44 protein-coding genes are annotated in these 44,509 nt (G+C 71.8%); 15 read left to right on the forward strand and 29 right to left on the reverse strand.

Going from position 1 to position 44,509, the window contains the following annotated elements:
- The 4 genes from CKO43_RS12330 to CKO43_RS12345 all read left to right on the forward strand — a co-directional run.
- Nucleotides 1-938: lytic transglycosylase domain-containing protein (locus CKO43_RS12330; protein ID WP_200378811.1), on the forward strand; the 938-nt coding region annotated here is incomplete at its 5' end.
- Nucleotides 939-942: 4 nt separating this feature from the next.
- A complete protein-coding gene (locus tag CKO43_RS12335) occupies nucleotides 943-1,899 on the forward strand; it encodes a complex I NDUFA9 subunit family protein (RefSeq protein WP_200378812.1) in 957 nt (318 codons plus the stop codon).
- A 43-nt stretch (nucleotides 1,900-1,942) separates the two neighbouring features.
- Nucleotides 1,943-2,626: a glutathione S-transferase family protein gene (locus CKO43_RS12340; RefSeq protein WP_200378813.1), complete on the forward strand. Its 684-nt coding sequence runs from the start codon at nucleotides 1,943-1,945 to the stop codon at nucleotides 2,624-2,626.
- Nucleotides 2,623-3,849 carry a multifunctional CCA addition/repair protein gene (locus CKO43_RS12345; protein WP_200378814.1) on the forward strand — a complete coding sequence of 409 codons (1,227 nt, stop codon included), beginning with the start codon at nucleotides 2,623-2,625 and terminating at the stop codon, nucleotides 3,847-3,849. The genes CKO43_RS12340 and CKO43_RS12345 overlap by 4 nt, the downstream gene beginning before the upstream one ends.
- Nucleotide 3,850: 1 nt before the next feature.
- Here the strand turns inward: CKO43_RS12345 and CKO43_RS12350 are convergent, their stop codons facing one another.
- A complete protein-coding gene (locus CKO43_RS12350) occupies nucleotides 3,851-4,042 on the reverse strand; it encodes a DUF2905 domain-containing protein (protein WP_200378815.1) in 192 nt (63 codons plus the stop codon).
- 5 nt (nucleotides 4,043-4,047) lie between these two features.
- Nucleotides 4,048-5,133 (reverse strand): SAM-dependent methyltransferase, encoded by a 1,086-nt coding sequence (locus CKO43_RS12355; RefSeq protein ID WP_200378816.1) that lies wholly within the window; start codon nucleotides 5,131-5,133, stop codon nucleotides 4,048-4,050.
- Nucleotides 5,134-5,151: 18 nt separating this feature from the next.
- On the opposite strand from CKO43_RS12355, the gene CKO43_RS12360 reads away from it, so the two are divergent.
- The 4 genes from CKO43_RS12360 to CKO43_RS12375 are packed head-to-tail and all read left to right on the forward strand — an operon-like array spanning nucleotide 5,152 to nucleotide 7,874.
- Complete coding sequence (locus CKO43_RS12360; RefSeq protein WP_200378817.1) at nucleotides 5,152-5,943, forward strand: SDR family oxidoreductase; 792 nt, start codon at nucleotides 5,152-5,154, stop codon at nucleotides 5,941-5,943.
- Nucleotides 5,944-5,947: 4 nt separating this feature from the next.
- The gene (locus CKO43_RS12365; RefSeq protein WP_200227087.1) at nucleotides 5,948-6,340 is read left to right on the forward strand and encodes a dihydroneopterin aldolase; all 393 of its coding nucleotides are present in this window, start codon (nucleotides 5,948-5,950) and stop codon (nucleotides 6,338-6,340) included.
- Nucleotides 6,341-6,345: 5 nt separating this feature from the next.
- The gene (gene ttcA / locus CKO43_RS12370) at nucleotides 6,346-7,269 is read left to right on the forward strand and encodes a tRNA 2-thiocytidine(32) synthetase TtcA (RefSeq protein WP_431191959.1); all 924 of its coding nucleotides are present in this window, start codon (nucleotides 6,346-6,348) and stop codon (nucleotides 7,267-7,269) included.
- A complete protein-coding gene (locus CKO43_RS12375; RefSeq protein ID WP_200227083.1) occupies nucleotides 7,266-7,874 on the forward strand; it encodes a DUF4136 domain-containing protein in 609 nt (202 codons plus the stop codon). Before ttcA ends, CKO43_RS12375 begins: the two co-directional genes overlap by 4 nt.
- 13 nt (nucleotides 7,875-7,887) lie before the next feature.
- Here the strand turns inward: CKO43_RS12375 and CKO43_RS12380 are convergent, their stop codons facing one another.
- Entirely contained in the window at nucleotides 7,888-8,766 is an 879-nt protein-coding gene (locus tag CKO43_RS12380) for a DUF6279 family lipoprotein (protein WP_200378819.1), read from the reverse strand.
- Here CKO43_RS12380 and glmU point away from each other — a divergent pair.
- Nucleotides 8,765-10,138 carry a bifunctional UDP-N-acetylglucosamine diphosphorylase/glucosamine-1-phosphate N-acetyltransferase GlmU gene (glmU, locus tag CKO43_RS12385; protein WP_200227080.1) on the forward strand — a complete coding sequence of 458 codons (1,374 nt, stop codon included), beginning with the start codon at nucleotides 8,765-8,767 and terminating at the stop codon, nucleotides 10,136-10,138. The genes CKO43_RS12380 and glmU overlap by 2 nt on opposite strands.
- Before the next feature lie 70 nt (nucleotides 10,139-10,208).
- Nucleotides 10,209-11,660 carry a PAS domain-containing sensor histidine kinase gene (locus tag CKO43_RS12390; protein ID WP_200227078.1) on the forward strand — a complete coding sequence of 484 codons (1,452 nt, stop codon included), beginning with the start codon at nucleotides 10,209-10,211 and terminating at the stop codon, nucleotides 11,658-11,660.
- Here CKO43_RS12390 and CKO43_RS12395 read toward each other — a convergent pair whose 3' ends face one another.
- Genes CKO43_RS12395 through tsaB form a run of 3 tightly spaced genes read right to left on the reverse strand, consistent with a single transcriptional unit; the run spans nucleotide 11,661 to nucleotide 13,763 of the window.
- Entirely contained in the window at nucleotides 11,661-12,521 is an 861-nt protein-coding gene (locus CKO43_RS12395; RefSeq protein ID WP_200378820.1) for a uracil-DNA glycosylase, read from the reverse strand. It lies immediately after the preceding gene.
- Nucleotides 12,508-12,957: a ribosomal protein S18-alanine N-acetyltransferase gene (rimI, locus tag CKO43_RS12400; protein WP_200378821.1), complete on the reverse strand. Its 450-nt coding sequence runs from the start codon at nucleotides 12,955-12,957 to the stop codon at nucleotides 12,508-12,510. Before rimI ends, CKO43_RS12395 begins: the two co-directional genes overlap by 14 nt.
- A gap of 17 nt (nucleotides 12,958-12,974) precedes the next feature.
- Nucleotides 12,975-13,763 carry a tRNA (adenosine(37)-N6)-threonylcarbamoyltransferase complex dimerization subunit type 1 TsaB gene (gene tsaB / locus CKO43_RS12405; RefSeq protein WP_200378822.1) on the reverse strand — a complete coding sequence of 263 codons (789 nt, stop codon included), beginning with the start codon at nucleotides 13,761-13,763 and terminating at the stop codon, nucleotides 12,975-12,977.
- 32 nt (nucleotides 13,764-13,795) lie between these two features.
- Between tsaB and dacB the strand changes: the two genes are divergently transcribed.
- Both dacB and CKO43_RS12415 read left to right on the forward strand, forming a co-directional pair.
- Entirely contained in the window at nucleotides 13,796-15,217 is a 1,422-nt protein-coding gene (dacB, locus tag CKO43_RS12410; protein WP_200378823.1) for a D-alanyl-D-alanine carboxypeptidase/D-alanyl-D-alanine endopeptidase, read from the forward strand.
- Entirely contained in the window at nucleotides 15,214-15,528 is a 315-nt protein-coding gene (locus CKO43_RS12415; protein ID WP_200227068.1) for a SemiSWEET transporter, read from the forward strand. The genes dacB and CKO43_RS12415 overlap by 4 nt, the downstream gene beginning before the upstream one ends.
- On the opposite strand, the gene CKO43_RS12420 is transcribed toward CKO43_RS12415, so the two are convergent.
- The 18 genes from CKO43_RS12420 to def form a co-directional block, all read right to left on the reverse strand.
- The gene (locus CKO43_RS12420; RefSeq protein WP_200227067.1) at nucleotides 15,516-16,163 is read right to left on the reverse strand and encodes an OmpW/AlkL family protein; all 648 of its coding nucleotides are present in this window, start codon (nucleotides 16,161-16,163) and stop codon (nucleotides 15,516-15,518) included. The two genes, CKO43_RS12415 and CKO43_RS12420, sit on opposite strands and share 13 nt — an antisense overlap.
- 35 nt (nucleotides 16,164-16,198) lie before the next feature.
- Nucleotides 16,199-17,419, reverse strand: coding sequence for an SGNH/GDSL hydrolase family protein (locus CKO43_RS12425; protein ID WP_242477844.1), 1,221 nt, complete (start codon nucleotides 17,417-17,419; stop codon nucleotides 16,199-16,201).
- Between the two features lie 141 nt (nucleotides 17,420-17,560).
- Entirely contained in the window at nucleotides 17,561-18,526 is a 966-nt protein-coding gene (locus CKO43_RS12430) for an SGNH/GDSL hydrolase family protein (RefSeq protein ID WP_200227063.1), read from the reverse strand.
- 40 nt (nucleotides 18,527-18,566) lie between these two features.
- A complete protein-coding gene (locus CKO43_RS12435; protein ID WP_200378824.1) occupies nucleotides 18,567-19,541 on the reverse strand; it encodes an L-threonylcarbamoyladenylate synthase in 975 nt (324 codons plus the stop codon).
- A 9-nt stretch (nucleotides 19,542-19,550) separates the two neighbouring features.
- Complete coding sequence (locus tag CKO43_RS12440) at nucleotides 19,551-20,714, reverse strand: 5-(carboxyamino)imidazole ribonucleotide synthase (RefSeq protein WP_200378825.1); 1,164 nt, start codon at nucleotides 20,712-20,714, stop codon at nucleotides 19,551-19,553.
- Entirely contained in the window at nucleotides 20,711-21,217 is a 507-nt protein-coding gene (gene purE, locus CKO43_RS12445; protein WP_200378826.1) for a 5-(carboxyamino)imidazole ribonucleotide mutase, read from the reverse strand. Before purE ends, CKO43_RS12440 begins: the two co-directional genes overlap by 4 nt.
- Before the next feature lie 108 nt (nucleotides 21,218-21,325).
- Nucleotides 21,326-22,426, reverse strand: coding sequence for a hypothetical protein (locus CKO43_RS12450; protein WP_200378827.1), 1,101 nt, complete (start codon nucleotides 22,424-22,426; stop codon nucleotides 21,326-21,328).
- Nucleotides 22,427-22,429: 3 nt separating this feature from the next.
- The gene (locus CKO43_RS12455; protein WP_200378828.1) at nucleotides 22,430-23,332 is read right to left on the reverse strand and encodes a phosphoribosylaminoimidazolesuccinocarboxamide synthase; all 903 of its coding nucleotides are present in this window, start codon (nucleotides 23,330-23,332) and stop codon (nucleotides 22,430-22,432) included.
- Between the two features lie 114 nt (nucleotides 23,333-23,446).
- A complete protein-coding gene (gene fba, locus CKO43_RS12460) occupies nucleotides 23,447-24,511 on the reverse strand; it encodes a class II fructose-bisphosphate aldolase (protein ID WP_200227052.1) in 1,065 nt (354 codons plus the stop codon).
- 130 nt (nucleotides 24,512-24,641) lie between these two features.
- Nucleotides 24,642-26,069 (reverse strand): pyruvate kinase, encoded by a 1,428-nt coding sequence (gene pyk / locus CKO43_RS12465; protein ID WP_200378829.1) that lies wholly within the window; start codon nucleotides 26,067-26,069, stop codon nucleotides 24,642-24,644.
- 89 nt (nucleotides 26,070-26,158) lie between these two features.
- The gene (locus tag CKO43_RS12470; RefSeq protein ID WP_275951983.1) at nucleotides 26,159-28,486 is read right to left on the reverse strand and encodes an NADP-dependent malic enzyme; all 2,328 of its coding nucleotides are present in this window, start codon (nucleotides 28,484-28,486) and stop codon (nucleotides 26,159-26,161) included.
- A 117-nt stretch (nucleotides 28,487-28,603) separates the two neighbouring features.
- Nucleotides 28,604-29,797, reverse strand: coding sequence for a phosphoglycerate kinase (locus CKO43_RS12475; RefSeq protein WP_200227048.1), 1,194 nt, complete (start codon nucleotides 29,795-29,797; stop codon nucleotides 28,604-28,606).
- Nucleotides 29,798-29,880: 83 nt separating this feature from the next.
- The gene (locus tag CKO43_RS12480; protein ID WP_200227046.1) at nucleotides 29,881-30,210 is read right to left on the reverse strand and encodes an AzlD domain-containing protein; all 330 of its coding nucleotides are present in this window, start codon (nucleotides 30,208-30,210) and stop codon (nucleotides 29,881-29,883) included.
- On the reverse strand, nucleotides 30,207-30,932 hold the full coding sequence (locus tag CKO43_RS12485; protein ID WP_200227199.1) for an AzlC family ABC transporter permease: 726 nt from the start codon (nucleotides 30,930-30,932) through the stop codon (nucleotides 30,207-30,209). Before CKO43_RS12485 ends, CKO43_RS12480 begins: the two co-directional genes overlap by 4 nt.
- A gap of 56 nt (nucleotides 30,933-30,988) precedes the next feature.
- Nucleotides 30,989-31,717, reverse strand: coding sequence for a head GIN domain-containing protein (locus tag CKO43_RS12490; protein ID WP_242481147.1), 729 nt, complete (start codon nucleotides 31,715-31,717; stop codon nucleotides 30,989-30,991).
- 116 nt (nucleotides 31,718-31,833) lie between these two features.
- Complete coding sequence (locus tag CKO43_RS12495) at nucleotides 31,834-32,214, reverse strand: hypothetical protein (RefSeq protein WP_346014400.1); 381 nt, start codon at nucleotides 32,212-32,214, stop codon at nucleotides 31,834-31,836.
- A gap of 46 nt (nucleotides 32,215-32,260) precedes the next feature.
- The gene (gene fmt, locus CKO43_RS12500; RefSeq protein ID WP_200378833.1) at nucleotides 32,261-33,202 is read right to left on the reverse strand and encodes a methionyl-tRNA formyltransferase; all 942 of its coding nucleotides are present in this window, start codon (nucleotides 33,200-33,202) and stop codon (nucleotides 32,261-32,263) included.
- Nucleotides 33,203-33,207: 5 nt separating this feature from the next.
- Complete coding sequence (gene def / locus CKO43_RS12505; protein WP_200227042.1) at nucleotides 33,208-33,726, reverse strand: peptide deformylase; 519 nt, start codon at nucleotides 33,724-33,726, stop codon at nucleotides 33,208-33,210.
- A 218-nt stretch (nucleotides 33,727-33,944) separates the two neighbouring features.
- Here def and CKO43_RS12510 point away from each other — a divergent pair, with 218 nt between their 5' ends.
- From CKO43_RS12510 to CKO43_RS12520, 3 genes are all read left to right on the forward strand, one after another.
- Complete coding sequence (locus CKO43_RS12510) at nucleotides 33,945-35,123, forward strand: LysM peptidoglycan-binding domain-containing protein (protein ID WP_200227040.1); 1,179 nt, start codon at nucleotides 33,945-33,947, stop codon at nucleotides 35,121-35,123.
- Nucleotides 35,124-35,278: 155 nt separating this feature from the next.
- On the forward strand, nucleotides 35,279-36,367 hold the full coding sequence (gene dprA / locus CKO43_RS12515) for a DNA-processing protein DprA (RefSeq protein ID WP_200378830.1): 1,089 nt from the start codon (nucleotides 35,279-35,281) through the stop codon (nucleotides 36,365-36,367).
- A 46-nt stretch (nucleotides 36,368-36,413) separates the two neighbouring features.
- A complete protein-coding gene (locus CKO43_RS12520; protein ID WP_200227036.1) occupies nucleotides 36,414-36,866 on the forward strand; it encodes a DUF494 family protein in 453 nt (150 codons plus the stop codon).
- A 25-nt stretch (nucleotides 36,867-36,891) separates the two neighbouring features.
- Here the strand turns inward: CKO43_RS12520 and CKO43_RS12525 are convergent, their stop codons facing one another.
- The 5 genes from CKO43_RS12525 to CKO43_RS12545 all read right to left on the reverse strand — a co-directional run.
- Entirely contained in the window at nucleotides 36,892-39,231 is a 2,340-nt protein-coding gene (locus CKO43_RS12525; protein ID WP_200378831.1) for a DUF1631 family protein, read from the reverse strand.
- 51 nt (nucleotides 39,232-39,282) lie between these two features.
- On the reverse strand, nucleotides 39,283-40,317 hold the full coding sequence (gene secF, locus CKO43_RS12530; RefSeq protein ID WP_200227032.1) for a protein translocase subunit SecF: 1,035 nt from the start codon (nucleotides 40,315-40,317) through the stop codon (nucleotides 39,283-39,285).
- 9 nt (nucleotides 40,318-40,326) lie between these two features.
- Nucleotides 40,327-42,228: a protein translocase subunit SecD gene (secD, locus tag CKO43_RS12535; protein ID WP_200227030.1), complete on the reverse strand. Its 1,902-nt coding sequence runs from the start codon at nucleotides 42,226-42,228 to the stop codon at nucleotides 40,327-40,329.
- A gap of 48 nt (nucleotides 42,229-42,276) precedes the next feature.
- On the reverse strand, nucleotides 42,277-42,600 hold the full coding sequence (gene yajC, locus CKO43_RS12540) for a preprotein translocase subunit YajC (protein WP_200227028.1): 324 nt from the start codon (nucleotides 42,598-42,600) through the stop codon (nucleotides 42,277-42,279).
- 51 nt (nucleotides 42,601-42,651) lie between these two features.
- A partial coding sequence (locus tag CKO43_RS12545) for a hypothetical protein (protein WP_431191960.1) occupies nucleotides 42,652-44,509 on the reverse strand: 1,858 nt, incomplete at its 5' end.

The raw sequence follows: 44,509 nt of genomic DNA on the forward strand, positions 1-44,509 counted from the left end.
GCGCGATGGCGGCGCCGGCCGCCGCCGGCGCGGCCGGCGACGCCGACCGCAGCGCGGCGCGCGCGATGCTGCAGGCCATCGCCGGCCAGCAGGGCTTCTACGGCCAGCTCGCCGCCGAGGACCTGGGCCTGCCCATCGTGCTGCTGCCGCCGCCGCGCACGCTGGCGGCGCCGGAGCGCGAAGCGGCCGCGGCCAATGCCGGCTTCGGGCGCGCGCTGCGCCTGCTCGAGCTCGGCCTGCGCTCGGAAGGCGTGCGCGAATGGAACTTCACGCGCCGCGGCCTGGGCGACCGCGAGCTGCTGGCAGCGGCCGCGCTCGCCTGCGAGCACGAGGCCTGGGACCTGTGCATCAACACCAGCGAGCGCACGCGCAGCGAAGTCGACCTGGCGCAGCGTTTCCCGACACCGCACCGCAGCCAGGTGCTGCAGACGACACGCCGCGTCGGCATCGACCCGGCCTACGTCTACGGCCTGATGCGCCAGGAGTCGCGCTTCATCACCACGGTGCGCTCGGGCGCCGGCGCCTCGGGGCTGATGCAGGTGATGCCGGGCACGGCGCGCATCGTCGCGCGCCGCATCGGGCTGGACTTCAAGCCGGCGATGCTGGCCGACCCCGACACCAACCTGCTGCTGGGCACCAGCTACCTGAAGATGGTGCTCGACGACTTTGCCGGCTCGCAGCCGCTGGCCACCGCCGGCTACAACGCCGGGCCGAACCGGCCGCGGCGCTGGCGCGATGCGCCGGTGGTCGAGCCGGCCGCGTGGATCGAGGCGATCCCGATCGGCGAGACCCGCGACTACGTGAAGAAGGTGCTGTCCAACGCCGTCTACTATGGCGCCCTGCTGGGCGCGCAGCCGCCGTCGCTGAAGGCCAGGCTCGGCAGCCCGATCGGCCCGCCCGACTCGAACGCTCCTCCCAGCGACCGTGAACTCCCCTGACCTCATGAAAAACGTGCTCGTTCTCGGTGGTACCGGCTTCCTCGGCAAGGCGCTCGTCGAGCGTCTGGTCGAACGCAACGGCGGCGGCGGTGGCCGCGTCATCGTGCCCACGCGCCGGCTGGCGCACGGCACCGTGCTGCGTTCACTGCCGACGGTCGAACTGGTCGAGGCCGACGTGCACGACGAGCGCACGCTGGCGCGTCTGGTGGCGCAAGCCGACGTCGTCGTCAACCTGATCGCGATCCTGCACGGCAGCCGCGAGCAGTTCCAGCGTGTGCACGTCGAGCTGCCGCGGCGCATCGCCCACGCCTGCGCCGCCGCCGGCGGCCGCCGCGTCGTGCACGTCAGCGCGCTCGGCGTCGGTGCCGGCGGGCCGTCGAACTACCTGCGCAGCAAGGCCGAGGGCGAGGCCGCGCTGCAGTCGCCCGGCGTCGCGCTCACCATCGTGCGGCCCTCGCTGATCTTCGGCGCCGAGGACCGCGTGCTCAACGTCTTCGCCGACCTGCAGGCCGTCGCGCCGGTGGTGCCGCTGCCCGCCGGCGACGCGAAGATGCAGCCGGTGTGGATCGAGGACGTGGCCACCGCGATCGTGCGCTGCATCGACGACCCGGCGACCATCGGCCAGGTCTACGAACTCGCCGGCCCCAAGGTCTACACGCTGTCGGAGATCGTGCGCCTGGCCGGGCGCTGGTCGGGCCACGAACGGCGCCAGATCCCGGTGCCGGCGGGGCTGGCGCGGCTGCAGGCGCGGCTGATGGAATCGATGCCGGGCACGCCGCTGATGTCGCGCGACAACCTCGACTCGATGCGCGTGCCCAACGTCGCCGGCGGCAAGCTGCCGGGGCTGGAGGCGCTGGGCATCGTGCCGGCCTCGATGCAGGCGGTGGCGCCGGGGTATCTGGGCGGCGTCGGCGGCCGCGGCCGCTACGAGCGCCTGCGCGCGCACGCGCGCCGCCTCTGAGCGCTTGTGGCCTAGCATCGCGGCTGGCTCGATGGAGGCGGCGATGGCTCTGCAACTGGTGATCGGCAACAAGAACTACTCGTCCTGGTCGATGCGGCCCTGGGTGCTGATGCGCCAGCTGGGCATTCCGTTCGAGGAGCGCAAGCTGCGCTTCGACTTCACCGAAGGCTCCGACTTCCGGCGCGAGGTCGCCGCCGTCAGCCCGGCCGGCCTGGTGCCGGTGCTGCTGGACGAGGGCTTCGTGGTCTGGGACACGCTGGCGATCGCCGAGTACCTGGCCGAACGTTTCCCTGCCGCCGGCGTCTGGCCGGCCGACACCCGGCAGCGCGCGCGCGCCCGCAGCCTGTGCGCCGAGATGCACGGCGGCTTCGGCGCCTTGCGCCAGCACTGCGCGATGAACATCGAGGCCGCGCTGCCCGACGTCGGCGAACGCCTGTGGGCCGGGCAGCCGGCGCTGCGGCGCAACGTCGCGCGGCTGGAATCGATGTGGGACGAGGCGCTGCAGGCCAGCGGCGGCCCCTTCCTGTTCGGCGAGTTCGGTGCCGCCGACGCCTTCTACGCACCGGTCTGCACACGCCTGATCAGCTACGCGCTGCCGGTGTCCGACGCCACCCGCGCCTACGTGCGGCGGGTGCTGGCCGCGCCCGGCGTCGCCGCCTGGATCGCCGATGCGCTGGCCGAGGCCGACTACATCGCCGACGAGGAACCCTACCGCACCAGCCGATGAAGGGCCGCTTCTACGTCGTCGGCGGCGCGGTGCGCGACGCGCTGCTGGGCCTGCCGGCGAGCGACCGCGACTGGGTCGTCGTCGGCAGCACGCCCGAGGAACTGGTCGCCGCCGGTTTCCGGCCGGTGGGGCGCGACTTCCCGGTCTTCCTGCACCCCGAGACCGGCGAGGAAGTGGCGCTGGCGCGCACCGAACGCAAGTCGGCGCCGGGTTATCACGGCTTCAGCTTCCACGCCGACCCGTCGGTGACGCTGGAAGAGGACCTGCGGCGCCGCGACCTGACGATCAACGCCATTGCACGCGCCGAAGACGGCAGCCTGGTCGACCCCTGGGGCGGGCAGCGCGACATCCAGGCGCGGGTGTTCCGCCACGTCAGCGAGGCTTTCGTCGAGGACCCGGTGCGGCTGCTGCGGCTGGCGCGGCTGGCGGCACGTTTCACCGACTTCACGGTCGCGCCCGAGACCGAGGCGCTTCTCGAGCGCCTGGTCGCCGACGGCGAAGTCGACGCGCTGGTGCCCGAGCGTGTCTGGCAGGAGCTGTCGCGCGGGCTGATGGAGGCCAGGCCCAGCCGCATGATCGAGCTGCTGCGGCGCTGCGGCGCGCTGGCGCGGCTGATGCCCGAGCTCGACCGGCTCTGGGGCGTGCCGCAGCCGCCCGAACACCACCCCGAGGTCGACACCGGCGCCCACATGCTGCTGGTGCTGGACATGGCGGCGCGGCTGCAGGCGCCGCTCGCGGTGCGCTGGGCCTGCCTGACGCACGACCTGGGCAAGGGCCAGACGCCGGCCGAGCTGCTGCCGCGGCACATCGGCCACGAAGTCCGCAGCGCAACGCTGGCGCGTGCCGCCGGCGAACGCTGGCGCGTGCCCAACCCCTGCCGCGAGCTGGCCGAGGTCGTCGCGCGTGAACACGGCAACGTGCACCGCAGCGGCGAGTTCGGCGCTGCCGCTGTCGTGCGCCTGCTCGAGCGCTGCGACGCCTTCCGCCGGCCGCAGCGTTTCGCCGAGCTGCTGCTGGCCTGCGAATGCGACGCGCGCGGCCGCACCGGCTTCGAGGACAGTCCCTACCCGCAGCGCGCCCGGCTGACCGAGCTGTTCGAGGCCGCACGCGGCGTCGACACCGCGGCCGTGGCCGCCGCCGCGGCCGAACGCGGCGCCAAGGGGCCGCAGATCGCCGCCGCGATCCAGCTCGCCCGTGCCGACGCCGTCGGCGCGCGGCTCTAGCTCAGACGACGAGCGAGATCAGCCCGACGATCAGGCTCAGCACCAGCGAGCTGGTGATCGGCAGGAACCAGTCGCGGCCGCGGACGCGAAAACGCAGGTCACCGGGCAGCCGGCCCAAGCCCAGCTTGGCGAACCAGTGCTGCAGGCCGTTGAAGATCAGGCAGGCGACGAGGAAGACCAGCAGCCAGCGCATCGCGGCTACAGCGTGTGCGTGCGATCGCCGGCGGCAAAACCGACGGGAGCGAAATCCGGCAGCCCGCGGGCGAAACCGATCACCTTGAACAGTTCGCCCATCTCGTGCTCGGTGATCAGCTTCTGGGCGTTGGCGATGGTCTTCAGGTCGGCGCCCGCTAGCAGATCGAGAAAGCCGCAATTGGCCAGGAACCGCGCCTGCGAGGTGTAGCCGACGACGTCCAGACCGGCGTCCTGGCCGGCGAGTGCGACGGCGGTGAAGTCGACGTGGGCGGTGATGTCCTTGGTGCCGACATCGGCCAGCGGGTCGGTGTCGGCGCGGTGCGCGCGGTGGCACATCAGCGTGCCGCCGCGGCGCTGCGGGTGGTAGTACTCGCGCTCGGGGAAACCGTAGTCGACGAAGAAGGCGGCGCCGCGCACCAGCCGCGCCGCCAGCGTGCGGATGAAGGCCGCGGCCTGCGCCGGCAGCTCGACGACGGTGCCGGGCACGAAGTCGGCATCCACCGGCGGCCGCAGCACCGTCGGCCGGTCAGCCCAGGCGAAACGACCGTCGTCGACGACGACACCGCGCTCGTGCCAGCGCTGCCCGTCCCAGTGCAGCAGCTGCACCGGCATCGCGTCGAGCACCTCGTTGCCGACGACGACACCTTCGATCGCATCCGGCAGCGTGTCGTGCCAGGACACGCGCGGCGCGAACGGCGCCAGGTGTGCGGCCTGGCGTGCGCGCAGCGTGCCCGACAGGTCGACGACGTGGTAACGCGTGTCCGGCGGCAGCGCGGCGAGCAGCTGCGCCGCGAACGCGCCGCTGCCGGCGCCGAACTCCCAGACATCCTGCGCGCCGGCGGCCTGCAGCGCCTGCGCCAGCTGGCGCGCGAACGCGGCGCCGAACAGCGGCGACAGCTCGGGCGCCGTGACGAAATCGCTGCCCGAGGCCGGCATCGTGCCGAACACCGGGGCGCCCCGGGTGTAGTAGCCCAGCCCCGGCTCGTACAGTGCCGCGGCCATGAAGCGGTCGAACGGCCACCAGCCGCCGTCCGCGCGCAGGCGCGCGGCGATGCGCGCCGATAAACTGTCGGGTTCGCCTGTGGTCACGCGGGCATTGTAGGAAGCATGAAAACAGCCCACGTCGGCGGCGTGGACGCGCCCCGCAGCGGCCGTCCGGTCGCGCTCGTCACCGGCGGCGCGCGCCGCATCGGCCGCGCCATCGCGCTCGAACTCGCCGCCCACGGCTGGGACGTGGCGCTGCACCACCGCGACTCGGCCGCCGACGCCGAGAGCGCGCAGCGTGCTTTGGCCTCGGTCGGTGCGCGCGGCGAGGCCTTCGCCGCCGACCTCGCCGACGAAGCCCAGTGCGAAGCGCTGCTGCCGGCGGTGCAGGCGGCGTTCGGCCGCGTCGACGCCGTCGTCAACAACGCCTCGCTGTTCGAGTACGACAGCATCGACGACTTCGGTTACGCGGCGATGGAGCGCGCCTGGCGCGCCAACGTCGCGCCGGCCGTCGTGCTGGCGCGGGCGCTGGCGCGCACCGGTGGCGGCTGCGTCGTCAACCTGCTCGACCAGAAGCTCTGGAACCCGAACCCCGACCACCTGTCGTACACGCTCGCCAAGGCCGCGCTGCGCGAGGCGACGACGCTGCTGGCGCAGGCGCTGGCGCCGGCGGTGCGTGTCTGCGGCGTCGCGCCGGGTGTCACGCTGCCTTCGGGCGACATGGACGCGGCCGAATTCGCCGCGGCGCACACGATGACGCCGCTGGGCCGCTCCTCCACGCCCGGCGACATCGCTCGCGCGGTGCGTTTTGCTCTCGAATCGCCGGCCATCACCGGCACCACGATCCTCGTCGACGGCGGCCAGCACCTGCAGGCCCAGGCGCGCGACGTGCTTTTTCTCGCCCGCCAGGACTGAACCCATGCAAAACCTGCCCTTCGCCGCCACGCTGCGCGACTGCCGCCGCCTCTTCCTGCGCGAGCACGAGATCAACGTCAACATCGGCGTGCACGACTTCGAGAAACAAGGCGAGCAGCGCCTCGTCATCAACGTCGACCTGTGGGTGCCGCTGGCGCTCTCGACGCCGCGCGAAGACCGGCTGGCCGAGGTGCTGGACTACGACTTCATCCGCAGCACCGTCGCCGAACGTGTCGCGCGCGGCCACATCCACCTGCAGGAAACGCTGGCCGACGACCTGCTGCGCGCGCTGCTGGCGCACCCGATGGTGCGCGCGGCACGCGTCTCGACCGAGAAGCCCGACGTCTACCCCGACTGCGCGGCCGTCGGCGTCGAGGTCTTCGGCTGCAAGGAATGAACACGATGGACACCGTCACCACCGACGCCGCGGCGGCGAAGAAGGCCGCGTTCGAAGCGAACAAGCTGTCCAAGCGCCTGCACCGCCAGGTCGGCCAGGCGATCGGCGACTTCAACATGATCGAGGCCGGCGACCGGGTCATGGTCTGCATGTCCGGCGGCAAGGACAGCCACGCGCTGCTGGACATCCTGCTGTCGATGCGCGAGCGCGCGCCGATCGACTTCGAGATCGTCGCCGTCAACCTCGACCAGAAGCAGCCGGGCTTCCCCGCCGAGGTGCTGCCGGCCTACCTGAAGAGCCGCGGCGTCGAGTTCCGCATCGAGGAGCAGGACACCTACTCGATCGTCAAGCGCCTGGTGCCCGAAGGCCAGACGATGTGCAGCCTGTGCTCGCGCCTGCGCCGCGGCGTGCTCTACCGCGTCGCCAGCGAGATCGGCGCGACCAAGATCGCCCTGGGCCACCACCGCGACGACATGGTGGTCACGCTGCTGATGAACATGTTCTTCGGCAGCCGCATGAAGGGCATGCCGCCCAAACTGGTCAGCGACGACGGCCGCCACGTCGTCATCCGGCCGCTGGCCTACGTCGCCGAGACCGACCTCGAGCGCTGGGCCGAACACCGGGCCTTCCCGATCATTCCCTGCTCGCTGTGCGGCAACCAGGAGAACCTGCAGCGCGTGCTGACGAAGAAAATGATCCGCGAATGGGAACGCCAGTACCCCGGACGGATCGACAACATGTTCACCGCGATGGGCAACATCGTCCCTTCGCACATGATGGATCGCAAGCTCTATCCTTTCGAGACGCTGCGCGCGACCGGTGTCGCCGACGCGGACGGCGACAAGGCCTTCGACGAAGAGCCCTGCGCGCCGCCGCCGCCGGCACCGGGCGCCCTGCGCATCGCCCCCGACTCCGAGGACACACCATGAAGACCTGGATCGGTGCCGCGGCGCTCGCCGCCGCCGCCCTGCTGACCGGCTGCGCCGGCCTGAACAGCGTCACCGCCGACGTTTCCAGCTATGGCAGCTGGCCGGCCGAACGGGCGGCCGGCAGTTACGCCTTCGACCGCCTGCCCTCGCAGCAGGCGCGAGCCGCCGAGACCGAGCGCCTGGAACTGGCCGCGCGCCCGGCGCTGGAGAAGGCCGGCTTCACGCCGGCAGCCGCCGGCCAGCAGCCCGACGTGCTGGTGCAGGTCGGCGCGCGCGTCTCGCGCAACGAACGCATCGTCTGGGACGACCCGATGTGGTGGCGCGGCGGCTGGGGCTACTGGCGCCATTCGCCCTGGTACGGCCCCGGGCCCTACTGGGGGCCGGGCTACCTGGACCGGATGCCGCGCTACGAGAGCGAGGTCGCGCTGCTGCTGCGCGACCGCACCAGCGGCCAGCCGCTGTTCGAGGCCCGCGCCAGCCTGGACAGCAACAGCGGCCTGGACGACCCGACGCTGGCGGCGATGTTCTCGGCCGCGCTCGCCGACTTCCCGAAGACCGGCGTCAACCCGCACCGCGTCGTCGTGCCGCTGGCCGGCAAGCCCTGAGCCGGCCCCGCCTTCAGGGCAGCGCGGTCTCGCCGGTGACGACCAGCGAGCGCAGGTCCTGCCCCCAGCCGAGCAGGCGCTCGCGCGCCTTGGCACGCTGTGCCGCTGTGGCCGCGTTGTGCACCCGCGCGGCGAAGCGGCAGTTGTAGTCGTCCAGCTTCAGCATCAGCTCGCGGTAGCCGGCGTCGGCCGACCGTTCGCTGCGTGCGGCCAGCGCCCGCAGCGCCGGCAGCGTCTGGGCGGCGTCGGCACGTTCGGCGACCAGCCGGCGCAGGGTCTGCACGACCTCGCGCTGGCGGCGGTCGCGTTCGGCCACCCAGGCCTCGGCGTCGAAAGGTGACTCGGCGACGAGTTCGGCGACCAGCGCACGCTGCGCGCCGTCCAGCCGCCCGTAGAGCTGCTCGATGCGGTCGGTCGCACGTTCGACCGAGGCTTCGCGGCGCTTGGCCGGGTCGCTCTGCAGGTACTCGTCGCGCATGTCGGCCAGGCGTTTGGTGAAACGCTGCTCGAGGTGCTGCAGCTGCGCCTCGCGCAGCCCGGCGACCAGCGGTGCGCCTTCCTGCAGCGCGCGGTCGACCGCGGGCTCCGAGGCTTCGCGAAACCGTGCGCTCCAGCGGCAGACCTGGTCCGGCGTCGTCGGCTGCAGCGCCGCCGTGCCGGCTTCGGCCAGCAGCGTGGCGTAGGTGGGCAGTTCGCTGTGCCGATGCCAGTCGAACCAGCGCCCGATCGCGGCCCGCACCGCCGGCTCCTGTTGCGAGCTGAAGTCGAAGTAGCCGTCGAGCCACCACCACGCGAGCCGGGGGCCGTTGGCGTAGCCCAGGCGCAGCGTGCTGCAGCCGGCCAGCACCAGCACGGCCGCGATAATTGCCACTTTCAGCAGGGACCGTCTCATGGCATTGAACGTCGTCGTGATGGCCGCGGGCAAAGGCACGCGGATGAAGTCGGCGCGCGCGAAGGTGCTGCACCGCCTGGGCGGCTGCAGCCTATTGCAGCATGTACTGGATGCCGCCACGCCGCTGGGGGCCAAGCGCAGCATCGTCGTCACCGGCCACGGCGCCGAGCAGGTGGAAGCGGCCGCGGCCGCCAGCGGCGCGGTGTTCGTGCGCCAGCAGCCGCAGCTGGGCACTGGCCACGCGGTGCAGCAGACGGTGCCGGCCCTCGACGACGCCGCCGAGACGACGCTGATCCTCAACGGTGACGTGCCGCTGATCCGCACCGAGACCGCCGCCGCGCTGGCTGCGGCCTGCGGCGGCGAGCGCCTGGCGCTGCTGACCGTCGAACTCGCCGACCCGAGCGGCTACGGCCGCATCGTGCGCGACCCGGCGGGCCATGTCACCGGCATCGTCGAGCACAAGGATGCGAGCGCCGAACAGCGCCTGATCCGCGAGGTCTACACCGGCATGATGGCGGCGCCGACGGCGCGGCTCAAACGCTGGGTGATGGCGCTCGCCGACGACAACGCCCAGCGCGAGTACTACCTGACCGACATCGTCGGCATGGCGGTGGCCGAAGGCGTGGCCGTGGTCGCCGCGGCGGCCTCGGGCGAGACCGAGGTGCTGGGCGTCAACAGCCCGGCGCAGCTCGCCGACCTGGAACGCCGCCTGCAGCGCCAGCGCGCCGAGTCGCTGATGACCGCCGGTGTGCGCCTGGCCGACCCGGCGCGTTTCGACCAGCGCGGCACGCTGGAGTGCGGCCAGGACGTCGAGATCGACGTCAACTGCGTCTTCGAAGGCCGGGTGGTGCTGGGCGACGGCGTCTCGATCGGCGCCAACTGCGTGGTCCGCGACGCCGAGATCGGCGCCGGCGCGGTGCTGCACCCCTTCACCCACGTCGAAGGCGCGACCGTCGGCGCCGGCGCCCTGGTCGGCCCGTTCGCGCGCCTGCGCCCGGGCGCCGAGCTCGGCCGCGAGGTGCACATCGGCAATTTCGTCGAGGTGAAGAACTCCACGCTTGCCGACGGCGCCAAGGCCAACCACCTGGCCTACCTCGGCGACGCGACGGTCGGCCCGCGTGTCAACTACGGTGCCGGCAGCATCACCGCCAACTACGACGGCGCGAACAAACATCGCACCGTGATCGGCGCCGACGTGCACGTGGGCTCGAACTGCGTGCTGGTCGCCCCGGTGACGATCGGCGAAGGCGCGACCATCGGCGCCGGCTCGACCATCGGCAAGGACGCGCCGGCCGGCCAGCTCACCGTCGCGCGCGCGCGCCAGGCCAGCCTCTCGGGCTGGCAGCGGCCGAAGAAGAAGCCCAAGGGCTGAAGCCGCGCGCCAGGCGCGCGCATTGCCCCTGTCCCTTCCGCCCGGCGGCCCGCACCGCCGAGAGGAGACCATGGACACCGTCGCCGTGGACCGGTTGCAGCTGCAGCAGCTGCTGTTCGAGCAGTCGCCCGACGCGATGGCGCTGTTCGGCGCTGATGGCCGCGTGCTGCTGTGGAACGCGGGTGCCGAAGCCTTGTACGGCTACCCCGCCGAGGTCGCGATCGGCAGCCTGTGGGACGAGCTGGTGGTGCCGCCGGGCGCCAACGGCGAAGAGGAGTCGCGCCGCCGGCGGGCACGCGACGGCGGCGTCACGGCGCGCGCCGTGCTGCGCCGGCGCCAGGACGGCGCGCTGGTGCATGCCGACAGCGCGCTGCGCGCGGTGTTCGGTCCCGACGGCAGTCTGCGCGCCTACGCGGTCTCGGAGCGCGACATCACCGCGCTGACGATCGCACGCGACACCCGGCTGCTGGAGGAGCGCTACCGCGACCTGCTGGAGTCGGTGCCGGACGCGATCGTGATCGCCAACGACATCGGCCGCATCGTGCTGTTCAACGGCCAGGCCGAGTCGATGTTCGGCTGCACGCGCGCGCAGCTGATCGGCGAGCCGATCGAGACGCTGCTGCCCTCGCGTTTCGGCGCCACCCACGTCGCGCACCGGCTGCGTTTTCGCGCCCGGCCGCAGGTGCGCCAGATGGGCGCCGGCCTCGAGCTGTACGGGCGCCGGCACGACGGGCGCGAGTTCCCGGTCGAGATCAGCCTGAGCCCGCTGGACGTCGGCGACGGCCACTACGTGATGAGCGCGATCCGCGACACCTCGCGCCAGCGCCAGTTCGAGCAGGCGCTGCAGGACAAGAACATCGAGCTCACCGTCGCCAACCAGGCCAAGGACCGCTTCCTCTCGACGATGAGCCACGAGCTGCGCACGCCGCTGAACGCGATCCTCGGCTTCTCGGGGCTGCTGCTGATGCAGCAGGCAGGTGCGCTGAGCGGCGAGCAGCGGCACCAGCTGGCCATCGTGCGCCAGAGCGGCGAGCAGTTGCTGGCGCTGATCGAGCAGTTGCTGGCGCTGGCGCAGCTGCAGTCGGGTGCGCCGCAGCTGGCGCCCGAGCCGCTGGACCTCGCGGCGCTGCTGCCGCTGCTGCAGGCCTCGCTTGCGCCGCTGGCCGATCACGCCGGCCGGCGCCTGGTGCTGGAGCTGCCGGCCGGGCCGGTGGTGCTGGTCGCCGACCGCCACGCGCTGCAGCAGCTGTTGCGCACGCTGGTGCTGCAGGCGCTGCGCGAGCGCGGTGGCGACCTGCGGCTGGCGCTGCGGCAGACGGCCGGCGGCGTCGAGCTGTGCATCGGCGAAACCGTGGCGGCGGTGCCCGAGACCGACCTGCCCTGCACCACCAATGCCCAGGACGGCGCGGGCCTGGCGATCGAACTCGCCGGCCGCCTGGCCAGCGTCACCGGCGCCCGTCTGACCTGCGCCCGCGCCGGCAGCGACGCACGCTTCACGCTGCGCTGGGAAAACGCCGCCTGATCAGCTGGCGCGTTCGGCCACCGAGGCCGCCAGGCACAGGTCGTCCCAGGCGCGCGCCTTGTCGGGCAGGTTGCGCAGCAGATAGGCCGGGTGATAGGTGACGACCAGCGGCACGCCCTGGTAGCGGTGCACACGCCCGCGCAGCTTGCCGATGGGCTCGCTGCTGCGCAGTAGCGCCTGGACCGCGAAGCGCCCCATCGCCAGGATGATGCGGGGCCGCACGAGTTCGATCTGGCGCACGAGGAAGGGCTCGCAGCGCTGCAGCTCCTCGGGTGCCGGGTTGCGGTTGCGCGGCGGCCGGCACTTCAGCGTGTTGGCGATGTAGACCCGCTGCGCGGCCTCGCCGTCGGCCGCACGCGACAGCGCCAGCGCGCGCAGCATCGCGTCCAGCAGCTGCCCGGCCGGGCCGACGAAGGGTTCGCCGCGCAGGTCCTCCTGCTCGCCCGGCGCCTCGCCGACGATCATCCAGTGAGCCTGCGGGTGGCCGACGCCGAACACGGTCTGCGTGCGGCTCTGCGACAGCGTGCAGGCGCTGCAGGCCGCGACCGCGTCGCGCAGCGCGGGCCAGTCCAGGCCGGCCGCGGAGCCGGCGTCGGCGGCGGGCGCCGCGGCCACGGCCGGTGCGCGTACCGGCGCGGCTTCGGCGCGCGCCGGTTGAGCGCGCGCGGCTGCGGCCGGCGCCTCGACGGCGGCAGGCGACGCTGCGGCCACCGGGAGCGGTTCGCGGCGCAGCTGGGCCGCGGGCTCGACCGGAACCGGCTCGGCCGGGGTCTCGGCCTCGGCCGGGGCGTCGGCGGCTGGCTGCCACAGGCGCACGCCGATCGTGCGCAGCATCGCGACCTGGCGTTCAGACCAGGCCATCACGCGCCTCCTGCGGCACCCGCCGGTTCATCACGATCGCATCCTCGCGCCCCTGGTGCGCCGGGTAGTAGCCGCGGCGCCGGCCGACGGGCTGGAAGCCGCGGCGCAGGTAGACCGCGATCGCACGTTCGTTGCTGGCGCGCACCTCGAGCCACAGCATCGGCAGCGCGAGCTCGCGGCAGCGGGCATCGAGCGCGTCCAACAGGCGCACGCCCAGGCCCTGGCGCTGGCGCGCTACGGCGACGGTGACGTTGAGCAGGTGCATCTCGTCGACGCCGACCATCGCCAGGTAGTAGCCGACGACGGCGCCGCCGCCCTCCAGCACCCAGGCCTCGTATCCCGCAGCGAGCGAGTCGACGAAGTTGCCGCGTGTCCAGGGGAAGGGGTAGGCGCCGGCCTCGATCGCGACGACGGCGTCGAGGTCGGCGAGTGTCATGGTCCGCAGCGCCGCGCTCACCGCGGCGCCTCCGCGGCGGCGTCGCGGGCGGCACGCACGGCTTCGCGTTCACGCGTCGTCAGTGCGACCTTGTCGCGCAGATACAGCGGCAGCGCCAGCGCCGCGTCCACGCCCTCGCCGGCCGCGTGCGCGGCCTGCGCCAGGCGCAGCAGCGCGGCGGCGCGCTCGTGTTCGGTCGGCACGCGCGCCCGCTGCGGAGCCAGCCCCAGGCGCTCGCCGAAGGCCGCGAGCGCCGACCCGGCGACCGCGCCCGGCCCGTCCGCGGCCATCGCCGCGAAGGCCTCCAGCGTGTACAGCGCCGGCGCGGCCAGCTCCTGCCAGCGGCCCTCGGTCCAGCGGTAGCGGCCGGCGTAGACCTCTTCCATGCGCGCGTCCATCGCGACGTCGACCTCGAACGCGGCGTCCTGCGGCGCGCGCTGGATGCGTGCGTCCTCGGCGACGATCAGCAGGCTGCCCAGCGGCAGCACCGGGCAGCCCAGGCCGAAGGCCAGGCCCTGGGCCACGGCGCAGCTGGTGCGCAGCCCGGTGAAGGCGCCGGGGCCGCGGCCGAAGGCGATCGCGTCCAGGTCCGCGAGGGCCATGCCGGCCCGGGCCAGCAGCGCGTGCACGCAGGGCAGCAGCGCGGCCGAGGCGAGCGCGCCGCCGGGTTCGTCGGCGGTCCAGGCGCCGTGCGGCGCGACGAGCGCGACCGCCATCCGTTCGGTGGAGGTGTCGAAGGCGAGCAGTCGCGCCGTCTCGTGGCTCGCGCGCGCTGCAGCGCCGCGCGGGGGGGACGGATGGGGCATCGGGCGAGTTTAGCCGTGCGATCATCGCCCGCATGACCCTGCCGCGTGCCCTCGCCTGCGCCGTGCTCGCGGCCGCTGCCGCCAGCGCGACGGCCCAGGCGCTGCCGCCCGAGGCGCTGGCGGCGCTGCGCCGCGCCGAGGTGCCGGCCACGGCGCTGGCCGTCGTCGTGCGCGAGCTGCCGGCGGGGCCGACGCGCCTGGCCTGGCAGGGCGACCTGGCGCTGAACCCGGCCTCGGTGACCAAGCTGCTGACGACGCTGGCGGCGCTCGAGCGCCTGGGGCCGGGCTGGACCTGGACGACACCGGTCTGGCTGCAGGGCCAGATCCACGACGGCGTGCTCGACGGCACGCTGGTGATCCAGGGCCGCGGTGACCCGCAGCTGACGGCCGAGCGGCTGCGCACCGCGCTGCGCCGCGTCTGGCAGCTCGGCGTGCACGAGATCCGCGGCGACATCGTGCTCGACGGCTCGGCCTTCGCGCCGGCGCAGGCCGAGCCGGGCGACTTCGACGGCGAGAGCACGCGGCCCTACAACGTGCAACCAGCGGCGCTGCTGCCGAACTTCCGCTCGGTCGGCTACAGCTTCGTGCCCGACCCCGGCGCCGGCGTCGCACGCGTGCTGGTCGACCCGCCGCTGGCGCGCACCGCGATTCAGGCGACGGTGCCGCTGGACACCGGGCCTTGCGTCGACTGGCGCAGCGCGCTGAAGGCGAGCTTCGGCGCCGAGGTGCGTTTCGCCGGCCGCTACCCGGTGGGCTGCGGCGAACTCGCCTGGTACGTCGCCGACCCCGACCCGCAGAGCTACGACGCCCGGCTGCTGGAAGGGCTGTGGGCCGAACTCGGCGGCCGCCTGACCGGCCGCGCGCGTGCCGGCCTCGCGCCGCGCGACACGGCACCGAGTTTCGAGCTGCGTTCGCCGCCGCTGGCCGATCTGCTGCGCGACATGAACAAGCTGAGCCAGAACACGATGGCCGAGCAGATCACGCGCACGCTGGCGCTGCAGCGCCGGCCCGACATCCCCGCCGACGCCGCCGGCGCCCGCGCCGCACTCGCCGAATGGCTGGACGAGGCGCTCGGCCCGCTGCCCGCCGGCACCGTGCTGGACAACGGGTCGGGGCTGTCGCGCAGCACGCGGCTCAGCGCCGGGCTGCTGGCGCGCCTGCTCGAGCGCGGCTACGCCAGCCCGTCCATGCCCGAGTTCGTCGCCTCGCTGCCGATCGCCGGCATCGACGGCACGATGCGCCGCGCGCGGGCGCTGATGCCCGGACGCGCGCACCTGAAGACCGGCTCGCTGCGCGACGTCGCGGCCCTGGCCGGCTACGTGTTCTCGGACAGCGGCCGGCGCTACGCCTTCGTCGCGCTGCTGCAGCACCCGAACGCCGCCGCCGCCCGGCCGGCGTTCGACGCGCTGCTGCAGTGGACGGCGCGCGACGCACCCGGCACCACGACACCATGACGCTTTCGGACCTGCTCGGTTATCTGGCCGCGACGCTGACCACCGCGGCCTTCGTGCCGCAGGCGCTGCTGACGCTGCGCACGCGCGACGTCAGCGGCATCTCGCTGGGCATGTACGCGGTGTTCACCGCCGGGGTGGCGACGTGGCTGGCCTACGGGCTCGCGCTCGGCGAGTGGCCCATCATCGCCGCGAACACGGCGACGCTGGCGCTGGCGGCGACGATCCTCGGGCTGAAGATCTCGATCGAACGCTCGCAGCGCCGCGACGGCCGCGGGCGCGGCCGTCGCGTGGACGCGGATCAGAAGCTGTAGCTCAGACCGCCGGTGAAGACCACCGGGCGGTAGTTGACGGTGGTCTTGATCACCGCGGCGCCTTCGCCGACCAATTCGCTCTTCACCTTGAGCACGGCGACGCTGCCGAACATGCCCCACTGCCGGTCGAACTTGTAGGAGAAGCCGGCTTCGGCCGCCGGACCCCACGAGTCTTCCATGTGCACCTTCCAGCCGTACGGCGACTTGCGCCTGGCGAAGTGGGTGTAGTTGATGCCCAGGCCGACGTAGGGGCGGAACTTGTCCGCCGGTTCGCCGAAGTGGTAGTTGAACAGCAGCGTCGGCGACACCGACCGCGCCTCGACCACCTTGCCCAGGTAGTCGACCGAGCCGTCGGCATAACCCTCGATCTTCGGCGGCACGCCGAGCACGAGTTCGACGCCGACGTTGGGCGAGACCATGCGCTCGTAGATCAGCACGACCGTGGTCGCGTCGCTCGTATTGGCGTCTGCGCCGGCGGGCACGCCCAGCCCGCTCACGCCGTTGGTCTGTGCATGCGTGTCGTAGCGAGTGATGCCCGCCTTGACGACGTTGACGTTGTAGTCCTGAGCCTGTGCGATGCCGGCGGCGCCGGCCGCCAGCGTCAGCATCGCCAGCGCGCGAATCGTCTTGTTCATGTCTGGATTCCTTGTCTCGGCCAGTCGCGTGGCGCTCACTGCGCGGCGGGCGCCGCAACCCAGCCGAACGCACGCAGCTGGGTCAGGATCTGATCCGCGTAGTACGCGTGGCCGCCGCTGGTCGGGTGCACGCCGTCGGCGAAGAACCAGGTCGAGGTGTCGGCGCCGTCGCTCAGGCCGTTGTAGGGCATGCCGGTGGTGGCGTTGCAGAACAGCGAGGAGCCGTCAGTGATCTGGCCACCGGTGATCAAGCTGATCTTGGTGGCGCTGCAGGCCGGCGTCGTGATGTTCGTGAAGCCGTAGCTGGCCGGGGCGGCATTGACCGCGGCACCGATCGAGGCCATGTCGATGATCTGCACCGGCAGGTCATCGAGGCCTTCGCGCAACCACAGGTTGAAGGTCTCGGTGATGGTCTTCAGCACGCCCTGGATGCTCGCCGGATAGGCCTGGAACTGCGGCGTCAGCGCCGAGTTCGGCAGGTTGCCGATCGCGACGTACTTGCCGCCGTGCGCGAGGATCTTGTTCTTGACGTAGCCCGCGAGCTCGAACGCCGCTTCCTTCATGCCCTCCTGCGCCGCGCTCTGCGCGTCGTACAGCAGCTTGTTGCCGCGTTCGGCGGTGATGGCGCCGGTGGCGACCTGGGTCTGGATCGAGGTCGCGGTGGCGACGAAGGTCTGCAGCTGGATGAAGGCGTCGTTGTTGCCGGCCCAGATGATGACCAGGTCGCTGTCCTTGAAACTGCCGAAGCGCTCCAGGTGGCGGTCGATCTGGGTGGCAACCGGAACCGTCAGCGCAGCGGGTGCGCCGTCCTTGGTGTGTCCGATACCTTCCGGGTCCGTCACCCGCGAGCCGCCCTGACCGTACGCGGTGCAGGTGCCGGCCAGCGCGGGGTTGATCGTCGCTGCCGGGCAGGCTTGCGACTGCCCAGCGAAACCCATGTCGGCCGGCGTGATCGTGATGCCCAGCGTCGCGGCAACCCGCTCCACCCAGATCAGATCGCCGGTGGACGAGTCGGTGTTGGTCGTGAACTTGCCGCCCAGATACGGCGAGCTGCCATTGCCCGCCAGCGAGGTCGCGGGCGAATAGGTGCCGACGTCGCTCAGGCTGTCGCCGAAGGACACCACGGCGGTGAAACTGCCGACCGTCGACGGTGCCCCGGACGGCCCGTCGCCGCCCGGATCGGGATTGCCGCCGCCGCATGCCGCCAACAGCGCCGCCGTGACGGCTGCCGCGAGCACGCCCCTGCGCATCTTCATCATGTCTGCCCCGCTTTCTATCTAGGTCTCGAACGTCGTAATGACGAACGTTCGTTCTAATTTAGCGTCGGCGACTATAAGCGCCCGGGGGGCAACCCTGAGGAGAGAAAACCCGCGGCGTTCGCCGCGGGGCAGGCGGTGTCAGAAGGGATTGTTTTCGGCGCGGCTGATGGCCAATGCACCGATTTCGTAGTGGGCGCGTGTGCTCAGGTGCCAGCTGTCGGCCCAGAGGTAATTGCTGTTGGCGGCACCGTCGACCAGGGTCTGCGTGTTGCAGTCAGGCAACGCTGCGCTCTCCAGGCAGGCAGCGACCTTCACGTTATCGAGATCAAAGCTGGATGGCGACTTCTCCATCACCTGAACGCGCACATCCGACTGCACCAGGCCGATGTAGCGGCCGTCGATCACGATCTTGGAGCCCAGGGATTCATTGAAGGCCTGAACGAGATCGGTGATGAAGGCGGCACGGTCGACGTCGGTGTTGAGCGACTTCTCCGTCAACGCGTAAGGCGACAGTCCCATGTCCGGCACGTTGGACAGCAGGACGCGGGCGCCGAGATCGGCGAGCCGGTTGACCTGCGTTGCGAGCGTCTTGCCGCGCTCGGCGGCTTCCGACTTCAGGTCGCTCGCGGTACGCGTCGGAAACTGCTTGTAGAGCTCGAGGATGTCGTTGGCACCGATCATCACCGTGGTGAGATCGTTGCTGCGAAAGCCGCCGGCGGCGATCTGGGCGTCGATCTGCGCCTGCAGATCGGCGACGAGCGCGCCGTTATTCGACCGGAAGAAGGCCTGGACGTTGCCGTCGTCCGGATTGCACTGCTCGAACACGAATCCGTAGTTCGACGCCACCCGCTGCACCCAGATCGGGTTGGAACCGCAGGCGAAAGTCTCGACCGAGGTGGTCGTGTCGACGGAGACGTTGTTGATCGCCCAGCGTTTGCCGTCGGCGTTGAGCAGGCTGTTCTCGTCGCCGAAGACGATGATCCGGCTCGGGTTGAACTCCTCGTACTGCGAGGTGCCGCCACCGCAGGCCACGAGCGCCGCGGCGATGGCAACGCCGCCAAGCACGCGACGGAGGATTCGGCCGCGGTTCAAGAAGAAGGACATGTGGACTCCGAAACGGAAGCTGCGCCCGGGGGCGGTTGTGTCAGGCGGCGGCAGCGCGGGTGAGGCGGTCACGAACCCCGTCCCACTCGGGACCGGGCGGCGGCTGTTCGACCCAGACGAGCGTCGCGCCACCAGCGTCGAACTCGCGCAGGGCCGCGAACAACTCGTGCGCCGCGGCACCGGCATCGGCCGGCATCGGCCGGTGGCTTAAGCCGCAACCCGCAGGCGGAACGACGCGGGAATATACCGCGACGCCCGGCGGCGCCGGTTGCGCGAGCATGGCCGTCAGTGACGCCGTGTCCAGCAGCAGCAGGCGGGCGCTGGGCGCGTAGTGCGAGGCGAGCGTGCCCGAGGCACGCGGCGAATCGGCGCCGGGAGCGGCCAGCGGCCTGCCGATCACGGCTTCGATCTCGCGCCGGTCGAGCGCACCCGGGCGCAGCAGTGTCGGCGTCGCACCGGAACAGTCGACGATCGCCGACTCGATGCCGACTTCGCAGTCGCCGCCGTCGACGATCAGCAGGCCTTCGCCGAACTCGCCGAGCACGTGGCGCGCACTCGTCGGGCTGACGCGGCCGAAACGGTTGGCGCTGGGCGCGGCGACGCCGGGAACACCCAGCCGCGCGGCCTCCTGCAGCAGCGCCAGCGCCACCGGATGCGAAGGCAGGCGCAGGCCTATCGTGTCCTGGCCGCCGGCGGCGGCCTCGCCGCGGCCGGGGCGGCGGCGCAGGATCAGCGTCAGCGGGCCGGGCCAGAAACGCGCCATCAGCGCCCGGGCCACCGGCCCCGGTTCTTCGGCGAACTCGGTGACCGCGGCCGGGTCGGCGACGTGCACGATCAGCGGGTGGTCGTCGGGCCGGCCCTTGACGGCGAAGACCGCGGCGGTCGAGGTGTCGCGGTCGGCGCGAGCGCCCAGGCCGTAGACGGTCTCGGTGGGAAAGGCGACCAGGCCGCCGTCGCGCAGGCGTTCGGCCGCGCTGGTGATGGCCGCGGCGCGGCGTCCGTCGAGTATCGGCATCGGCTGCCCTCAGTACGCGGCCAGGCCCAGCAGCCGGCAGACCTCGAGCGCGGTCGTGCGCGCGCTCGCGGCGTCGGGTGCGGTCACCGTCAGGTGGCCCATCTTGCGGCCGCGGCGCGCCTCGGTCTTGCCGTACAGATGCAGCGCCACGCCCGGCAGCGCCAGCACGCCGCCCCAGTCGGGCGTGCGCGGCAAGGTCGCATCGCCCGGGAACCACAGGTCGCCGAGCAGGTTCAGCATCACCGCCGCCGAATGCAGCCGCGGCGCCACCAGCGGCAGGCCGGCGAGCGTGCGCAGCTGCAGCTCGAACTGGGAGACGTCGCAGGCGTCGAGGCTGTAATGGCCCGAGTTGTGCGGCCGCGGCGCCATCTCGTTGGCGACCAGGCTGCCGTCGGCGAGCACGAAGAACTCGACGCAGAGCACGCCGACATAGTCCATCGACGCGGCCAGCCGGCCGGCGCAGCCGACCGCCTCGGCGGCCAGCGCCGGCGTGACCTCAGGTGCCGGCACCTGCGTCACCGCGAGGATGCCGTCGCGGTGCAGGTTCTGCTGCAGCGGGAGGCTGACGATCGTGCCGTCGCGGCCGCGGGCGACGATGACGCTCAGCTCCAGCGCCAGCGGCAGGCGCTTTTCCAGCACGCAGGCGGCGCGGCCCAGGCGCTGCCAGGCAGCGGCGAGTTCCGCGGGAGTCGACACCGACACCTGGCCCTTGCCGTCGTAGCCCAGGCGCGCGGTCTTCAGGATGCCGGGCAGGAGGCCGGCGGCGCCGGCGAGGTCGGCTTCGGCCTCGATCGTCGCGAACGGCGCGCAGGGCACGCCGGCGCGCTGGAAGTGGCGCTTCTCGGCGGCGCGGTCCTGGCAGATCTCGACCGCGGCCGCAGCCGGTGCCACCGGCAGGCGCTCGGCGAGCGTGCGCAGCGAATCGGCGGGAACGTTCTCGAACTCGGTCGTCACCGCGTCGCAGACGCTCGCCAGCTCGGCCAGGCCGGCGGCGTCGGTGTAGCCGGTGGCGACGTGCTGGTGGGCGACGAGTCCGGCCGGGCTGGTGGCGTCGGGTTCGAGCACGACGGTGCGGTAGCCGAGCACCTGCGCGGCGTGCACGAACATGCGGCCGAGCTGGCCACCGCCCATCACGCCGAGCGTGGCGCCCGGGAGCAGGACGGGCGCGCTCACTTGAGATCGGCCGTCATCGCGCGCGCGGCCTCGGTCTGGCGAACGCGGAAGGCGGCGAGCCGGGCGTGCAGCACCTCGTCGTCGGCGGCCAGCATCGCGACCGCGAACAGCGCCGCGTTGGCTGCGCCAGCGGCACCGATCGCGAAGGTCGCGACCGGGACGCCCTTGGGCATCTGCACGATCGAATACAGGGAGTCGACACCTTGCAGGTGGCGGCTGGCCACCGGCACGCCGAGCACCGGCACCGTGGTCTTGGCCGCGACCATGCCCGGCAGGTGGGCGGCGCCGCCGGCACCGGCGATGATCGCGCGCAGGCCGCGTTCACGCGCCGTCTCGGCGAAGGCGAACATCTCGTCGGGCATGCGGTGCGCCGACAGCACGCGCGCCTCGTAAGGCACGTCGAACTCCTTCAGCAGCTCGGCTGCGCCGCGCAGGGTCTCCCAGTCGCTGGACGAGCCGAGGACGATCGCGACGCGCGGCGCCGGGGTATCGGGGGAACTCAAGAGGGCGATTCCTTGCAGATCAGTTGGACGGCGCAGACCGCCATCGTCGCATGAACCGGCGCATCGGGCGGGCGCCGGGCACCGGCAGTTCGGGTGCGGCGGGGCCCTTCAGGCCAGACGTGCCGGCTGCAGGCCGGCGAGCGCCACTTTCAGGCGGTCGATCTCGGAATCGTACCTTCCCTGAACCTCGGCGAGCGCAGCGGCCCAGGCCGCGGCGCGTGCGGGGCAGCCCAGCGCCTGCGACAAGGCCGCGTGCTGCAGCAGGAACAGCAGCTGGTCTTCGAGCGCCAGCTGCATGTGCAGCGCCGGGTCGAGCGCGTCCAGCGCGCTGCGCGCATCGGCCTCGCGGCCGGCGGCCTGCAGGCAGGCGGCGCGTTCGATCTCCAGCATCAGCCGGTCGGCGTGAAAGCCGAAGCGCAGGTCGGCCGGCTGCAGCAGCGCGTCGAACTGCGTCACCGCGGCCGCGGCGTCGCCACCGAGCATCGCGACCCGCGCCCGCGACACCAGCAGCAGCTGCATCAGCGAGTACTGCTGCGCTCCCAGGCAGTAGGCGTAGGCGGACTCGATGCCCATCGCCGCGAACTGCAGCGCACCGGCGTCCAGGCGGCCACGCAGCGCATCCAGCCGCAGCGTGATCAGCGACAGCGCCGGGCGGTTGTAGACGAGCGCGCCGATCGTCGCGTCGTCGCCGAGTTCGGCGGCCTCGTGGCGCGCGCGGTCGTACCAGGGGCGCGCGGCCTCGCCCTGCCCGGCGATCTGGTGGGCGTTGCCGAGCACGACGCAGACGCGGCTGCTGGCCTCGCGGCAGGCGCCGGGGCGGTCGAAACAGGGTTCGAGCGCACGCGCCATCGCGGCGTAGTCGCCGAGCACGAACTGCATGTGCGCCAGCCAGGCAGCGGTCAGGCGGATCAGGTCGTCGTGGCGCCAGGCGAGCGCGACGGTGTGGGCACGCAGGATGCGGTCGGTGGCGGCAGGGTCCAGGTTGTCGAAGAACAGCATCAGCCCTTCGAGCAGCATGATGCGCACCGCGATGCGGCTGGCGCGGCCGTCGCCGTGGTCCTGGCGCAGTTCGGCCGCGATGCGCTGGGCGCCGGCACGGTCGCCGACGCGGGCCAGGTGGCAGCCGCGTTCGGCCAGCAGTTCGGCGCGGCGCAGCGGGTCGCGGCAGCCGGCAAGCTCGTGGTCCAGACGCGCGAGCAGCCGGCTCATGGCTCAGGCGGGCGCCGTCAGGCGTTCGCAGGCGAGCGCGTAACGCGCGGTGCTGGCCGCGGCCACTTCGGCCGGCAGGCGCGGCGCCGGCGCGCGCTTGTTCCAGGGCTGGCCGTCGACGGTGGCGGTCTCGAGCCAGTCGCGCACCGGCTGCTTGTCGTAGCTCGGCGGGTTCTCGCCTTCGCGGTAACCGGCCAGTTCCCAGAAGCGCGAGGAGTCGGGCGTCAGCACCTCGTCCATCAGCGTCAGCGTGCCGTTTTCGTCGAGGCCGAACTCGAACTTGGTGTCGGCGATGATGATGCCGCGCGTCAGCGCGTGCGCCGCGGCCGCCTCGTACAGGCGGATCGAGATCTCGCGCACCTGGGCGGCCAGTTCGGCGCCGATCATCTCTTCCATGCGCACGAACGGGATGTTCTCGTCGTGGTCGCCGACCGCGGCCTTGGTGGCCGGCGTGAAGATCGGTGCGGGGAGGCGGCTGGCGTTCTTCAGCCCCGGCGGCAGCGCGACACCGCAGACCGAGCCGCTCTCTTGGTACTCCTTCCAGCCGGAGCCGGCGAGGTAGCCGCGCACCACGGCCTCGACCGGCAGGCCCTTCAGCCGCTTGACCAGCATCGAGCGGCCGCGCACCTGGGCCACCTCGTCGGCGGCGACGACCGAGACCGGGTCATCGCCGGTCAGGTGGTTCGGGACGATGCCGGCGAGCTGGTCGAACCAGAACAGCGCCATGCGCGTCAGCAGCTCGCCCTTGCCCGGGATCGGGTCCTCGAGCACGACGTCGAAGGCCGAGAGCCGGTCGCTCGCGACCATCAGGATGCGGTCCTCGCCGACGGCGTAGTTGTCGCGCACCTTGCCGCGCGCCAGCAGCGGCAGCGAGTGGAGTTGCGACTGGTACAGGGCTGTGCTCATACGCTTCAGCGGGGGGACCCGCTCTTCAAAGTGTGGGACTGAAAAAGCAGGAGGGGGCCCCGGTTGCGGCCCCCTCTTCGTCTCATCGACGGACGCTGGCGCGGCCGTGAAAACTCAGTTGACGAGCTGCGCCAGCTTGCCGGCGGCGTACTTCTGCGCCATCTCCTGCATGCTCACCGGCTTGATCTTCGGCGCCTGGCCTTCGCAGCCGAACTCGAGGTAGCGCTGCTTGCAGATCTGCTTGGCGGCTTCGCGCGCGGGCTTGAGCCATTCGCGGGCGTCGAACTTCTCCGGGTTCTCGAACAGGAACTTGCGCACCGCCGCCGTCATCGCCAGGCGGATGTCGGTGTCGATGTTGATCTTGCGCACGCCGTGCTTGATCGCTTCCTGGATCTCCGCGACCGGCACGCCGTAGGTCTCCTTCATCTTGCCGCCGAACTGGTTGATCAGCGCCAGCAGGTCCTGCGGCACCGACGACGAACCGTGCATCACCAGGTGGGTGTTGGGGATGCGGACGTGGATCTCCTTGACGCGCGAGATCGCCAGGATGTCGCCGGTGGGCTGGCGCGAGAACTTGTAGGCGCCGTGGCTGGTGCCGATGGCGATCGCGAGCGCGTCGAGCTGGGTGCGCTGGACGAAGTCGGCGGCCTGCTCGGGGTCGGTCAGCAGCGCCGCATGGTCGAGCTTGCCGACGGCGCCGATGCCGTCTTCCTCGCCCGCCTCGCCGGTCTCGAGCGAGCCCAGGCAGCCGAGTTCGCCTTCGACGGTGACGCCGACCTCGTGCGCCATCGCGACGACCTTGCGCGTGACCTCGACGTTGTAGTCGAAGCTCGACGGCGTCTTGCCGTCTTCCATCAGCGAGCCGTCCATCATCACCGAGCCGAAGCCCAGGTCGATGGCGCCGCGGCAGATCGCCGGGCTCTGGCCGTGGTCCTGGTGCATCACCAGCGGCACCTGCGGGTAGGCCTCGACGGCAGCCTGGATCAGGTGCTTGATGAAGGCTTCGCCGGCGTACTTGCGGGCACCGGCGCTGGCCTGCAGGATGGCCGGCGAACCGACCTCGGCGGCGGCGGACATCACCGCCTGAACCTGCTCGAGGTTGTTGACGTTGAAAGCCGGGATTCCGTAACCGTGTTCGGCGGCGTGGTCGAGCAACTGGCGCATCGAAACGAGTGGCATGGTGGAATCCCCGCGAAATGAATGAATGACGGCACGCCGCACGCGGCGTGGACTGCGGAAGATTCTAGCCACTGGCCCCCCGCCGCACCGGCTTTGGAACCGGTGCGCACGCGGAATAGACGCGCGCGCTTCAGGCGACGCGGCAGACCTTGAGCATGTTGGTGCCGCCGGGGTGGCCCATCGGCTCGCCGCAGGTGATGGCGTAGGTGTCGCCCGGGCGCAGCACGCCGCGATCGACGAGGATGCGCTCGGCCGCGGCCAGCGCCTCGTCGCGGTCGACGAACTTGGGCACCAGCAGCGGCGTGACGTTGCGGTACAGCGTCATGCGGCGCTGCGGCGCCGGCTGCGAGGTCAGGCCGTAGATCGGCACCTTGATGTGGTGGCGGCTCATCCACAGCGCCGTCGAGCCCGACTCGGTCAGCGCCAGGATCGCACGGCAGCCCAGGTGGTGGGCGGTGAACAGCGCGCCCATCGCGATCGACTGGTCGATGCGGCCGAAACGTTTGTTGGTGAAGTCGGTCTCGAGGTGGAAGTCGTCGGCGGCCTCGGCTTCGAGCGCGATCGCGGCCATCTGCTGGATGGTCTCGACGGGATAGCGGCCGGCGGCGGTCTCGGCGCTCAGCATCACCGCGTCGGTGCCGTCGAGCACGGCGTTGGCGACGTCGCTGACCTCGGCGCGCGTGGGCACCGCGTTGACGATCATCGACTCCATCATCTGCGTGGCCGTGATCGCGATCTTGTCGGCTTCGCGCGCCATGCGGATCATGCGTTTCTGCAGCGCCGGCACCGCGGCGTTGCCGACCTCGACCGCGAGGTCGCCGCGCGCGACCATGATGCCGTCGGAGGCGCGCAGGATCTGCTCGAGCACCGGAATCGCCTCGCTGCGCTCGATCTTCGCGATCAGCCCCGGCTTGTGGCGCCAGGGTTCGCCGGCGACGTTGCACAGCTGGCGCGCCATCTCCATGTCGGTGGCGCTCTTCGGGAAGCTGACGGCGACGTAATCCGCCTGGAAGCTCATCGCGGTGCGGATGTCCTCCATGTCCTTGGCCGTCAGCGCCGGCGCGGTGAGGCCGCCGCCGGCCTTGTTGATGCCCTTGTTGTTCGACAGCTCGCCGCCGACGACGACCACGGTGGCGACACGGTCGCCGATCACCTGCTCGACGGTGAGCCGGATCAGCCCGTCGTTGAGCAGCAGCGTGTCGCCCGGGCGCACGTCGCGCGGCAGGTCCTTGTAATCCAGGCCGACGGAGTCGATGTCGCCGGGCTCGGTGCGCGAGGCGTCGAGCACGAAGCGCGCGCCCTTCTCCAGCATCACCTTGCCGCCGGCGAACTTGCCGACGCGGATCTTCGGGCCCTGCAGGTCGGCCATGATGGCGACCTCCTTGCCCGCGGCCGCGGCGACCTGGCGCACCAGGGTCGCGCGGTCGATGTGGTCCTGCGCCTTGCCGTGCGAGAAGTTCAGGCGCACGACGTCGACGCCGCCGCGGATCATCGCTTCCAGGACCTCCGGCGAAGAGGAGGCGGGGCCGAGGGTGGCGACGATCTTCGTGGCGCGCATAGCGGTTCTCTCGAAAACGCTGGAAACCCAGCGTCTGCGATTATCGGCACATGGCATGGCTGCGCCATGCTTGCCCGAGTACCGCCCGATTACAGCGTGGCTTGGCGCACGGTCGCCAGCGTCGCCGCCTCCGCCACCGCCAGCGCGGTGATGTTGATGACGCGACGCACCGTCGCCGACGGCGTCAGGATGTGTGCCGGCGCCGCCGTGCCCAGCAGCATCGGGCCGACGGTGACGCCGTGGCCGCTGGTCATCTTCAGCACGTTGAACAGGATGTTGGCCGCGTCCAGGTTGGGCAGCACCAGCAGGTTGGCGCTGCCCGTGAGCGTGCTGTCGGGCAGGTAGCGCGCGCGCACCTCGGCCGACAGCGCGGCGTCGCCGTGCATCTCGCCGTCGCACTCGATGTGCGGCGCCATCTTCACGAACAGGTCGCGCGCCGCGCGCATGCGCCGCGCCGAACCCCGCGCCGACGAGCCGAAGATCGAGTGCGAGACGAAAGCCACCTTGGGCGGCAGGCCGAAGCGGCGCACCTCCTCGGCGGCCAGCAGCGCGATCTCGGCGAGCTGTTCGGCGCTCGGCTCCTCGTTGACGAAGGTGTCGGCGACGAACAGCGTGCCGCTGTCCAGCGGCAGCGCGTTCATCGCCGCCAGCGTCTGCACGCCGGGCTTCAGGCCGATGGCCGCACGCACGTGCTCCAGGTGCGAGTCGTAGCGCCCGGCCAGGCCGCAGACCATGGCTTCGGCCTGGCCCAGGCGCACCATCATCGCCGCGGTCAGCGTGTTCGAGCGCCGCAGCGTCGTGCGCGCGGCCTCGGGCGTCATGCCGTCGCGGCCCATCAGCCGGTGGTAGGCCTGCCAGTAGGCGTCGTAGCCCTCGTGCGCGGCCGGGTCGACGACCTCGTAGTCGCGCCCCGGCAGCGCACGCAGCCCGGCGAGTTCGGCACGGTGCGTGATGACCTCCGGGCGACCGACCAGCACCGGCCGCGCCAGGCCTTCGTCGAGCACCGCCTGCACCGCACGCAGCACGCGTTCGTCCTCGCCCTCGGCGTAGACGACACGCGCCGGGCGCGCCTTAGCGGCGTTGAACACCGGGCGCATGAACATGCCGGTCTGGTAGACGAAACGCGTCAGCGACTGGCGGTAGGCCTCGAGGTCGGCGATCGGCCGCGTCGCGACGCCGGACTCGGCCGCGGCGCGCGCCACCGCCGGCGCGATGCGCAGGATCAGGCGCACGTCGAAGGGCGTCGGGATCAGGTAGTCGGGGCCGAACTTCAGCTCCTTGCCGGCGTAGGCGGCGGCGACTTCGCTGCTGGCCTCGGCCTTGGCGAGCGCGGCGATCTCGTGCACGCAGGCGATCTTCATCGCCTCGGTGATCTTGGTCGCGCCGCAGTCGAGCGCGCCGCGGAAGATGTACGGGAAACACAGGACGTTGTTGACCTGGTTCGGGTAGTCGCTGCGGCCGGTGGCGATGATGCAGTCGGGCCGCACCGCCTTGGCCAGTTCGGGCCGGATCTCGGGCTCGGGGTTGGCCAGCGCCAGGATCACCGGCTGCCCGGCCATCGTCGCCACCATTTCCGGCGACAGCACGCCAGCGGCCGAGCAGCCGAGGAAGACGTCGGCGCCGACGATCGCGTCGGCCAGCGTGCGCGCCGCGCTGCGCTGGCAGTAGCGCAGCTTCGATTCGTCCAGGCGGCCGGCGAGCACGTCGGCGCGGTCGGACTGGATCAGACCCTTGGAGTCGCAGACCCAGACGTTCTCGCGCCGCACGCCCAGATGCACCATCAGGTCCAGGCAGGCGATGGCCGCGGCGCCGGCGCCCGAGACCGCCAGCTTGACGCTGCCGATGTCCTTGCCGACCAGTTCCAGCGCGTTCAAGAGCGCCGCCGACGAGATGATCGCGGTGCCGTGCTGGTCGTCGTGGAAGACCGGCACGTTCATGCGCTCACGCAGCTTGCGCTCGATGTAGAAACACTCGGGCGCCTTGATGTCCTCGAGGTTCACGCCGCCCAGCGTCGGCTCGAGCGCGGCGATGATCTCGACCAGCTTGTCCGGGTCGCGCTCGGCGAGTTCGATGTCGAAGACGTCGATGCCGGCGAACTTCTTGAACAGACAGCCCTTGCCTTCCATCACCGGCTTGCCGGCCAGCGGGCCGATGTCACCCAGACCGAGCACCGCGGTGCCGTTGGTGACGACGGCCACCAGGTTGCCGCGCGAGGTGTATTCGGCCGCCAGCGACGGGTCCTGCTCGATCGCGAGGCAGGCGTAGGCGACGCCCGGTGAATAGGCCAGCGACAGGTCGCGCTGGTTCGACAGCGGCTTGGTCGGGGTGACGGAAATCTTGCCGCGCACGGGCGCGCGGTGGTAGTCCAGCGCCGCCTCGCGCAGCGCGGCTTCGGCGTCGGAAAGCATCTTGTCCAAGGGAAAACTCCTCGCGCCTCGGCGGCGAATACCGCGCCGAGGGCGAACTGCAAAACGGCCGGCGGCGCCCGCCGCCGGCTCGTGCGGGTGCCGGCCTGGCCGGCACCGCGGGGATCTTCAGCCCGCCGCGCGGCGGCTGAGGATCTCGAAGGCCGGCAGCGTCTTGCCCTCGAGCACTTCGAGGAAGGCGCCGCCGCCGGTGGAGATGTAGCCGATGTCCTTTTCGATGCCGTACTTGGCGATCGCGGCCAGCGTGTCGCCACCGCCGGCGATGCTGAAGGCCGGGCTTTCGGCGATCGCACGCGCCACCGTCTCGGTGCCATGCGAGAAGGCGTCGAACTCGAACACGCCGACCGGGCCGTTCCAGACGATGGTGCCGGCGGCCTTCAGCTTGTCGGCCAGCAGCGCCGCGGTCTTGGGGCCGATGTCCAGGATCAGGTCGTCGGCGGCGACGTCGGCGGCGTCCTTGACGGTGGCCGGCGCATCGGCGGCGAAGGCCTTGGCGGTGACGACGTCGACGGGAATCGGCACCTCGGCGCCGCGCGCCTTCATCGCCTCGATGACGGCCTTGGCTTCGCCGACCAGGTCGGCCTCGGCCAGGCTCTTGCCGATCGGGAAACCCGCGGCGAGCAGGAAGGTGTTGGCGATGCCGCCGCCGACGATCAGGCCGTCGACGTTCTTGGCCAGGCTCTGCAGGATCGTCAGCTTGGTGCTGACCTTGCTGCCGGCGACGATGGCCACCAGCGGCCGCTTCGGGTTCGCCAGCGCCTTGGTGATGGCGTCGATCTCGGCGGCCAGCAGCGGGCCGGCACAGGCGATCTTGGCGTATTCGGCGATGCCGTAGGTGCTGGCCTCGGCGCGGTGCGCGGTGCCGAAGGCGTCGTGCACGAAGATGTCGCACAGCGCCGCCATCTTGCGCGCCAGCTCTTCCTTGTTCTTCTTCTCGCCCTTGTTCAGGCGGCAGTTCTCCAGCAGCACGACCTGGCCGGGCTGCACGTCCACGCCGTCGACCCAGTTCGAGACCAGCGGCACCTCGCGGCCCAGCAGTTCACCCAGGCGCTTGGCGACCGGCGCCAGCGAATCCTCGGGCTTGAACTCGCCTTCGGTCGGGCGGCCCAGGTGCGAGGTGACCATCACCGCGGCGCCGGCGTCCAGCGCCATGCGGATGCAGGGCACCGAGGCGCGCACGCGGGTGTCCTCGGTGATCTGGCCGTCGTCGGACAGCGGCACGTTGAGATCGGCACGGATGAAGACACGCTGGCCACGGGCGCGGCCGGAAGCGGCGATGTCGGAAAAGCGCAGGACGTTCATGGTGTTGAGCGACAGGCTGACGGAAACGGCCGCTAGTGTCGCATCCCTGCGCGCGCCGGCCCAGCCGGGAAGGCCCGGCCGTGTTACCAGCCCAGCCCGACGCGCAGCCCGACCATCACCAGGCTGCCGACGACGATGGTGCCGAGGATGCCGCGGCGCCAGAAGAACCAGGCCGCGCCGGCCGCGGCGGCGAACAGCCGCGGGTCCTGCCAGGTGTCGATCAGCCGGCCCTGCGTCATCACGACCTCGGGCGCGACGACCGCCATCAGCGCCGCCAGCGGCGCGTAGCGCAGGCCTTCGCGCAGCCAGGCCGGCATCGGCAGCTCACGTTCGGGCAGGATGAAAAAAGCGCGCGTCAGCAGCGTGATCAGCGCCAGCCCGGCAATCGTCAGCAGCGCGGCCCAGCCGCTCATCGGGAGCCTCCGACCGGCGTCGCCGGCCCCGGGCGCGAACCCGGGCGGTCCAGCATCACGCCGATGGCCACCGCCGCGGCGATCGCAACGACGATGTTCAGCCGCAGCGGCAGCGCATAAGCCGCCACCGCGGCGCAGCCGGCGACCACGGCGGCGATCAGCGACGAGCGGCTGCCCAGCAGCGAGCAGGCCAGCCCGATCAGCGCCAGCGTGCCGGCGAAACCGATGCCCCAGCTCGTCGGGATGACGTCGGCGAGCGCGATGCCGACCATCGACGGGACCTGCCAGGCGAACCAGTTCGACACCGCGCCGCCCCAGAAATACGGCTTCTGCTCGGGCGCCGGCACCGGGTCGGGGAAGCGGCGCATGAACAGGATGTAGTTCAGGTCGCCGCTGAAAAAAGCCATGCGCGCACGTTCGGCGCGCGGGTAGGCGGCGAAATACGGGCGCCACTGGGCGCTGAAGATCACGAAGCGCAGGTTGACGCAGAACGCCGTCGCCCAGACGACCCAGATCGGCGCGCCAGCGGCCATCAGTGGCAGCGCCGCGAGCTGGGCCGAGCCGGCGTAGACCAGCAGCGTCATCAGCACCGCCAGCGGCACCGAGAGCCCGGCCTTGATCATCGCAACGCCCGTGATCATTCCCCAGGCGCCGATGCCGGGCAGGATGCCGGCCATCTCGCGGGCGCCACGCCGAAACTCGGGGTGGCGCCAGCCGAACATCCCATCAGACATGCGCCGATTCTCCCATCGCGGGCGGCGCCGCGTCGGGCCGGGGACTAGCGCGGCCGCACCGTGCCGCTGCCGACGATGCTGCTGCGCGGCACCGCCTTGCCAGCGTGGCGCACGTTGCCCGAGCCGGCGATCGACACCGACAGCGAGCCGTCGGCGCTGACGTCGGCGTTGCCGCTGCCGGCGATCGAGACCGAGGCGCTGTCGGCCTGCAGCGACGCGAGCAAGGCGTTGCCGCTGCCGGCGATGTCCACCGAGAGTTCACGCGTGCGGCCGTCGGCGCGCACGTTGCCGCTGCCGGCGATCGACAGCGCGAGCGAGTCGGCGTCGAGCTGGCGCAGCTTCGCGTTGCCCGAGCCGGCCAGCGCGAGGGCCAGCGCCGGCGTCTTCAGGCCCTCGATGTCGACCTTGCCCGAACTCGCGCTGGCGACGCGGCGCAGCTTCACGACCTCGACGCTGGCCTGCAGCTTGTCGCGGTTGAAGAACGAGAAACCCTCCTCGCGCAGGCGGATGACCAGCGTGCGCTGGCCGCGGCGCTCCTCGACCTTGACCTCCAGCCGCGACAGCAGGTCGGCATCGCCGTCGATGCGCAGCGACTCGCGCGCCGCGGGGCGCACGACGAGGTCGACCGGGCCGCTGACCTGGATCGCGCTGAAGTCCGAGATTGCGCCGAAGTCGCTCCTCGTCGCCGCCTGCGCGGGCGCGGCGGCGAAGGTGAAGACGGCGAACAGCGCCGACATCCCGGCGACGGCGAAGGTGGACAACAGGCGTTTCATGGCATCGGCTCCAGCGGATGCCCGCATCGTGACCGCGCCGCACCGGCACGGCCAGCCGCCGGCGACGAAGTGCAGCACCGGGCGACGGACCGCCGCGGCGCCGGCACCGGCCGCACTCAGGACGACTTCTTCTTCGCCGGCTTGTCTTCGGCGGGCGCCTCGTCCTGGGCGTCCTCGGACGCCGCGTCCTTGGCGACGGCGGTGGCGGCCCCCTGCGGCGGAACGATATCGAGCTTGTTCTCGCGCATGTAGTCGTTCATGTCCTTCCAGCCGGCGAAGACCGCGGCCTTGTCGGCCTTCTTGTTCAGGCCGAAGCAGTCCTCGATCGCTCGCCCGGCATGGCGGCAGGCGGCGCCGATGGCGCGGCCTTCGGCGTCCTTCTTCTCGGCGACGGCCTTGGCCGACTCGATGCCCAGCTGGTCGCAGCCGGCGACGAGCAGCGGCAGCGCGGCGAACAGGGCGACACGGAGGATGGAGCGGGAACGCGAGGGTTTCACCACCCCGATATCGGCCTGCGGCGCGGCGGCTTGAGGCCCGCGCCACTCAAGCGGCGCGCTGGCCGGCGACGACCGGGTGGCCTTTCAGGAACTCGCGCACTGGCACGCGGCGGCCGCCGGTGCGCTGCAGCTCGAGCAGTTCGAGCGCACCCTCGCCGCAGGCGACGACGAGGCGGCCCTCGCCGGCCGCGAGCACGGTGCCGGGCTCGCCCGCGCCCGGCAGCACCGCGGCGCGCCAGAGCTTGAAGGTCTCGCCGCCGAGCGTGAAGCTGCAGCCGGGGAAGGGGTCGAAGGCGCGCACGCGGCGCTCGATCACCGCCGCCGGCAGCGTCCAGGCGATCGTGCCTTCGGCCTTCTCGATCTTGCTCGCGTAGTTGGCGCCTGCTTCGGGCTGCGGCACCGGCGGCAGCGATTCGAGCCGGCCGAGCGCGTCGACGACCAGGCGCGCACCGAGCGCGGCGAGGCGGTCGTGCAGCGTCGCCGTCGTGTCCTCGGCGGCGATCGCCAGCGACTCGGCGAGCAGCATCGGCCCGGTGTCCAGGCCGGCGTCCATCTGCATGATCGTGATGCCGGTTTGGGCGTCGCCGGCTTCGATGGCACGGTGGATGGGCGCCGCGCCGCGCCAGCGCGGCAGCAGCGAGCCGTGGATGTTGACGCAGCCGCGCGGCGGCAGATCGAGCACCCACTGCGGCAGGATCAGCCCGTAGGCGGCGACGACGAGCACGTCCGGCGCCGCCTGCTCGAGCGCCGCGCGTCCGACCGCGGCCTCGTCCGGATACTTGCCGTCCAGCCGCAGGCTGCGCGGCTGCGCCACCGGCAGGCCGTGCGCCAGCGCGCACTGCTTGACCGGCGAAGCCTGCAGCTTCATCCCGCGGCCGGCCGGGCGATCGGGCTGGGTCAGCACCAGCGGCACCTCGATGCCGGCAGCGAGCATCGCGTCGAGCGCGACGCGGGCGAACTCGGGGGTGCCGGCGAAAGCGGCGCGCAAACGGATCATGCGACGCCGCGCGCTTCTTCGCGCGCGCGCTTGGCCATCTTGATCTTGATGCGCTCGCGCTTGAGCAGGCTCAGGTACTCGACGAACACCTTGCCGTCGAGGTGGTCGATCTCGTGCTGGGCGCAGACCGCGGCCAGGCCGTCGAGATCGAGTTCGAACGCCTGGCCCTCGCGGTCGAGCGCGCGCACCGTCACCTGGGCGTTGCGCGTCACCCGGTCCCAGACCTGGGGCACCGACAGGCAGCCTTCCTCCCAGATCACCTTCTCGGCGCTGCGCGCGACGATCTGCGGGTTGATGAAGACCATGGGCTGATCGTGCTCGGGCGAGGTGTCCATCACGAACAGGCGTTCGTGCACGTCGACCTGGGTCGCCGCGAGGCCGACGCCTTCGCATTCGTACATGGTGTCGATCATGTCGGCGACGAGCTGCTTGACGCGCTCGTCGACCGCCGCGACCGGGCGCGCGACGGTGTTCAGCCGGGGATCTGGATAGCGCAGGATCGGAAGTTGGGCCATGGTGCACTGCAAGCGACGCCCGGCTGTCCGGACCGGGCCACGGCGCGACGCCCGGCAGCGTGACGAGCTGCACACGGGCGTGGCGGCAACGACGAATTCGTTACGACAACAAGGGTTTACGGGCAGAATCTGCCAATTCAAGTGAGCAGTTCGTGCCCGCCGCAATGCGAATTGTCGCACCCGCCGCGCGCCGTCCCTTGCGAGGAGAGCAAAGACCCATGAGCCGTTCGAGGCCGAAGATGAACACGCGCTGGGGAGCGCTCGCCGCCCGGGCCGCCGTCGTGGCCGCCGCCAGCGCCGTGCTGCCGGCGCTCGCCGCACCGAACTACCCCGTCACCCCCGACCAGCGTGCGACCGCGCACCAGGTCGCGCAGGCCGGCGTGCCGCTGGCCGAACTGGCTCCCGACGCCCCCCAGACCCACACCGTGCGCCCCGGCGACACGCTCTGGGACATCTCCAAGCTCTTCCTGAAGAGCCCCTGGCGCTGGCCCGAGCTCTGGGGCATGAACCTCGAGCAGATCCGCAATCCGCACCTGATCTACCCCGGGCAACTGCTGGTGCTGGTCAAACGCGACGGCCGCGCGATGCTGCAGGTCGGGCAGTCGCTGACCGCCGACCCGCAGACCGTGCGCCTGTCGCCGCGGGTGCGCGCCGAACTGCTGGAAAACGGCGCGATCGCATCGATACCGCTGCACCTGATCGGCCCCTTCCTGAACGAGGCGGTGGTCTTCGACAGCAACGAGCTCGAACTCGCGCCGCGCATCGTCGCGACCCAGGAAGGCCGCGTGCTGCTGTCGCGCGGCGAGACCGCCTACGTGCTGGGCGACCTGGGCGGCGCACGCGAGTTCCGCCTGTTCCGCGAGGCGCAGCCGCTGCGCGACCCGGAGACGCGCGAGATCCTCGGTTACGAGGCGCGTTACGTCGGCACCGCCGAATACGTTCGCCCCGGCGAAGAGCGTTTCGGCGCCGACGGCAAACCCGTGACCGTGCCCGCCACCTTCGTCGTCAGCACGATCCGGCTCGAGGTCGGCGTCGGCGACCGGCTCTCGCCGGTGCCGCAGCGCGAGCTGACGGCTTACGCGCCGCACGCTCCGGCAGCGCCGATCGACGGCCGCATCGTCTCGCTCTACGGCGACGCGCTGTCGGCGGGCCAGAACCAGATCGTCGCGCTGAACAAGGGCCGCCGCGACGGCCTGGAACGCGGCCACGTGCTCGCGCTCTGGCGCGCCGGCCGCGCCGACTTCGACACCACCTCCGGCAAGAAGAAACCGATCCAGCTGCCCGACGAGCGCCACGGCCTGCTGTTCGTCTTCAGCGCCTTCGAGCGCGTGTCCTACGCGCTGATCATCAACGTCAAAGACCCCGTGCATCCGGGCGACCGCTTCACAGCACCGTGAGCCCCCCCGGAAGCGCCTTCGGCGCCTCCCCCCCCGAGGGGGGGCGCCGCCAGCGGACCGGCAAAGCCGGATCCGCGGCGGCAGCTTGGCAGCGCCGGCGCCGTGCGCCTACGGTGCCGCCCGGCAGCCCCGGCATCTGAAACCGCGCCTAGCCGATGGCTGCACCGGACGACTTCGACGCCTGGTTCCGGCTTTTGCAGACGCCGGGGCTGGGGCGCGAGGGGGTACGGCGGCTGCTGGCGGCGTTCGGCAGCCCCGAAGCCGCGCTGGCGGCGACGCCAGCGGCGCTGACCGAACTGGGCGGCCCCGCGCTCGCCGCGACGATGGCGCGGCCGGCACCTGAATGCGTTCCGCGTCTGGCCGCCGCCCGCGCCTGGCTCGCCGGCGGCGACGACCACCATGTGCTGACGCTGGGCGACGCCGCCTATCCACCGCTGCTGCTGCAGACCGCCGACCCGCCGCTGCTGCTGTATGTGCAGGGCCGGCCCGAGTTGCTCGCGGCCGAGTCGGTGGCCATCGTCGGCAGCCGTGACGCCACGCCCCAGGGGCTGGCGAACGCACGCGAATTCGCCCAGGCGCTGGCTGAGGCCGGTTTCGCGGTGATTTCAGGCCTGGCCGCGGGCATAGACGGTGCCGCCCACGAAGGCGCACTGGCGGCCGGCGGCACGACGCTGGCGGTGGTCGGCACCGGGCCCGACCGCGTCTACCCGGCGCGGCACAAGGCACTGGCGCGGCGCGTCGTCGCCCACGGCGCCATCGTCAGCGAGTTCGACCCCGGCACGCCGGTGCTGCCGGAGAACTTCCCGCAGCGCAACCGCATCATCGCCGGGCTGGCGCGCGGCACGCTGGTCATCGAGGCCGCGCTGCGCTCGGGTTCGCTGATCACCGCGCGCCTGGCGGCCGAGGCCGGGCGCGAGGTGTTCGCGCTGCCGGGCTCGATCCGCTCGCCGGTGGCGCGCGGCTGCCACGCGCTGATCAAGCAGGGTGCGGCGCTGGTCGAAAGCGCCGACGACGTGCTGGAAGCGCTGCGCGGCAGCCGCCCGGCCGCGGCGCCGCAGGCGCCCGAAACCGACGCCGACCCGGTGCTCGCCGCGCTCGGCCACGACCCCGCGACGCTCGACGCGCTGCTCGCGCGCACCGGCTGGCCGACGGCCGAACTGAACGCGCGCCTGCTCGAACTCGAGCTCGACGGCCGCGTCGACAGGCTGCCGGGCGGACTTTTCCAACGCCGCGTGGCCGCTTGAAAATCTGCCCCCGGCAGCGGCCGGGACCGTGGGTTATAGTGAACCGATGTTCGACGTCCTCGTGTACCTCTACGAGACCTACTGGCGTCCGGACGCGTGTCCGGACCACCAGCAGCTCCAGCGCAAGCTGTCGGCCGTCGGCTTCGAATCCGACGAGATCCAGGAAGCCCTGCGCTGGCTGGACGGGCTGGCGACGAGCGCCGAATCCTGCGTCGACAGCGCCACACCGGGCAGCCTGCGCGTCTACACCGAAGGCGAGCGCGACCTGCTCGGCGAAGAGTCGATCGGCTTCATCTGCTTCCTCGAGTCGGCCGGCGTGCTGCCGGCGCCGATGCGCGAGATGGTCATTGACCGCGCCACCGCGATCGGCAGCGGCCCGATCGAGCTCGAAGACCTGAAGATCATCGTGCTGATGGTCTTCTGGAGTCTGGGCGAAGAGCCCGACGCGCTGATCCTCGACGAACTCTTCGTCGCCGCCGAAGACCGGCTGATCCACTGAGCGGCGCCAGGCGCCGCTAGCCCCGCTAGTTCAGCAGGCGCGACGCGTCGACGTCCAGTTTGGCCAGCGCGCTGCGCGTCGCCCGCACCGTCAGCGCCTCGTCCTGGGCCGGCAGCAGCAGCCCGGCTTGCAGGAATGACGCCAGCCGCTGCTGCTGGAACAGCACGCAGCGCCCCTGAGCCGTGACGAACAGCGTCAGCTGCCGCCGCATGCCCTGCCAGGCGAGCTGCACCGCCTCGTGGCGCTCGCGGTACTCGAGCATGTACCAGCTGCCGACCTGCAGCTCGCGCGCCCAGGCCAGCATTGCCGGCGTCGGCATCGAGCCGCCGTCCAGCACCACCTCCAGGTCGGCGCTCTGGTGGCCCGACAGGTCGAGCACCATCGACTCGTCGATCTGCACGTCCTCGGCGTCGGGCAGCAGCTCTTCCAGCGTCTCCAGCCGGTCCATCAGCTCGCGCAGGCGCTCGTCGGGGATGGCCGCGGTCTTGGCGGTGAAAGCCGCCGCCAGCGAGTTGTTCAGCAGCTGGATCTGCTCGTCCTGGCGCTCGGCGTCCATGCCGGCGGCGGCCATGCCCTCGCGCAGCGACTTCAACAGCGGCGGCAGGCGCCGGATGACCTCGGCGCGTTCCTCGCGCGTGACCTTGGCGCTGGCCGACCAGATCAGGTCGGCGGCGGCGCGCTTCATTGCCCGTGTCTGCTTGCCCTGGGCGCCGTAGCTGACCGCGGTCGTCGCCAGCACGTCGGCCCAGACGTGGAACAGGAACTGGCGCACGCCTTCCTGCACCGGCATGTCGTTCAACATGCGGCGCAGCTCGATCGTGTACTGGATCGCCAGCGTCTCGCGCTGCTCGACCTGCTGCGCCAGCGAGACGCCGCGGCGCGTGGTCTCGTTCTCGGTGCGGAAGTAGTGCTCGAGGAACTTCTCGAACTCGGTGAGCACGGTCTGGAACACGCGCCGGCCGGTGTCGGGGTAGGCCTCGACGACCTGGACGATGCGCTTGATCTCGCGCTCGAGCGCGTCGCCGACCTTCTGCGCCGCGCTGTCGAAGCCCATCACGCAGGCACCCATGCGGTCGATCAGGCGCCGCGCCGGATGGTCGACCGTGGCGAAGAAATCGGGCTCGGTGACGGCCACACGCAGCACCGGCATCTGCAGCCGGGCGAACCAGACGCGCACCGCCGCCGGGATGCGCTCCTCGGTCAGGATGCTCTGGAACAAGAGCGCGACGATCTCGATGGTGGCGCGCTCCTCGGACGAGGCGGCGGCCTTCTTCAGCGCCTGCTTGCGCTGCTGGAGGTCCTCCAGCATCACCGGCGCCGTGGCCGAGGCCTCGACGCCGGCGGCGGTGGTCGTCATGCGCTGGCGGATGCCGGCCTCGGCGGTGTCGATCGCACGCGCGAGCCCGGGCGAGAGCCCCTGCGGCCGCGTCGACTGGCCGAAAGCCGGCACCTGGCGGCCGACGAGCCGGTTCAGACGCCCGAGCAGCGCCTCGGCGTGGTCGCGCCCGCGCGCCAGCGGCGCGGCGCGTGTCATCAGCCGGGTCTCGTCGCCGACGCCGCGCATCAGCCCACTGCCCGACGCGTAGGCCGACGGCGGCCCCGAGGCCGGCGCGTTGCCCCAGCCCGAAGCCGGCCCGGTTTCGCCTGAACCACCGCCACCGGAACCGCCGCCCTGCCCCCAGCCGCCGGTCGGCGCCGCGCTCGCGTGCCCGCGCGAGCGCCGGATGAAGGGCCGCAGGTCGACCTCGGGCAGCACGCCGTGTTCGGCGAGCCAGCGGTTGGTCTCGTGGTAGGCCTCTTCGGACAGCAGCGCGAACTCCTCGTGCAGCACCGGCTGCAGTTCGCGCCACGAGGCCAGCGTCTGCCCGGAAGCACGCCAGGCCTCGAAGACGATGCGCGCCAGCACGTGGGCGCGCAGCATGTCGTGGGCGTCGAGCTCGCCGCGGCCTTCGAGGTGGGCGATGCGCGAGCGCAAGTCGGCGAACTCCCAGGACGCGCGGTCCATCATCGCCAGCGCCAGGCGCGAGGTGACGATCTCGAGCTCGATGGTGTCGTCGTCGACCAGGGTCAGCTGGCCCGGCGACAGCGAGGGCAGGTCACCCAGCCGGGTGGTGGAGCCGCCGTGCAACAGCGCGTGGCGCAGGCCGTTGACCAGGCCGCGGTGCCAGGACTGGGCACCGGCGTTGATGCCCTGCATCAGGTCGCGCCGGCGCTGGAAGGTGGCGTGCTCGGACGGTTTTTCGAACAGGCCGCGGGCGCCGTCGAGTGCGGCCTGCACCAAGCCCGGCAGGCCCTTCACCAGTTCCTCGGTGTACAGGCGCCGCGCCTGGCTCGCGAGGTTGGTGTTGGGAGCGCCGGTCGCCATCGGTCGGTCGTCCGTGGTGAGAAGGCCGCGAGCAGCCGTTGCGAACCGACTCTACACCACGGCCCCGGCGTTCGGGTCGTTCGGGTCGTTCTCCTTGGCCCCGGCCTTGACCAGGTCCTCGCGCTTGACGCCCAGCCACATCGCGATGCCGGCGGCGACGAAGATCGACGAGTAGATGCCGAACAGGATGCCGATGGTCAGCGCCATCGCGAAGTAGTGCAGCGTCGGGCCGCCGAAGAACAGCATCGACAGCACCATCATCTGAGTCGAGCCGTGGGTGATGATGGTGCGGCTGGTGGTGCTCGTGATCGCGTGGTCGATGACCTGGGTCGTCGTCATCTTGCGCATGCGGCGGAAGGTCTCGCGGATCCGGTCGAAGATGACGACCGATTCGTTGACCGAGTAGCCCAGCACCGCCAGCACCGCCGCCAGCACCGCCAGCGAGAACTCCCACTGGAAGAAGGCGAAGAAGCCCAGGATGATGACGACGTCGTGCAGGTTGGCGATGACGCCGGCGACGGCGAACTTCCACTCGAAGCGGAAGGCCAGGTACATCATGATGCCCAGCACCGTGAAGCCCAGCGCCAGCGCGCCGTCGCGCGCCAGTTCGGCGCCGACCGAGGGACCGACGAGCTCGGTGCGCGAGAGCTTCAGCGGCTCGGCACCCGCAGCCGTCGTGCACGACGGCCGGCTGACCTGCTCGCCCTGGGGCGTCGTGTACTCCTTGGTCGCGACGCTGCCGCTCTCGGCCGTGCACAGCACGTCGAAGACGCGGCTGGCGACCTGGTCCTGCTTCTCGCCTTCGCGGATCGGCAGCCGGATCATCACGTCGCGCGAGGTGCCGAAGTTCTGCACCTGCACCTCGCCGAAGCCCAGCGTCTCGACCGCCTGGCGCGTGCGCTCCAGGTCGGCCGGCTGCGAATAGGCCACCTCGACGACGGTGCCGCCGGTGAACTCGATCGACAGGTGCAGCCCGCGGTGGAAGATGAAGAAGACCGCGGCCAGGAAGGTCAGGAAGGAGATGACGTTCAGCGCCAGCGTGTAGCGCATGAACGGGATGTCGCGGCGGAAACGGAAGAATTCCATGACGTCCCCTCAGGCCTCGGCCTTGTTCTGTTCGGCCGGCAGCGTGCCGCCGTTCGGGCGCCAGACCTGCCCGATCGACACCGACTTGAGTTTCTTCTGGCGGCCGTACCAGAGGTTCACGAGGCCGCGCGAGAACAGCACCGCCGAGAACATCGAGGTCAGGATGCCCAGGCAGTGCACGACGGCGAAGCCGCGCACCGGGCCGGAACCGAAGGCCAGCAGCGCCAGGCCGGCGATCAGCGTCGTCACGTTGGAGTCCAGGATCGTGCCCCAGGCGCGCTCGTAGCCGGCGCTGATCGCCACCTGCGCCGACGCGCCGTTGCGCAGCTCCTCGCGCACGCGCTCGTTGATCAGCACGTTGGCGTCGATCGCCATGCCCAGCACCAGCGCGATGGCGGCGATGCCCGGCAGCGACAGCGTCGCCTGCAGCATCGACAGCACCGCGATCAGCAGCAGCAGGTTGAAGCCCAGCGCCAGCGTCGAGAACACGCCGAACAGCATGTAGTAGGCGCACATGAAGATCGAGATCGCGACGAAGCCCCAGAGCACGCTGTGGAAGCCCTTGGAGATGTTCTCCGCACCCAGGCTCGGGCCGATCGTGCGTTCCTCGATGATCTCCATCGGCGCGGCCAGCGAGCCGGCGCGCAGCAGCAGCGCCTGGTCGCTCGCTTCCTCGGTCGTCATGCGCCCGGAGATCTGCACCCGGCCGCCGCCGATCTCGCTGCGGATGACCGGCGCGGTGACGACCTCGCCCTTGCCCTTCTCGAACAGCAGGATGGCCATGCGCTTGCCGACGTTCTCGCGCGTGACGTCTTTGAAGATGCGCGCGCCGCGCGCGTCCAGCGTCAGGTTGACGGTCGGCTCGTGCGTCTGGCCGTCGAAGCCCGGCTGGGCGTCGGTCAGGTTCTCGCCGGTCAGCACGACGTTGCGGTAGACGATGACCGGCTGGCCGCCGCGTTCGAGGAAGCGTTCGCTGCCGAAGGGCACCGGGCCCGAGCCGCGCATCGCCTCGGTCGCCTCGCTGGTCTCGTTGACCAGGCGGATCTCCAGCGTCGCGGTGCGGCCGATGATGTCCTTGGCCTTGGCCGTGTCCTGCACGCCGGGCAACTGCACGACGACGCGGTCCAGGCCCTGCTGCTGGATCACGGGCTCGGCGACGCCGAGTTCGTTGACGCGGTTGTTCAGCGTCGAGATGTTCTGCTTGAGCGCCTGCTCCTGCACGCGCGTGGCCGCGGCGGGCTTGAGCGTGCCGACGAGCTTGAGGTCGCCGCTGGCGGCGTCGGCGGTGGCCGTCCAGTCGAGGTCGGGCAACTGGTCGCCGAGCAGCGTGCGCGCCTGTTCGGCCAGCGCCGGCTCGCGGAAACGCACCTCGACGGCGTTGCCTTCACGCGTGATGCCGGCGTGGCGGATGTTCTTGTCGCGCAGCATCGTGCGCACGTCGCCGGCGACGGCCTCGGCCTTCTTCGTCAGCGCCGCCTTCATGTCGACCTGCATCAGGAAGTGCACGCCGCCGCGCAGGTCCAGCCCCAGGTACATCGGCAGCGCGTGGATCTTGGCCATCCAGGCGGGCGAACGCGACAGCAGGTTCAGCGCGACGATCCAGGTCGGGTCGTTCGGGTCCGGGTTGAGCGCGTGCGCGATCGCGTCCTTGGCCTTGATCTGGGTGTCGGTGTCGGCGAAACGCGCGCGCACCGAGGCGCCGTCGAGCTGCACGAAGTCGGCCTTCAGGCCGGCCGTCGCGAGCACCTGCTCGACCCGCTGGACCATTGCCGGATCCATCTTCACGGTGGCCTTGCCCGAGGACACCTGCACCGCGGGCGCCTCGCCGTAGAAGTTCGGCACCGTGTAGAGCAGGCCGACCACGAAGGCGAAGGCGAGGATCGCGTACTTCCACCAGGGGTTGCGGTTCATGGGGATTCCTGGAGCTCGGGGCGCGCCGCAGCCGGCTGCCCGGGGGATTTACTTGTAGGAGCCCTTGGGCAGGACCTGCAGCACCGAGGCGCGCTGCACCTGCAGCTCGACGCCGTCGGCGACCTCGACGTGCAGGATGCTGTCGCTGATCTTGGCGACACGGCCGATGACGCCGCCGGCGATGACGACCTCGTCGCCCTTGGCCAGGGCCTCGACCATCGTCTTGTGTTCCTTCTGTTTCTTCATCTGCGGCCGGATCATGATGAAGTACAGCACCACGAACATCAGCGCCAGCGGCAGCAGGCTGAACAGCGAGGACTCGGTGCCGCCGGCGGGAGCGGCGGCCTGGGCAAAGGCGGAGGAAATGAACACGTCTATCCTTCTGGATGTCTGGGGCCCGCTGGCGCAGGCGAACCTCGGATTCTAGGGGCCGGCCCCAGCGCCCGGTGCGCGCGGGCCCTCGCGTCGCGGGGAGTCGAGCGGCGCGGCCGCTGCCAGCCAGGGCAGCAGCAGCGCCAGCAGCAGGAAACGCGGCGTGTCGATCACGGTGTTCAGCAGCCCGCTGGCCAGCAGCGCGGCGAACGCGCCGGCCGCCGCCGGCACCGGCGCCAGGCCGCGCCGCTGCGGCGCCAGCGCCACCGCCGCCGTCACCACCAGCAGCAGCAGCCAGGCGGCAGCGCCGAACCAGCCCTGCTCGAACAGCACCGCCACCGGCAGGCTGTCGATGTGCCAGGCAGGTTCGTAGTCGGTCGAGAAGAACCAGCGCGCCAGCCCGGTGTCGAAGCCGCCGTTGGCCAGGAGTTCGCTGCCGCCGGCGGCCTGCAGCGTGACGGCGTCGACGTCGAGCACCGGGCCTTCGGCGGGTGTCAGCAGCGCCAGCTTCAGCGGCAGCCGGCCCGGCGGTACCGCCAGCGTCTGCGGCGCGGCGGCGGCCCACTCGCCCGGTGCGGCCTCGAGCCGGGCGTAGCGGCAGTCCTGCGAGCTGCGCATCGTCTTGCGGCACAGAGCCACCGACAACGCCGCCGGCGCGCTCTCGCGCCGCAGCGTCGCGGCGATGCGCAGTTCCGCCGCGGCACCGGGCTCGACGATCTGCTCGACGTACAGCGGCGCGCCCGGGCCCAGCCGCAGGAAACCGCGCCCGCCTTCGTGGCGCCAGTGGAAGCTGCCGGCATGGCGCGGCTCGCGGCTGCGCCAGTAGTGCAGGTCGGGGAAACCCCCCGCGCCTTCGCCGAAGAGCGCGGCCGCCAGCCCCGGCTCGCGCAGATCGAGCGCGTCGGCCCAGTGCGCCTGGCGCGTCGCCAGGTCCTGCGCGCTGCGGCCCAGGCGCTCCTGCGCGTAGGAGCCCAGCAAAACCGGCAGCGCCGCGGCTGCGGCCAGCAGCAGCCCGGCCGCGGCCACCACCAGCCCGCGCCGGCCCGGGCGCGCCAGCGCCAGCGCCGCCGTCACCAGCAGCGCCAGCGCGCCGGCGGCCCAGCCGTTGCGCGAGAAGGTCAGCGCCAGCGCGTAGGCGCCGGCGGCCAGCAGCAGCAGCGCCGCCACCCGGGCCCAGAGCCGGCGTGCCTGCAGCGCCGCGGCCAGCGTGAAGGCCAGGCCGATCGCGAGGTAACACTCGACATAGGCGCCGCCGCGGTGCATCGCCGAGAACGGCCCGGTGACGCGGTAGCCTGCGGCGAAGTCCAGCGGGCCGGCAAAGGCCGAACGTTCGACCACGATCCAGGCCACCGTCAGCGCCAGCCCCGCCACCATGCCGGCGCCGAAGGCCTGCGCGCGCGCCGCTCCGGCGCCCGCCAGCCGGCGCCACAGCACGACCACCAGCCAGGCCTCGGCAGCGCCCTTCAGGATGCGCAGCGCGTTCACCGGGCTGGTGAAGCTCCACCAGTCGCCGCCGTCGGGCCAGGCCAGCGGCCACAGCGCACGCAGGCCCGAGATCGCCAGCGACAGCGCCAGCAGCACGAAGGCCAGCACCACCGGCGCCGGCGCCCGGCCGGCGCCGCCCGGCCGCGGCACACGCGCCGCCGCCACCGCCACGCAGCCGGCCAGCAGCAGGTCGAACTCGTCGACGAAGAAACGCCCGGTCCAGGGCGCGAGGTCCAGCACCGGCAGCGCCGCCGGGATCAGCACCAGCGCCAGCAGCGGCCGCCAGGCGACCGCGGCGAACGCCAGCGCCAGGCCGAGGGCCAACGGCGCGGCGAAGGGCTGGTACAGCAGCGCCAGCGCCAGCAGCGGCGGCAGCAGCAGCCAGGCCAGCGGCGTCGCTCGCGGCGGCCGCAGCGCCACGGCC

Source organism: Rubrivivax gelatinosus, from assembly GCF_016583785.1.
Classification (GTDB): Bacteria; Pseudomonadota; Gammaproteobacteria; order Burkholderiales; family Burkholderiaceae_C; genus Rubrivivax; species Rubrivivax gelatinosus_B.

Coding starts and splice junctions, on each gene's coding strand:
- CKO43_RS12335 (WP_200378812.1), top strand. CDS start 943: ATGAAAAACGTGCTCGTTCTCGGTGGTACCGGCTTCCTCGGCAAGGCG.
- CKO43_RS12340 (WP_200378813.1), top strand. CDS start 1,943: ATGGCTCTGCAACTGGTGATCGGCAACAAGAACTACTCGTCCTGGTCG.
- CKO43_RS12345 (WP_200378814.1), top strand. CDS start 2,623: ATGAAGGGCCGCTTCTACGTCGTCGGCGGCGCGGTGCGCGACGCGCTG.
- CKO43_RS12350 (WP_200378815.1), bottom strand. CDS start 4,042: ATGCGCTGGCTGCTGGTCTTCCTCGTCGCCTGCCTGATCTTCAACGGC.
- CKO43_RS12360 (WP_200378817.1), top strand. CDS start 5,152: ATGAAAACAGCCCACGTCGGCGGCGTGGACGCGCCCCGCAGCGGCCGT.
- CKO43_RS12365 (WP_200227087.1), top strand. CDS start 5,948: ATGCAAAACCTGCCCTTCGCCGCCACGCTGCGCGACTGCCGCCGCCTC.
- ttcA (WP_431191959.1), top strand. CDS start 6,346: ATGGACACCGTCACCACCGACGCCGCGGCGGCGAAGAAGGCCGCGTTC.
- CKO43_RS12375 (WP_200227083.1), top strand. CDS start 7,266: ATGAAGACCTGGATCGGTGCCGCGGCGCTCGCCGCCGCCGCCCTGCTG.
- glmU (WP_200227080.1), top strand. CDS start 8,765: ATGGCATTGAACGTCGTCGTGATGGCCGCGGGCAAAGGCACGCGGATG.
- CKO43_RS12380 (WP_200378819.1), bottom strand. CDS start 8,766: ATGAGACGGTCCCTGCTGAAAGTGGCAATTATCGCGGCCGTGCTGGTG.
- CKO43_RS12390 (WP_200227078.1), top strand. CDS start 10,209: ATGGACACCGTCGCCGTGGACCGGTTGCAGCTGCAGCAGCTGCTGTTC.
- CKO43_RS12395 (WP_200378820.1), bottom strand. CDS start 12,521: ATGGCCTGGTCTGAACGCCAGGTCGCGATGCTGCGCACGATCGGCGTG.
- rimI (WP_200378821.1), bottom strand. CDS start 12,957: ATGACACTCGCCGACCTCGACGCCGTCGTCGCGATCGAGGCCGGCGCC.
- tsaB (WP_200378822.1), bottom strand. CDS start 13,763: ATGCCCCATCCGTCCCCCCCGCGCGGCGCTGCAGCGCGCGCGAGCCAC.
- dacB (WP_200378823.1), top strand. CDS start 13,796: ATGACCCTGCCGCGTGCCCTCGCCTGCGCCGTGCTCGCGGCCGCTGCC.
- CKO43_RS12415 (WP_200227068.1), top strand. CDS start 15,214: ATGACGCTTTCGGACCTGCTCGGTTATCTGGCCGCGACGCTGACCACC.
- CKO43_RS12420 (WP_200227067.1), bottom strand. CDS start 16,163: ATGAACAAGACGATTCGCGCGCTGGCGATGCTGACGCTGGCGGCCGGC.
- CKO43_RS12425 (WP_242477844.1), bottom strand. CDS start 17,419: ATGAAGATGCGCAGGGGCGTGCTCGCGGCAGCCGTCACGGCGGCGCTG.
- CKO43_RS12430 (WP_200227063.1), bottom strand. CDS start 18,526: ATGTCCTTCTTCTTGAACCGCGGCCGAATCCTCCGTCGCGTGCTTGGC.
- CKO43_RS12435 (WP_200378824.1), bottom strand. CDS start 19,541: ATGCCGATACTCGACGGACGCCGCGCCGCGGCCATCACCAGCGCGGCC.
- CKO43_RS12450 (WP_200378827.1), bottom strand. CDS start 22,426: ATGAGCCGGCTGCTCGCGCGTCTGGACCACGAGCTTGCCGGCTGCCGC.
- CKO43_RS12455 (WP_200378828.1), bottom strand. CDS start 23,332: ATGAGCACAGCCCTGTACCAGTCGCAACTCCACTCGCTGCCGCTGCTG.
- fba (WP_200227052.1), bottom strand. CDS start 24,511: ATGCCACTCGTTTCGATGCGCCAGTTGCTCGACCACGCCGCCGAACAC.
- pyk (WP_200378829.1), bottom strand. CDS start 26,069: ATGCGCGCCACGAAGATCGTCGCCACCCTCGGCCCCGCCTCCTCTTCG.
- CKO43_RS12475 (WP_200227048.1), bottom strand. CDS start 29,797: ATGAACGTCCTGCGCTTTTCCGACATCGCCGCTTCCGGCCGCGCCCGT.
- CKO43_RS12480 (WP_200227046.1), bottom strand. CDS start 30,210: ATGAGCGGCTGGGCCGCGCTGCTGACGATTGCCGGGCTGGCGCTGATC.
- CKO43_RS12485 (WP_200227199.1), bottom strand. CDS start 30,932: ATGTTCGGCTGGCGCCACCCCGAGTTTCGGCGTGGCGCCCGCGAGATG.
- CKO43_RS12490 (WP_242481147.1), bottom strand. CDS start 31,717: ATGAAACGCCTGTTGTCCACCTTCGCCGTCGCCGGGATGTCGGCGCTG.
- def (WP_200227042.1), bottom strand. CDS start 33,726: ATGGCCCAACTTCCGATCCTGCGCTATCCAGATCCCCGGCTGAACACC.
- CKO43_RS12510 (WP_200227040.1), top strand. CDS start 33,945: ATGAGCCGTTCGAGGCCGAAGATGAACACGCGCTGGGGAGCGCTCGCC.
- dprA (WP_200378830.1), top strand. CDS start 35,279: ATGGCTGCACCGGACGACTTCGACGCCTGGTTCCGGCTTTTGCAGACG.
- CKO43_RS12520 (WP_200227036.1), top strand. CDS start 36,414: ATGTTCGACGTCCTCGTGTACCTCTACGAGACCTACTGGCGTCCGGAC.
- CKO43_RS12525 (WP_200378831.1), bottom strand. CDS start 39,231: ATGGCGACCGGCGCTCCCAACACCAACCTCGCGAGCCAGGCGCGGCGC.
- secF (WP_200227032.1), bottom strand. CDS start 40,317: ATGGAATTCTTCCGTTTCCGCCGCGACATCCCGTTCATGCGCTACACG.
- secD (WP_200227030.1), bottom strand. CDS start 42,228: ATGAACCGCAACCCCTGGTGGAAGTACGCGATCCTCGCCTTCGCCTTC.